Raw genomic sequence first — 57,671 nt, forward strand, 5'->3', positions numbered from 1 at the left:
TTACTCTCATCCTACAGACACAGCAGTTAAATGAGTAACTGCTTCTGTCTTCAGATTACGAGGTTGCTTGAGTTAATACAACTACACAAGCTTGAAAACTCAACTACCTTACGCAAAATATTCTCCGGCATTCTGTTGAGCATTTATTGCTACTCTTAACAGTTTGTAATATTTATTTTCAGATTTGCCGCGATCGCCACAGTTATTACAAGCCAATATGAGATTAGGGGCTGGGTATTAGGAGTGAGGTATGGGGAAAAATTTCCCCAGTCCCCAATCCTCAATCCCCAGTCCCTGAGCAACGAGCGAACTTGCACACTACCAAAATAGTTATGCTGACACTCGTGAGTATGGAACTACATCTTCACCAAAGTAGCCGCTATATTCTGCGCTATTCATAATGGCTGCGACAGCAGCACGCAAACCTCCATCAGCCAATAGGTTGTTATATTGGCTAATTTCGTCTTGGCTAGCTGGCGCACGTCCCAACAGGTGGCGGAACAGGAGTTCAACTACCTTAGCAGAAGGATAAGGCGTACAGAAGCGTTGACAATAGATATCAGAACTAGCTAGTTCTTGCACAAACTCGCGCACGGAAATTTCACCGTTGCTGAGTTTACTTTCCAGGTCAGAACGACGTAAATACTCAGGAACTTCGCTGCTAAATACATCCATTACCTGAGAGTAAATAGCGTTGATGACTACTGGTGCTTGGGTTGTAGCATCAGTGAGACGGTGAATGCGAATGGGTTGGCGAGTCACTTCTAGAGATTGTCCGCCGCCATCGTTGGAAGAACGACTCAATTCCACAAAGGAGGGTTTAGCCTCAGCAGCTAAATCTGCGATCGCCTTTGCTAAAATTGGTGTCTTATCAGAGTCAATGCGCGATTTTACAGTCTTAAAGCTAGGTACAACCACATCGTCGTTTTGCTTGGTGAGTTGGTTGTACAGTCTTTGGGTATTGGGGAAGTTCGCAGCTGGTAGGGTGGGGAAGCGACGATAAGGTACGGTATCTTCACCAAATACCTCACTATACTCCTGGCTATTCATCAACGCCGCAATAAAGGCGCGGATCCCTTGGGTAGCCAAAATCTGGTTATACTTGCGGATTTCTGCCTGATCAAGCGGTGCGCGTCCCAGGAAGTGCTTAGTTCCCAACTCAATTACTTTGGTGTTGGGGTAGGGTGTGTAGAATTCCTTCAAGTAGAGGTTAGAGTAACCCAAACCTTCAATAAATTCTTTAACGCTGATTTCGCCGTTACCCAACTTGCTTTCTAAAACTGTAAATTCGTTTTTAACAATGTAAGGTGCAATATCACGTTCAAAAATCTGGCGGTAAGCCGCATTAATCAAAATTTTGACTGCGACTTTATCAACAGTATTTGCTACTAGTTTAAAGACCTTCGTTTGTTCCCGTTGCTTGGTAACACCTTGGTTAATGCGGAGGTCTACTTCTGCTTCTGGACGTTTTTCTGTAACTGTAGCCAGTTCTACAAAGCGTGGTGTAACTTGTTTTTCAACTTTTGCACCCACATCTTCACGAATACTACCAACGCGCAATTGACGTTGTGATACACCAGCCGGAGTTAGATAGCGTTCGTAAGGAACGGTATCTTCTCCAAAGGCTTCGCTATACTCTACGCTGTCCAGAATGGCATCAACTACAGCATAGAAGCCTTTTTTCGAGGCTATATCAAAGTATTTGTTAATTTCTTGACGACCGTAGGTAGGACGACCTAACAAGCGGCGGTGAATGTACTCAATGGCTTTACAAACATAAAGCGATGTCCAGTACATTTTGCGGAATATATCCGACTTCGCCAAAGCGCGGACAAACTCCCGTAGAGAAATTTCGCCATTTTCCAGCTTAATTTCTTGCACTTTTAGCCGTTGACCTTCGTAAAGGTCGCGTCCAAAAACTTGCAAATAAGTAGCTCTAATTACTGCTTGAGTAGAGCTTTCCGAGAACTTAACGCTTGCACCCTTAGCAGCCTTTTTACCAATTGTGCCAGGCAATTGATCTAACTTGAACACCTTCGCGCCGAGAGTACCAGGTGCGATACCTCTAGCACCAGGGTTGCTCAGTTGGTTATTAATCCCAGGGCCTTGGTGAATCAAGATCCGTCTTGTATCCTTACCAAAAGGTGCAGGACTGGTGCTGGGGTTGCGAGTTTCTTTCGGGAAAATTGCCCCAAACTGAATTTCCAAGGGGTCGTTACCAGAACCGTAAGGATGCTGGTCGGGTAGTGGCTGTTCGTAAGCCGCAAATGTTGTGATAAATTGAGGTACTTTGCGGAAAGGCGCACTGTAATTAAACAGGTCTTGTTGTGGACCCCAGTTACGACATTCTTGTGCTTCTTGACCCAGACCACGCAGGTAAGGTACTGTTTCTTCCCCAAAATAGTCGCTGTACTCTTGAGAATCTACCAAAGCATCTACTAATGCTGATAGACCGCCGTTAGAAATAATCGAGAAGTATTTTTGTACTTCTTCACGGCTACTTGGCCCCCGTCCCAATATGTGACGGAAAGCTAGTTCAATAACGCGGCTGTTAATAAAAGGTTGGTAAAACTGTTTTTGGTAAAGGGGAGATTTGGTCAAGCGACGGACAAACTCTTTCATAGAGATGTCGCCGTTTTTCACTTTGGATTCTAAGTCAGAGATTGACAAGCTGTAAGCACGGGTAATATCGCGCTCAAAGATTTGCCGATAAGCTGCTTTGATGACCTCATTTTTTTCGCTAGTTGATAACCCAGTCTTCATGACAAACTTGGGTCTTTTTTCGGATGCGTTGAAGTAGATTTGAGGTAGTTGTAAACCTTGTTGGTCGCCAGAGGGACGTTGACGCACTTTAGTAGAAGGTGTTGCAGCTTTGAACTCTGTCAACAACACATCCATGTACTGAGTCACAATATCTGTGGCTTCAGGATCTTTACGAAAGTAAGACAGCGATGCTGATCTAATTTCTTGCAAAGCTACTAAAGTCGCTTCCCCAGAACAGGCATTTTCAATAATTTCCCGCAAACCACGCGTATTCACCGCAATGATATTAGGGTCGCCAGCCACGATCGCATAAGTAGCATAGCGCAAGAACCAGGATAAATCCCGTAAGCTCTTGGCCATGTTGCTGGGGCCGTAACGCGCAACGTTAATTGGTCTAAATCCTGCGGGGGTTGGGCCACTAGGAGATGTGTTGAATATGGAACGCAAATTTTCTAAGAAACCACCACGCGTTTCCACGTAGGTTACAGTTCCTAGTTTCATTCCTTCTGCAACATTTTCACCACCACCGACAGCAGCCGCAGCCATCACCAGTTCTTGTTCTCTGGGCTTTTCTAAAAAAGCCATTGGCGAACCACCGACAAAAATCCGGTTAGCTGCGCGGGATACGATAATCTCTGAATTGTCTGTGAGGGTCTGGGCAATTTCTAACCGCTTTGCTCCAGATGCAAAATAAGTTGCTAGTTCTTTTAGTTCCCCATTACCCAAAAAGCGGTCTTGTTGCTCTGCTTGGGAAATGGTTGCTACCGCCAAGGTTTGATATAGTTGCGGGCGCGCAACTGAGCTTCCACCACTTGCCTTAACACTCATTGATTTGTAAAACTCCCATCATAATAATTTATGTGTTAAGTCTGGGTTGCTTGAGGCTTGACACATAGGTCTTTTCATGCGTTGTGATTACTGCTTACAAAATTGCCAGTAAAATTAACCCAGTCAGCTTTTAGATTAGAACGTTTTGCGTTTGCACTGTTGAATTATTAAGAAGTATGTAGATTTTTAGTCTCGATCCCTGTAGATCAATAAGTACATACTCTTTCTCTCCTGAGACAACATCTAATTTTTGTTACTTTTTTTAACGAAATCTCCCAAAATGTTCTCATTTGCCTTTGCTCTCTCATGGAGATTGGGAAGAAACCAAGTCAAATTCTGACTGGTTGTACACCATGAGAGCGATCGCTAAAAACAATATTATTATGAAAAAATCACCGCCTAAGTAAGAGCGTGTAAATAACAAAACGTTTGTATTCAGCACTTTAGTGCTCCTGCGAGGACGAAAATTCTCCCTGCGTTCCCTACGGGAAGCTGGCGCGTAGCGTATCCATAGGATTCACCCCGGAGGGGTACACTACGAACTCAAGGTTAGAAAGTAAGTAGATTGCTGCAAAGTTATAATCAATAAAGAATTTGCAGGTTAAAATATCATGAATTTAGTTGTAAAAACTTCTCCTAGCAATACTGCACCTAAGTTAACTTATGATGTCTTAATTGAAAACCAACAAGATGGCACATTTAAAGCAACATTGCTAGGTTTACCAGATTGCCAAGCTTTAGGAAATACAGAAACAGCAGCGATAGAAACCCTCATTCAAAGTTTGCAAAGTCGCTTAGAGACTGCCAAAATTATAACTGTAGAAATTCCAGCAACTGAAGTTGTAAAAAATCCTTGGTTAAAATTTGCGGGTATGTTTAAAGATGATCCTCAGTTTGACGAGGTACTAGCATATATAGAAGCTGAACGGAGTGAACTTGACGCACAAATGGAGGAATATTATCGGCAAATTGATGCGGAGACTAAAACTAAGTGAGTTTGTGGATACTTGATACTGATCACGTCTCACTTTTTCAACAGAGACATCCGGTGATTATACAGCATATCAATGTAGTCAATCCTGAAGACATTGCCATCACGATAATTACAGTTGAAGAACAACTGCGTGGGAGGTTTAATGTCATCAGAAAAGCTTCCTCTTCTGATACATTGCTATTAGCATATTCCAAATTAGAAGTGACTTTAGAGTTTTTCAAAAATGTCAGATCACTAGGATTTGATCATCATGCTATCAATTTCTACCAAGATTTGATTCGTCAAAGAATTCGTATTGGGACTCAAGATTTGCGTATTGCCGCAATTACCCTGTCGGTAGATGGAATTTTAGTAACTCGCAACCGGAAAGATTTTGAAAAAGTACCTAATTTACGTTTAGAAGATTGGACAGTATCTTAAGGTATAACAAATCTTAGCTGCTGATATTTGTCATCCTTTTTTGAAAACCTCTGAGAAAAACTCTATATATTATTGTCTACGAATTAAACAAAAGCAAAGCCAAACAAAAGAAAACCAAGCAAACCAAACAAACATAGCAGACAAACCGTGAACCAAATAACAGAATAATCCAAACCCAAGGATAACGTACTTTGCGACGTTTTCTATAATTTTATCTGCATCAGGTGATATAGCAAAAGCAGATTGTTGTTTGAGTCTAGTAATTTCTATAATTTTATCTGGGGCAAAAGCTTTAGTTTTTGATATTGATTCAACAATAGTATTTTGTTTTATTCTAGCAACGTTAGGGAATATATCAACATCGAGTCGCATAGAGCGATCACACCAATAGCATTTACCATAAGTTTGGCTATAGTAGTGACTGTCTACCCTCCCGCATAGAATTAGCTCATTACTAGCGACCTTTAACGCTTGTAACCACTCCATAGCTGTTGGACGTAGATGAGGATTTTGATAACCATCGTTAAAGCATCTGAGAAAACATCGCTGAATCTCTGGATGAACAATCTCAAGGGGAATTGTCCTGTTTACAGGTTGCAAGAGATTATTTGGTGCATACAGCCATAAACCCTGACGGATAAGTTCATTGGGTTCTGGAGTTTCCCCCGCACCTATCCACTTTCCCTCAACAGGAGTTTGACCACTAAACAATAATTGATAGATAATGACTGCTAAACGGAAGCGATCGTGTACTTCCGTTTGCTCAATGCTAGAAATATCTTGCCCAATCAACTCGGCTGGTGTATAGCCTGGGGAAGCAACTAGACAACGATAAATTTTGCCATTGTTCGGATTACGAACCTGAAAAGAATCTGTATCAATAATTGAAGTTAAAGCCCGATTATTGACAAGAATATTTTGCGGCTTAATGTCACCTAATACGTACCTAGCCGTGTGAAGTGCAGCAATAATTGAAGCAAGATTCTGTGCCGTTACGTGTAAAAAACGCCAATCAACTTGAAGTTTGAGCCTCTTACGAAGCTGGGGATTGTATATATTAATGAGTTCTTTTCCACCCTTAATTTCTGGCATCAAAAAGCCTACACAATCACCTTGAGAATTTTTCAGCGACGACTTAGGCCAACCAAAAGAAATCTGATTAAGATGAGAATTTGGCTCTGTAGGTGGGTGTGCTATCATCACCGCTAACTTCTGCACACTTTCTGGAGTTGGTGGCGAGTTATAAATTTTTGCTAAATGACCGTGATTAGTTCGCCAAATCTTACCTTCACCACCACTAGCTATCGGTTCACCCAAGAGAGTAATTGATTCACTCGTACTACCACAGATGAGAATCGTCATAAAAATTTACTCTTTTTCCCAAAGGGACAGAAGTAACGTTTTATCATCATCAGTGCGCGAATTTAGCCTTTCAGAGTTGAGGAAAACATCCACATATTCATAGTTTTTTTTTGGATTTGATGTTTCCTGCAAGTATTCCTCAAAAGGTTTAAAGAAAGGTGGAAATGGTGTCCAGTCATTTAAACGAATAGCGACTTTTTCCAGCCCATCAGTAGACGCACAAATAAACGCTTGTTCTCCTGGAATAACCTTCACCTGCATTTCTTGTAGTGAATTATTTGAAGTAATAAAGGTCGTTTCATTGGCGAATTCACCTTTATCTGGATGAAATAACAGTTGATATTCTTCTGATTTTTCAGGGCGCACTACAATAAATCCATCTCCAATTTGCATAGCTGCAAGCCAGTGGGGAGTAGCCACAAAAACTAAAAGAGTACAAGCTAAATCATTGATTGAATAATCTTCTTTAGATGCCTGTTTGTTTAATTCTTGAATAACTCCGTTCACAATTTTAGTAAACAATTTCGCTGCTTCTGCTTGACACATTGGTTGAGAAAAATTTGGCTCTAGTTCTTCTTGATTTTCAGGATATTCATTAATATCAGAAAAACATTTGATTACTGTTTCTACTGCCAATTTAGAACCAACATCAGCATATTTAGCACTACCAGCACCATCAGCAACCGCGCCCACAATCACATCATTAAAAATGCGACAACACCCGTAGTCTTGACAAGGTATTCCCTGACTTTGATGACTCGTTCCCGTTGCAGAACGAGCAATTTCTTTCCAACCCACAACAAATCCTCAAAATCTATGCGGTAATTTGACCCCATCCCACAGGCGGTAATGCTACAGCTTCGCCTACTTTGCCACTAGAAACCCGTTTCATGGAAGTAGAAAGCCAAACAAATAAAGAACGAAAATCTAACCCATTCAATATCACTGGTGGACGTTGAGGCGGAGCAATTTGTCTGAGTTTATTCATATCCGCATCCTGGACAGCAACAGTAAAAAATGACAGTCTACGACTTTCTTCTGCTTCCCTCACCCTTTGCGCTGCACCTTCCCAATAATCAGTCGGCGCACCATCAGTAATTAAAAATACCCAAGGACGATAGTAAAGAATACCGTTATCTTTATAAGTCTGTTTCCGGGTTTCCAACAAATCCAAAGCGTACTCTATCGCCTGACCCATTGGTGTCACACCATCTGCTTCTAGCTTGGGCGATGTAAATTGGTCTATAGTCACAAAATCTTGCGTCAGCCGCACTGGGCCAAAGGTGACAATAGCCACTTCCACACTCAGGGAAGCTTGAGCATCTTTCAAAACATCTTCCTTAAAGGCTGCCAATCCTCGATTTAATTCCTGTATACGCTGACCTGACATAGAGCCAGAGGTATCAAGTAAAAGAATTACTGGGCAACGATTTTCTGGATTTTCTACAAATTCAGGTAGTCCTATCGACATCCGATACTCCTGATTTAGTAAATTATAATACCTGTATTAGTTAAATTCTATTAGTTTATATATGCTTAAATAAGGGTATTTTTACTGAATGATTACCTGAAGTATTATTCATACATCGCAATTACAGCACAAATCAAAATTTGATTAGTCGTAAATCTTTTAATATTGATTGAAAAAAGATGCCTAAATTGAGGGCTAATTTTTTTATACTTAAGAACTTTTCTTTTGATTCGATTTTATTGATAATGCTTTCTTCTAAGAGGTTGTTTAAAAAGTCTGTTTCTTTGACAGTTCAAATTAGGCGATTTGCCCTAATTACACCTATCCGCTAAACTCAGAAATGCTGCGTTGTTCCTCATCATGTCCGACCCCCAAACTGTTAGTAATGCTGTCGCCAAACTCTACGATACTTACCCTTTCCCGCCAGAACCCATCCTAGATGAACCACCCCCTGGCTACAATTGGCGATGGAATTGGTTAGCAGCTTACAGTTTTTGTACCGGACGGAAACCACCAAAGCAAAATATCCGCATTTTAGATGCTGGTTGTGGTTCAGGTGTGGGAACGGAATATTTGGTACATCTCAACCCCCAAGCACAGGTCGTAGGAATTGACCTGAGTTCTGGGACTTTAGAGGTAGCGAAAGAACGCTGTCAACGTTCTGGTGCTGACCGTGTAGAATTTCATCACCTGAGTTTGTACGATGTTGAGCAGTTACCAGGTGAGTTTGATTTAATTAACTGCGTGGGTGTCTTACATCACCTACCCGACCCCATCCGTGGGATAAAAGCCTTAGCGAAAAAGTTAGCACCTGGTGGTTTGATGCACATTTTTGTGTATGGGGAGTTGGGACGCTGGGAAATTCAGTTAATGCAAAAAGCGATCGCACTCCTGCAAAATGAGAAAAGAGGCGATTACCCTGACAGTGTACAAGTCGGACGAAAAATATTTGCTTCTCTCCCAGAAAACAGTCGGCTTCTAAAGCGCGAAAAAGAACGCTGGTCAATGGAAAACCAAAGGGATGAATGCTTTGCTGATATGTATGTTCATCCCCAGGAGATTGACTACAACATTGATACCCTGTTTGAACTCATTGATGCGTCGGGATTAGAGTTTATTGGCTTCTCAAATCCTAGCTTTTGGAATTTAGAGAGACTCTTGGGTAAAGCACCAGAGTTAATTGAACGAGCTGAAGAATTGAGTAAACGCCAAAATTACCGTTTAATAGAATTACTCGACCCAGAAGTAACTCACTACGAATTTTTCCTCGGTCGTCCACCCATTATCAAAGCCGACTGGTCAAACGATAACGCCCTACTATCAGCAATTCCCGAACTAAATCCTTGTATTGACGGATTTCCTAGTAAATGCGTGTTTAACTACGACTATCAGATTATTAACTTCTCAGAAACAGAGTTTGAGTTTCTACAAAAGTGTGATGGTAATTCCACCGTGGCAGAGATTTTAACAGAAATACAACTAGGGTTAAACGGAGTGAGAACCCTAATGCAACAGCAGTTGTTGATATTAACACCAGCTTAATCATACCTCCAGCTTGCTTAAATAGCGATCGCGTTTTGCCCATCGGTGGCGATCGCCCACAACCCTTTGAGCTAAATCTCATGTAAAGTAGAAGTGTATCCAGCAGATGCTTAAAAACTGGGGATGAACAACCCTACAAGTCAGAATTTGCTTAAACTCAGCAGTAGTGAAGTATTTAGCGACCAGTCGCTTCTCCACAAAACACTCCGCAACACTGACTGATTTACTCAAACCTGACTTCATACCCAAACAAAAGCACTAGCTGGAAACTCCAAAAAACTCAATGAGAGGATATTGATTCACCCCAATCACAAGAGTATTCCACCCGACATGAAAAAATCTCTCTTCTTTAACCCCTAATCTCCAAATACAGCATTTCTTATCTTCGCGCCCCTCTGCGCCCCTCTGCGTTGAAACTTCACCCTCAAAACCACGATTATAGGCATAGCTGTACTAACCCCGATTCATCCCACTAGCAAAAGAAGTTAATTGTTTTTTTCTAAAGTATTGTTACCGGATCGTGATATGATTCAGCTGACTGAATGTGCAGTCATCATAAGTTAGCTGTACTGGTTTCAAGTCCCGTGAGCTTGTCAGAAGAATCAATTGCACCGAATCCGACAACACCACAAGATGCTCAACCTGGTTTTGAGGAAGCAGAACCAGTCAATACTTCTATGGATGAGTTTCATCAACTCTACCAGAAGTTATTGGTGATCACACTTGTCTTGAGTGGGATAATATTTATCTCTGTGTGGATTTTTTATTCCCTAAACACTGCCCTGAATTATTTAATAGGGGCGTGTACAGGTGTGGTTTACTTAAAGATGCTAGCTAAAGACGTTGAGCGACTCGGTGGTGAGAAAAATAGTCTCAGCAAAAATCGTTTTGCTCTGGTTATTGGGTTGATTATACTAGCAACTCAATGGCACGATCTACATATTTTGCCTATATTTTTGGGATTTCTCACTTACAAAGCTACCCTCCTCGTCTACATGGTGCAAACTGCGTTCAATCCTGATTCTTAAAAAATCAGGCTCACAAAGAGAATACACCCATCCTCGCACCTTGGGGAAAACGCTTGAAGAATGCAAATGCTTAGTGTCTTAAACGCCTTTAATTCTTTTCCCCTAGCCGAATTAGAAGTGGGTCAACATTTCTACTGGCAATTGGGGAACCTAAAAATTCATGGGCAAGTTTTCCTCACGTCGTGGTTTGTGATTAGCATTTTAGTAATAGCTTCACTAGCCGCTACTCGCAACGCCCAAAAAATTCCTAGTGGCATCCAAAATTTGATGGAATACGCCCTAGAATTTATTCGGGATTTGGCTAAAAACCAACTCGGTGAGAAAGAGTACCGCCCTTGGGTACCATTTATTGGTACATTGTTCTTGTTTATCTTCGTATCGAACTGGTCGGGCGCACTCATTCCTTGGAAGCTAATCAAGCTACCATCGGGTGAATTGGCAGCACCAACCAACGACATCAATACGACGGTAGCATTGGCATTGCTGACCTCCTTAGCGTACTTTTACGCAGGTTTCAGCAAGCGGGGTTTAGGCTACTTCAAGAAGTATATAGAGCCAACTCCGATTCTGTTGCCGATCGCTATTCTTGAAGATTTTACTAAGCCCCTCTCCCTAAGCTTCCGGCTTTTCGGAAACATCTTGGCAGATGAATTAGTAGTAGGGGTGTTAGTGTTGCTAGTTCCTTTATTTATACCTCTACCTGTAATGGCCTTGGGTTTATTTACCAGTGCTATCCAAGCATTAGTATTTGCTACCCTAGCAGGGGCATACATTCATGAGGCAATGGAAGGACATGGCGAAGAAGAGCATGAGGAGCATTAACGCCCTCAGTTGTTAGCACAGTTCAAAAGAGCAACTACGCTCAAAATATCGCAAAAGCGATTTCAGCGAACTCGGTGCAGCGTGAAAAAACACGTCTTAACTAGTTACTACTTTTGTTATTTCTGTAATTAAAGCAAGGAAAATCAACATGGATCCATTAGTTTCTGCTGCTTCAGTTCTAGCTGCTGCTCTAGCAATTGGTTTGGCTGCAATCGGCCCTGGTATTGGTCAAGGTAATGCTGCTGGTCAAGCAGTAGAAGGTATTGCTCGTCAACCCGAAGCAGAAGGAAAAATTCGCGGTACTCTGCTATTAACCTTGGCATTCATGGAATCCCTGACTATTTACGGTCTGGTTATTGCCCTAGTATTGCTATTCGCTAACCCCTTTGCTTAAACCCTAAAGGTTTTGTGGGTGTAGAGACGTGAATTATCACGTTTCTACAGACGGGAAGATTTTGGGTATTAACAATTTTAGATTTTGGATTTTGGATTTTGGATTATCAAAAGTTTTCGGTATATGTTCCGAAACTGGTCGGTTATCAATCTAAAATTCTCAGAACAAAATAACCTTTGGGTTAGTGTTAATCCAAAATCGCAAATCTAAAATCCAAAATCCCTTGACCCTTTTTGGCTATGGGTCTCTAAAATATCAAAGGTTGGATGTTATTGCTAGCCATGAAAACTGCTACTCCAACCTCAAGAGGAGAGAAATGTTTGATTTCGATGCTACCTTGCCCTTTATGGCATTGCAGTTCCTGCTGTTGGCAGCTTTGCTAAATGCAATTTTCTATAAGCCACTGACCAAGGTACTGGACGATCGCGATAACTACATCCGAACGAATACCCTTGATGCTAAAGAACGTTTGGCGAAAGCTGAACGTTTAGCTCAGGAATATGAGCAGCAATTAGCAGATGCTCGTAGACAATCGCTAGCAGTTGCAGAAGCAGCACAAGCTGACGCTAAAAAAGTGACAGCCCAGAAAATTGCCGAAGCACAACAGGAAGCTCAAGCGCAAAGAGAAAAAGCTGCAATTGAAATAGAGCAGCAAAAGCAAGCCGCTATGATTTCCTTAGAGCAACAAGTTGACGGACTTAGCAGGCAGATTCTCGAAAAATTATTAGGGACTACAGTAGCTTAATCAGCTAAAACTGCTAGCCCTGTCAAAGCATAAGCGCATCTGGGCAAGATTCCCAGATCGCTTTATTAAGTGTCAAAAAAACACACCTTTTCCTGCGGAAATTACAAGAAATTTGATTTACCTTCGGGAAATTAAAGACTTAAATTTCTATTGGGAAAAATACAATGTATTAGCAAGCGAGCAGCGCACTTGTAAATGGGTATCACAGGCACTTTCTTATTACTTGCCGCAGAAGCGCAAGCTGTTCAATCTGAGTTAGCAGAAGGCGCAGCAGAAGGTGGTTTCGGTCTAAACCTAGACATCTTAGAAACCAATATCATTAACCTGGCGATTCTGATTGGCATACTATTCTACTTTGGACGTAAAGTTTTAAGCAATATCCTGAGCGATCGCAAGTCCAACATTGAAACCGCGATTCAGGACGCAGAAAAACGCTTAAAAGAAGCACAAGTTGCTCTTTCCCAAGCGCAAGAACAGTTGACACAGGCTCAGACTGAGGCACAACGCATCCGCAAAGCAGCCGAAGAAAGCGCACAAGCAACTAAAGAAGCACTATTGGCAAAGGCAGTGCAAGACGTAGAACGCTTGCAACAATCAGCAGCAGCTGATTTAAACACCGAAAGAGAGCGGGCGTTGACCGAACTGCGGCAGCGAGTAGCCGCCCTGGCATTAGAAAAAGTTGAGTCACAACTGCGGTCTGGGATTGCTGATAATGTTCAACAAGCCATCATTGACCGTAGCATCGCTCAGGTGGGAGGACGGTAATGAAAAGCACTGTAGAAACAGCTGAAATAGCCCAGCCTTATGCACAGGCTTTGATGTCCCTGGCAAAATCAAAAAATCTCGCAGAAGATTTTGGCAGCGAGGCTCGAATCTTAATCAGCCTGTTGCAAGATTCTCAACAACTGAAGAATTTCGTTGATAACCCTTTTATTAAGCCAGACACCAAAAAAGGGGTTATCACGCAAGTTTTAGGTGCAGAAGTTAACCCGTACTTACGCAACTTTTTGTTACTGCTAGTAGACAAACGACGCATTTTCTTCTTAGAGGAAATTCTACAGCAGTATTTATCACTGTTGCGGCAGTTAAATCAAACCGTTTTAGCGGAAGTCACTTCTGCTGTTCCCCTATCATCAGAACAGCAACAGGCAATTGAGCAGAAAGTTATCGCTCTAACTAAAGCTCGTCAAGTAGAACTAGTAACTAAAGTAGACAGCGATTTAATTGGTGGTGTGATCATCAAAGTTGGATCACAAGTAATTGATTCCAGTTTACGAGGTCAACTACGTCGCCTGTCTTTACGCTTAGGTAGCTAGGGCTAGGAAGAAGCAGAGGAATAGAGGGAGCAAGAGAGAAAAACTCATAACTCTTGACTCAGCACCGGCTAAACGCCGCGCTACCGCTAACACTACTCAGCACCTACTGATTACTATCAAATTCTGCCGTCTTGCAAGAAAAAAAGATACACCATGAGCATATCAATTAGACCCGACGAAATTAGTAACATTATTCAACAGCAAATCGAGCAATACGACCAAGAAGTCAAAGTTGCTAACGTAGGAACTGTTCTGCAAGTTGGTGACGGTATTGCCCGGATTTATGGTCTAGAAAAGGCCATGGCGGGGGAATTGTTGGAATTTGAAGACGGCACTATCGGTATCGCCCAAAACTTGGAAGAAGATAATGTTGGTGCGGTGTTGATGGGTGAAGGTCGCGCAATTCAAGAAGGTAGCAGTGTCACCGCTACTGGTAGAATCGCCCAAATCGGTGTAGGCGAAGCCTTGGTTGGTCGCGTTGTGGATGCTTTAGGTCGTCCCATCGATGGTAAAGGCGATATCAAAGCCAGCGAAAACCGTTTGATTGAATCTCCAGCACCCGGTATTATTGCTCGTCGTTCTGTACACGAACCGATGCAAACCGGTATCACCGCTATCGACTCCATGATTCCCATCGGTCGTGGTCAACGGGAATTGATCATTGGCGACCGTCAGACAGGTAAAACTGCGATCGCGATTGACACTATCATTAACCAAAAAGGTGAAGATGTAGTTTGCGTCTACGTCGCCATTGGTCAAAAAGCTTCCACCGTTGCTAACGTAGTCCAAACCCTGCAAGAAAAAGGCGCAATGGACTACACCGTAGTTGTTGCAGCTAGTGCCAGTGAACCCGCTACATTACAATACTTAGCTCCTTACACCGGTGCTACCATTGCTGAGTATTTCATGTACAAAGGCAAAGCCACCCTGGTAATTTACGACGATTTATCCAAGCAAGCACAAGCTTATCGCCAAATGTCCTTGCTGCTACGTCGTCCACCCGGACGGGAAGCTTACCCCGGAGACGTATTCTACATTCACTCCCGCTTGTTGGAACGCGCTGCTAAACTCAGCGACGAATTGGGTAAAGGTAGCATGACCGCACTACCCATCATCGAAACCCAAGCTGGTGACGTTTCCGCATACATTCCTACCAACGTAATTTCCATCACCGACGGTCAGATTTTCTTGTCTTCTGACTTGTTTAACGCTGGTGTGCGTCCAGCAGTGAACCCCGGTATTTCCGTATCCCGTGTAGGTTCTGCGGCACAAACCAAAGCGATGAAGAAAGTAGCCGGTAAGATTAAACTGGAATTGGCACAGTTTGACGACCTCCAAGCCTTCGCGCAATTTGCTTCTGACTTAGATAAAGCTACTCAAGACCAGTTGGCAAGAGGTCAACGTTTACGGGAACTACTCAAACAGTCCCAAAATGAACCCCTGTCCGTAGCTGAACAAGTAGCGATTCTGTACGCTGGTATCAACGGTTATTTAGATGACATCGCTGTTGATAAAGTCACCACCTTCACCAAGGGCTTTAGAGAGTACCTGAAGTCAGGTGTCAACCCTTACTACCAATCAGTACAAAGCAAGAAAGTGCTGGCTGATGATGAAGAAAGTGCATTGAAGGCAGCTTTAGACGACTACAAAAAGACCTTTAAAGCGACAGCGTAGGACAGTGCTGAGTGTCGAGTGCTGAGTGCTGAGTAAGAGGAGTTAAGAGTTGATCAGGAAGTTAGGAGTAGCTTGGCATTCAGCAAATTCTGCCACTCAGAACTCAGGACTCAAAACTCAAGAGTTACTTGGCATTCAACACATTCTGCCACTCAGGACTCAGAACTCAGGACTCGGAACTTAAAAGAATATGCCTAATCTTAAATCAATACGCGATCGCATTCAGTCGGTCAAGAACACCAAAAAAATTACAGAAGCCATGCGCCTAGTAGCGGCGGCGAGAGTGCGGAGAGCGCAAGAACAAGTGCTATCTACTCGCCCCTTCGCTGATAGACTGGCGCAAGTGCTTTATGGACTACAAACCCGTTTGCGCTTTGAAGAAGCCAACCTCCCACTCCTGAAAAAACGGGAAGTAAAATCAGTAGGGTTGTTGGTAATTTCAGGCGATCGCGGTCTGTGTGGCGGCTACAATAGTAACGTCATCCGTCGTGCCGAAAACCGCACCAAGGAACTAAAGGCAGAAGGTGTAGACTACACATTTGTCATTGTTGGACGTAAAGCTACTCAATACTTCCAACGCCGCGACCAACCCATTGACGCTAGCTATACAGGCTTAGAACAAATTCCTACCGCCGATGAAGCAACTAAGATTGCTGACGAGTTGCTGTCTTTGTTCCTTTCCGAAAAAGTAGACCGCATCGAGTTAATCTACACTCGGTTTGTTTCCTTAGTTAGTTCTCGTCCTGTGGTGCAAACTTTGCTACCTCTTGACCCCCAAGGTTTAGAAGCAGCCGATGACGAAATTTTCCGCTTGACAACCCGTGGCGGTCAATTTGAAGTTGAACGTCAGAGCGTGGCTAATCAAGTCCGTCCCTTACCCCGTGACATGATTTTTGAGCAAGACCCAGTACAAATTCTGGATTCCTTGCTGCCTTTATATTTGAGCAATCAACTCTTACGGGCATTACAAGAATCTGCCGCTAGTGAACTAGCAGCCCGGATGACAGCAATGAGCAACGCCAGTGATAACGCTGGTGAATTGATTAAGTCCCTATCGTTGTCTTACAACAAAGCCCGTCAAGCCGCAATTACTCAAGAACTCCTTGAGGTTGTTGGTGGTGCAGAAGCCTTAACTTAGGAAAAAGTCAATTGCTAACTGTGATAAATAGCTAATTGCTGGTGAGTTTTAAACTAGCGATTAGCTATTTTGCTTTCGGTGGTTGGATTTTAATTCCTTACTGCATAGCTATTAGCTAAAAATCTTTATTAAGTTATTTTTTTATGATACTTATTATAATAGTGTTTTTAAAAAATAAATGTCAATAACACCTCTTGAGTGGTTTTGCAATAGCGATCTAAAATATTTTGCAAGTTTATTACCAGATGGTACAGAAAAAATAGATTTAGTTTCAGATTTTGGATGGGAAGAAGGTTATCTTTGGGAAGAGAATGAAAGTATAAACTGCAATCTCCCTAATATATCTGGAATATATGTAGTCAAGCATTTATATATAAGTGAATTTTTATATGTTGGAGAATCTGGTAATATATATAAAAGAATTAAAAATTCACATACAAAACTGTCAGCGATAATAGAAATTCTCCGCTCTTATTCTCCATTAGGAGGGTTTGATAGAGATAGTATAGCTAATGACCTTATCATTTATTTTAAAGAAGTTGATAAGGAAGACTTTGGTGCGCCCATAAAACGCTGTTTAATTTGGTGCGAAGCATTAACTATTGGAATTTTAAGACCTATCTATCAACATAATGTTGAAGATATAAGAAATTTTTTGGAAAGATATGGGTGTTGGTAAGCTGATGAGTGAGATCGCACTGTGCCAAAGGCAAGGTACGAGATGCGATATCACCCCATGTAAAGCAATGTAAAGTGATGCGCCAGTTGTGTTATTGATACTACACCTGCAAGCATTGATAATCTGATTCGGGTGTAATACGTAAACGCACGCCTGGCAGCAATTGTCACAGGCTGGTACAGTTGCCAAGGGTGCGATTGTAGAAAATTACAATCACACCTCAATATTATTCTGTTCTGTCCTTGTTATATTCTTCTGGTAGATTTGCTTGATCGGACTTAATGAGCCTACTAATAGTCTCTATACTTATACTAACGCTTGCTACTAAGGGTATGTAAATAGGGTCTTTTACAGCCAATCCAACAGATATTACTAGAGAAACAGTTAGTGCAGAAGTGATAATCTTGTTTTGCATATATTTTCAATTGAATTATGTGGCTCAGTGACTAGAAGTTACTGAGTCTTTATTTAATCAAGACTCAGAGGGTGTAGCAACGGTATAAAAAAACGCCTTGTTGAAGCATTGCACACAAACACTAGTTATCGTCGTCAAGCGTGCTAGCTAGCATCGACTGAGATCCAAGCTTGCTGAGTATTGGCTAGCCTATGGCCAATGCTGAGAAATAAAGCTACTCCGCCTTGCCTATCTGAACCTGATTTCGGGATAAGAAATCCTCAAAACCCTTGATTACTATTTGTTTGGTCTGAAGCTCTGTTTTAATTTCTTCTCAATAAGGCATATTCTTGAGATTAGACTCATTTGTGAACCTTATTGATAAAATGATTGCTCTCTAATCGCCCAATTTTCCCATAGCTAGGTTGTAGTGTTTGTTTAGGTATGGGGTCTGCAAAGCAAATAAAATAGAGAGGAAAACCCGAATACCCGGAGTTAATTGCATGGTTTCCTCAGAACTAATCTCGGCATTACGGGGTCTGAATCGTGCAGACAAATTCCATGTCATGCAAATTTTAATCTCAGAACTAGCAAAACAAGAAATGGATCTAATTAAACCTAACCAATCCTATCCAGTGTGGTCGCCCTATGATGCAGTAGAAGCAGCAAACACTATGCTACAATTCTGTCAAGATGGAAAATAGCCACGATTTAGAAGATGAATTGCGCCCTGAATACGACTTTAGCAAGATGACAGGCGGAGTCAGAGGGAAATACGTCGAGCGTTATCAAGCTGGAACTAATGTAGTGTTACTCGATCCTGATGTGGCTCAAGCCTTCCCCACCAGCGAATCAGTTAACGAAGCACTGCGGTTGCTGATGCAAATTGCCCAAAGGCAGAAGCCTCACAATGCGTTAGACGCAACCGCCCAAACTTAAAAACCAATTAGTAGAGCGATCGCTACATCTGCCGTTATTCACACCTATCATGGTGATCATGCAACTTCAAAAGATTGACCTACTGGAATTAAGTCTTGTGTTTCTTGTCTTTCTAATTTACTTTTAATATCTTCAAATTTTCTGATTGTATCTGCATGATAAAAACGTTCTCCACAATTTTGACAAACTAAAGCATTAACTTTTAATGTTGCTGTATTACCACCACTTCTAATAAATTGCCATTACAAATAACACATTTATCAATGGGAATCATGATTATTACCTCCTAATATGATTGTGTTAATCATTGACGATAATTGAATCTTTGACTAGATATGAATCAAACAACCCTATCTAGGGTAGTAATTTAGTGTGATTTAAATGATCAGTCTGTTTTTTAAATCCGCCAGTCAATCCACTGATTAAAGATTGCCGGGGTTTACTGTCAATCAGAATAGTGGTATCGACAAGCAATAATCGTTAAATACTCATCATCCACCGCATAAACCAACCGATTTGTGTGATCAATTCGCCGCGACCAAAAGCCAGCTAGATTTTCCCTCAGTGCTTCTGGCTTACCGATACCCTCAAACGGTAGTCGGATGGTTGCTTCAATCAGCTTGTTAATTCGTTTTAATGTTTTCTTGTCTTGCTCTTGCCAATATAAATAATCATTCCAAGCCTCATTTGTCCATCCTAGTTTTCTAGTCATTCAACAAATTTCGCTCCACTACTTTCCCCTGCTTGAACTGAGCAATAGAACGCTCCAAATGGGCAGCATTAGCGGGAGAGTTTAGCAAATGAACAGTTTCCAGCAAACTATTAAATAACTCTAGTGACATCACCACAGTATCCTCCGCATCCCGTCTGGTGATGATTGTATAGTCGGTATCTTCTACCACTCGGTCTAAAACAGCCTTGAGGTTATTTCTCGCTTCGCTAAATGAGACGATTTTCATTTGCTTGATTCTTGTACTGTTTATTGTACAAGTATAACAAATCCACAATATATTTATTTCTGGAGGCGATCGCTTTTCTCTAGAATCTCAACCTTATTTACCCACAATTGTAAAATCGCGTATTATAATTAAGGTATAGAGACATGGGTCCGTAACGGTTTCGACAGGTTGGCGAACGCTACTCTATGATTCAGGTCGAGAGTGAGTCGTCTCTCGCAAATCAAAGACTCAAAAAAAAAGTAAATGCGAATAACATCGTTAACTTTGCTCGTAAGCCTGCTACTGTAGCAGTTGCCTAAAAACCTCTCAAAGGTTCGAGCGTCTTTAGTCTGACTCCGTTAAAGATTAGAGACCAACCCCCAACGGACGCTCTAGCAAGTGTTCTCTGGTTAGCTTGCTAGCTAAGATTCAATCAGAGTATCCTACGTTCGGGATAATGAACGATTCCCGCCTTGAGGGTCAGAAAGGCTAAACCTGTGAACGAGTGGGGGGTCAATACCCAATTTGGACAGCAGTTCGACTCTGCTCGGATCCACTAAAATAACTAAAAATCCACCTAGTTTTAGGTGGATTTTTTTTGAACGGTACTTACTAGCTCAATTGTTCAAATTTAAATTTTCCTTTAATAAATTTGTTCAAATATTGACCTTTAGACGGTGCATTGTCTAAGTCTTCCTTGACACTAGGAGGTACTTTAAAATACTCGTAAACACTTCCACTATCAAATTCAATAGTTAGTGTTTGAGTTGTTGAATCGTAGCGAACTTCCTTAATAAAACTGCCTTCAGGCTTAAGTAAGGGAAATGCAATTACATCCCGAATACTGGCAGAATCGGTTAATAACATCACTAATCGATCAATCCCGATACCTAAACCGCCTGTGGGGGGCATACCATATTCTAAAGCGGTGAGGAAGTCTTCATCTACGCCTTGGGCTTCTAAGTCACCGGCTGCTTTTTTTTCAGCTTGGGCTTCTAGGCGTTGTCTTTGGTCGATGGGGTCTGTTAACTCTGAGAAACTGTTAGCAGTCTCCCGTCCGACCATAAATAATTCAAACCGTTCCACTAAACCAGGTTGAGAACGGTGAGGTTTAGCTAATGGTGAAATTTCTACGGGGTAGTCAATCACAAAAGTAGGCTGAATTAAGTTGGTTTCTACCTTTTCTTCAAAGGCTAAATTCAGTATTTTACCTATAGTTTGGGCTTCATCTACACCAGGAATCCTAGCATTTTTACTTGCGGCTTTCGCTTCTTCCAAACTTGAGAAAGAATTGAAATCTAAACCTGTATATTCTTTGACTACATCGTGCATTGTCACCCGTCGCCAAGGTGGTGTTAAATCTATACTTTCCCCTTGGTAGGTAATTTGCAACGTACCGAGAACTTCTTGGGCAACGGTGGTAATAATGCCTTCCGTCAACGCCATCATATCGTTGTAGTCGGCGTAGGCTTGGTAAACTTCAATTGAGGTAAATTCAGGGTTATGGCGGGTAGAAATTCCCTCGTTGCGGAAAATGCGCCCTAATTCAAAGACTTTTTCAAAACCACCGACAATTAACCGCTTTAAATGGAGTTCTGTAGCTATTCGCAGATACAGTTCCATTTCCAGGGTGTTGTGATAGGTGACGAAGGGACGCGCATCTGCACCGCCGGCTTCACTTTGCAATACTGGGGTTTCAATTTCTAGGAAATCCCTCTGTTCTAAATAGCGGCGAATACCTGCCGTAATTTGGGCGCGACGGCGGAAGGTTTGCCGGACTTCGGGGTTAACAATCAAATCAACGTAGCGTTGACGGTAGCGTTTGGCCACATCCGTTAATCCGTGCCACTTGTCGGGTAGGGGCAGGAGGGATTTGGTGAGGATGGTGTATTGTTTGACGTAGACCGATAACTCGCCCTTTTCAGTCCGTTTAATTGTACCTGTGACTCCTAGGATGTCGCCTGCATCTGTGAGTTGTTTGAGGTGATTAAAAGCATCAGCATCAACGTCTGCCATGCTTTCTTGAATACGATTTTTATCCAGGTAAATTTGAATTGTGCCTGTTTCATCTTGCAAGGTGAAGAAAGCCAACTTACCGAAAACACGACGCGCCATAATGCGTCCAGCAATGGCGACTTCTACATCAACTTCTTCACCACTGGGTAAATCGGCAAATTTTTCTTGCAATTGGGCGGCGTGGTGGGTAGATTCCCAACGGTAAGCGTAAGGATTTGTCCCTAGCTGCTTGAGTTGTTCTACTTTCTCCAGCCTAGCGGCACGGATATCTTCTTCCGACATGGTAACGAACTATTCAGAGGGCAAGATTAATTATAGATGCTGTAAAAGTGGACAGTAAGAGATTTTTGTCCTTGATAGTGCGATCGCTACAATCAAAATACTATGACACAAACAAAAGTACGCTTGTGGAATGTAGACGAATATCACCGGATGTTGGCAACGGGTATTATTGCCGCCGATGAACGGGTAGAACTGATTGCAGGGCAAGTAATTCCGATGAGTGCTAAAAATCCTCCCCACGCAGCCACAACCCTGTGTGCTTCTGATTATCTTAAGCGGCTGTTGGCGGAAGTTGCCTTAGTTCGTGTACAAGATCCCATTCAGTTAAGCCAATACTCTGAACCTGAGCCGGATATTGCCATTGTTCGCATCGATCCGCGAAAATACATTGACCACCATCCTACATCACAGGAAGTATTTCTATTAGTTGAGGTAGCGGATACAACGCTAGAGACAGATCGTAGACAAAAAACACCTCTTTATGCTCAAGCCGGCATTACTGAATACTGGATTTTAGACGTAAATAAATTTCAGGTTTATATTTTCCGCGAACCAAGTGGGGCGACTTACAAGCAAGAATTTATCTTAGGGGAGAATGCAACATTATCTTTGCTCGCTTTTCCAGAGATGGAAGTTGAGATTAGCCAGTTATTTCCCTGATTTGATGAAGTGAAGCGATCGCCTCCATCATACCGAAAGCGATCGCTATTTTGTCGAACCAATTGTGCAGAAGTTTTAATTAGGTAGTGAATATCTAACTAAAGTTGCTTTGATTTTCAAATTGATAAATTGCTCTATAGCTTTGATAAGGTGTTCCTGTTCTGGTTGCAAGTCTATTGCTAACAAGGCTTGATTGAAATTATGACCAGAATGCAGTTGATGTTTGAGTTCGGTAAGTTGGGATGGAGTTAAGACAGCCGCTATTTCTTTATTACGGCGTTGCAGCATACCTTGGAGTTGTTGACGCTGCAAGGGAGTCAAATCCAGTTCAGTCAAGTTGGGGTAGTCAGTAACGATATTGCCACTAACGACATTGCCAGCAGAGTTAATAATTGTCTCAGAGGGGGTATGAAATCCAAAAGGTGCTGCCAAGGCAATACCCGGCAAGAAGAGGACAAGGGCAAGAATCGTAGCTAATACAGATAGCGATAGCCACTTGGAAAATTTAATTGCCATGTTTAGCAGTTCCTAAGCGGAATTGGATGTTGGTTGTTTGTCATTTGTGAAATTAGGAGTCACATTTGAGATTTTCCCACTCTTGAAGGAATGATCAACCTGAAAATAATCTCTCTAATGCTGAGGCTACACTTGAGACGAAAAAAACGGAGTCTCTTAGACAACCGTTTTGTAGGGATTGGAGATTGGGGATTGGGGAAAAGAAAGCAGGGGGAGAAAAATACAGTGCCTACCTAGTCACTACTCATTACTCAGCACTCATTACTCAATCAGATTGTTTCCGTTTATCAATTTCTCGTTGTAATTCTTCAATTTTGCGTCGTAAAGCTTCTACTTCAGTATCTGAAGTTTGAGCATTGACATTAACTGCACCGGCAGCAGGCGATCGCTGATAATTACCTCGGCGAATTTCTTGATATTCTGATGATGTTGCCCATTGTCGTAAATATTGCACTCTCTCCACCGGGAAAGGATGAGTCAGCATCATCCCTTGTGCGCCGTTGTACATTAAGAATTTATACACTTGATTTAGTCCATCTTCATCCAGTGCCTGATAGTTTTCTGACTGTTTGATAAACTCTTTTAAACTACATTCATTGGCATATTTGTTACTACCGCCAGATAGTTTCATCATTGAAGACATCACGGTATCTAGATCATCAATCACTAACAATGCTGCTCGATCTGCTGATAACTCAGCTTTACGCCGCCATTCAAAAAACGCGTAAATTAAGGCTTGAGTGACGAAATTGCCAATACCAAAGGTTAATTCGCCGATAACAGACGCAGCACTCATCGCCCACATCGCCATTTGAATTAAAATAGTATGACCACATTTAATATGTCCCAGTTCATGGGCTAACACCGCCCTAATTTCGGCTTCATTAAGTAAGTCTAGTATCCCTGTATTTATGACTATGTAAGGATGCTCTTGACCCAAGGCATAGCTATTGGCTTGGGGATTTTGTTCAACAAACAGTGCTGGTTCTGGATAAATATCTAAATCCCGCACACATTCACGAAACATCTGGTAAATAGTGGAATATTGACGCGGCCCGACTTGGATGGTGTTGCCCATTAGATAGACTAACTGAGGGCGTTCGTAAACAAATTCCACAAATTTACGAGCAATTAAATCAAATCCTGGTAAATTGCGTAAAGCTTGCTCGGCTTGGCGATCTAGCGGATGCCTAAAGGCTTCGCTGGAAATTCCTGTGTAAGTTGGCATAATTCAGGATGATAGTCGGTGAGTATTAACCATTGTTAGCAGTCAGTAGCAGGCAGAGGAACTAACAACCCACAACTGACAACATAATAGAAGTGGGGCTATTGGCTCAAACAGTCACTTTGTATGGGATTAAAAGCGTGTGATTGAGGCAGAAGTTCATTTGTCATTACATAACTTCCTGCGATCGCAGGCGGGTTTCCCTTCCTGGCCCCATCATTTGACGATGGCTCGGTTGGTAGCACGCGCCTTGCGCGTAGGCCGGAGTGCTTTAATTCAAGTAGGGGCAGTTTGTGGCTACCAAGGGCGGTATCGCACTAGTTTTATTGCCTCTGCTTTAATGTGGCACGGGTCTGTAATTATTGTTGCCACAGAAGCAGTACAGCAACGTCTACTGCGAGTGGAAATTCCCCGCTTACAGCAATGGCTACAAGTTAACAAACCAATCAGAACAGGTGACGCTTGGCCTAATTCTGAGTTCCAAGGGCTACTCCTCACCTCCCCAGAAGCTTGGTTAAAGGGTCAGTTAACATCTAGTGATGATTTTCCCCCAGGCATTCCGACAATTATTGATGGTGTCGATGATTTGGAAGATTGGGTACGTCATCAGCTTACCCAAACAATTCAACCCCAAGACTGGGATCAACTCATCCTTGCTTGTCCTCGTGAAGCTGATGCAGTTCGGACTGCACGGGCGGAACTCACCCACGAAATATTCCAGCATCCGGCTAATCCCTACGAATGTTATTTGATTGCTCAATCAGAAGCGGATATCTTAACTCGTCTCTGTGGAGTTTTAGAATCTGTTGAGGGTATACCAACCGTCTGGAAAGAATTTTGTCAGCAGTTCTCAAAACTCAACGATAATTCTGCCAATCTCCCCATTACTTCACCCCCTCCACTTTTTTGGTCAACTATTGCCCGTCGCCAAGGTTTATTTTCGTTACACTACGCGCCAATGGAATTAGGCAGTATTCTCGCCCCCATTTGGCAAAGGCAACCCGTGGTATTAGTTGGTAGTGCTTTAGAGCCAGAAACCGAAGCACCTCTGTTTCGGCAACGCTTGGGGTTAGATGATGTAACTTGCTTGAAGTTCGCCTCTGATAGCCAATCAGAAGCCATTCAACTGCATATTCCTTATAAGCTACCTCTCCCCAATACACCAGAATTTCAAGCGGCATTTATTCATAAAGTGCGGACACTTTTGTGTTTGAGTGCCACAGCCCCAGGATTGACGGTGTTATTGATAGGAGATGTACCACTCAAGGCGCAATCTGGAGCAATTCTCGCCGCCGAGTTTGGTTCACGGGTACAGGTGGAAAAAACTTGTTTGGATGATAATGGTATTTTGGTCAGTGGTTGGGAGTTTTGGCGAGAACATCAAGCTGTATTGCCTGCACCCCAATTGTTAATTATTGCAACTTTACCCCTACCATCTTTAGAGAATCCCCTGGTGGCTGGTAGGGTAGCTTACTACAAGCGATCGCATCAAGATTGGTTTCGGTTATTTCTCTTACCCACCGCATTGAATGAATTACAACGGGCAGTTGCGCCTGTACGCGAAAGCCAAGGGGTTGTGGCTTTACTAGATAGTCGTGTAGTCAACCGTAGCTATGGTTCTCAAATTCTCGCTGCTCTGAGTCCGTTGGCACGTCTGAACTATCTAGATCCAAGTTTGTTTGCTCAAGGTAATGAAGACAATTCTGTTTAGATAGTTACTGTTGAGCAATGTGAAGTTCATCTGTTTCGTAGTAACGGTAAAATACTTATTGATATTGACTGAGAACCTGCACCGAATTGTGGATTTCTGATTATGGGTGAAGCAAAGCGTCGCAAAGAAGCACTAAAAGAAGAATATGCTCAAGAGGCTCGTATCTTGTCTTGGGTCCCGATAACCAAAAAGCAAGCAGAACTATTTATGGAGTGGACTACTCGCGGCACTTGGTTCTGTATTGGCATTATAGTTTTCATCTGGGTGACGATCCGTTTTATCGGGCCGGCGTTTGGCTGGTGGCAAGTAGTTTAACAGTGAACAGTTATCAGTTAAATCCTTGGGTCTAAGCCTACGCCGATACTCCTGGTAACGCATAACTGATAACTGATAAATGATTTGGTCTAAGTTGTTAAATTAGCTAAAACCTCTGTGTATCAGGGAGTTTACTCGATTTTTCAAGCTTGCTCTATTGAAACTGATATTTATTTATAACCATCGTTAGAGTGACTAACTTCAACTCTCCCATATGATTGGCTAACAGAGTTAATGGAAAATTCACCTACTGGAATTTGGAAGTATAAATAAATCGGATGTTGGACTTCATGCCAGATGTAAACATGAGGTGATAGAGCTAGAGTGCCGTGTGAACAATCACACAAAAAAACATCTTTCCTGTTTTCTCCTTTCTCTAGCCTCATATCTATAGGAGATTTGTAACGTTTACAACCAACCAAAGCTCATAATGGCTTTGTTGACGTTATCATTACTGGGATTGCGTGTAAAAAGCTCATGAATGGCAATCAGTGCTTTTTCTGTGGTTGACGAATGCCAAACTTAGGTTAACCTTAGAGCGATGCCTGCGGTGGGCTACGCCTACGCTGCCAGTAACAAACTAAACAGACGCAGCTTTGTAAAGATAGTATTAATTTTACCAATTCTGCCTGCTAACCTTAACTTGCAAAGTGAATAGTTTGATACGGCAACAGATGCAGTTTTCTCTTAACCTAAGCCAAGGTAGCTAATTAACTATCTTATAATCATCTGGTAATTGTAATGAATAGTTTACAATACCAATGGATGAGAAAATCTAAAGAAAATATAAAAGAGACTCAAATGACCGTGGTGTCTGGAGGGCAAAAGTGTTTCTAAGACTAGCACATCAACATCGGCAATTCGTTCAAGACTTGGTAATGAACCTACAAGCCTTGGCAATTGTACTAGAACGGCGGGGATATCCTGCATCTTGTTACACCTGCGGCGACCAAATGAACAGTGCTTCATTTATGGTTAGCTTGGGAAATAATCACCTGATTCGGTTTTTAGTATCCGACTATGGGATCACCTGGACAGAGATGCGGGACGATCGCGAATTGATGAAATTAGAAGGTGCGGAAGCTATTAACCAGTTGCAAGAACTAGCCGATATTGTGAAGCAACCTACACAAGTTATTGGAGGTAGCAAGGTTTTAGCAAAAAGAGGCTAAAAAATACTTGTTCTCTTAGTGTAACTACAATTCATCTCTAATAATCGATGCTCACGTTGAGAATCGATGAAATTCTGCTTGAAAATTATTGGTTTGTGGCTTGATAGCAATTAATTAGCTAAATGCTGTGCTGTGTCTGAATTTTGAGTGCAGAATCTAGCGTAATTCATAATTTACCTACTCTCCAGGACAAAAAAGTAAAAAGCTTTATTTATATGCTTATGGGCTATTTTAGCTAGTAGCTAGTAGCTTTATTTCTGCCGCGCCATAACAGTCCCAGAGTTAGTTCTTTTAGTCAGGACTTACGCAAAAACTCTTTCAAACCCTTATTTCTCTGTGTTCTCTGCGTCTCTGTGGTTCTTTATTCCGTAATTTGTGCGTAAGTCCTATTAGTTACGAATTACGAATTACGAATTCTTTTACAAGCCATTACCAATCAAAATAAAAGATGCCCAATAGTATGGGTGATTCAAGCTACCAGTGTTAGGGGCTGAAATAGCTTTATTATTTGCCGGAAAATCACCTTTAATTAGGGCTATTTGGGCTTTTTGTAAGGCTGTAGTTTTTGTGATATCGCCTCTAGCTAGTTGATCATAAAAGGCACTCATAAGAACTTGTGTACCACCATCATCTACAGTCCAGAGTGATGCAATAGCAGATTTAGCACCCGTTCTCTGGATTTGGTAGCCGAAACCTAAAATTTCCTGACCGTTGCCTAACTTACCGCCTAAGCCAGTTTCGCAGGCACTCAACACGACTAAATCCACCCTGGGTAATGACCAAGTAGCAATATTGGTGAGATTCACGCGATCGCCATTGCCAAATAAAATAAATGAATCTTCTGGCTTACCCACAACAAACGCCGCATGAGTCGCCAAATGGACAATTGTGTAGTCATCCATTTGCGGTACTGTAACTTCGGGACTAAAAGCCTGATCTAAAAGGGTCTTAGTTTGGGGAAAGGTAGACGCTAAAGTTTTGACTTCTATACCTGCAAATGGTAAACCAGAAAGAGCTACGCGGCGATTACCCAAGGCTACTTGATAGTTACCTTGAGTAAAAGCACCCGCTAAAATCCGTAAATCTTGTTTTCGCGGCGTGTTCAAGCTAGTCAGGCTGGCGGCGGTAATGTGATTAATATTGAACTCTTCGACTAACCATTGTTTGCCGTTATGCAAGGCCGATAAAGGGACATAGCGTAACTTACCATCGGGTGCATAGAGTATGGTTTGTGTTCCCGCCTGTTTGAGTTCTGTTTCTAGGGGTTTAATTAGCCAGTTATGCAATTGGCGTGCGGGTGTTTTAATATCCCGACTAGGATTTGTTAAGGCTTGACGGAAAGCTGTAATAGTTTGATTGAGTTTTTCATCACTAACCGCTACTGTGCGATGAATTGGCGGTGATTCTGGTGTGACTAGCACCAATTCCAAACTATCTTTGAGAACTAAGGGATAGATAATCGCAGCTTTTTGCGGTAATCGGGCTAAATCATCTCTCAGGGCGTTAATACTTTCTAAATCTAAATTTTGCTGTCTAGCAGTCCGGCTGAGTTGTTGTAGTTGTGCGGTGATAGCTGGACTAGTCAGAAATGTGTTAAAGGCCTCTAGTTGTTGCTGCTGCTGTGTCACCAACTCCTGGAGGCGTTGCTTTTGTTGTGGCGATCGCGCTTGGGGTGTTATTTTTCTTAATATGTTTAATTCTTTGCCGAGTTCTACTGCATTATCTAAAGTTTGCTCTAGTTTTTGTTTAACAGCTGTTTCTCCGGGAATAATATTAATACCTTTAGCGGTGCGTTGATTACCGGGAATATTCTGGAGATATTCTTGCAGTTCCTCAACTTTGAGTAAATCAATTGCCCTTTGTGCTTCGGTTACACGTCCTTGTTTAAGCAAGTTTTCACCCAAAAGTCGGTATGTCTGAGCCACAGTGATACTATAAGCATCTGGTTGTGGTAAAGAAAAAACAGATGGTTGCAAGCGTGCCAACTCGCGGTTGATCAAACAATGCTTGTAGAAAAAAATTGCTAACTCTGGTTGTTGTTGAGCTTTAAATAACTGACCAATATTGCTGTAAGTTTTGCCCAACTGCACCCTATCGCCAATTTCTCGATTAATCACTACAGCTTGCAGATAAGCTTGCAGTGCTAGGGAATACTCACCTTGATGTTGATGAACTCTACCGATATTATTGAGGGTGACAGCTTCCCAAAATGGTAATGCTGTGGTTCTACTGCTGCTTAAAGCTTGCTGTAACTTTGCTATTGCATTTGGGAACTGGTCTTGCTGAGATTGGGCGATCGCTTGTATATTTAATTGCTCAATAAAATATTTGTCCTTGTCGTTAGATTTTACCTGAGCATTAATAGTGACCCGTTGATTGTTTGGTTCTAATCTCCCACAACTCAGCAGGAGAAGCAACGGTAAAGCTACAATTTTAAAATACTGGAGATTAGTTTGCATAAAAAAACACTCCTTTGATTGGGGAGCGTGAATGCTAATCATTGGAATTAATATTATAATTCAATACTTTTTTATGCTATTCCAGATATCGAAAAAACCTAGTGATTGAGAAAATTGAAGATGTCTAAAGAACAATCTAGCCAAGCACAACTCCCACCCACTAGTGCGATTGAACTCCCCTCAATTAGTGAATTCAATACTTGGTTTACATATCCTGTAAGAGTTCAACCCCATCACACTGATTATGCTGGTATTGTTTGGCACGGTACTTATCTAACTTGGATGGAAGAAGCACGGGTAGAATGTTTGCGTTCGATAGGTATTGATTTTGCTGATTTAGTAGCTTTGGGCTGTGATTTACCAGTTGTAGACCTTTCTATCCGCTATCACCGTTCTATTCCTTTAGGTATGGAGGTGTTGGTAAAAACTCGCATGGCGGAAGTGACTGGTGTCCGCATCAATTGGGATTATGCGATCGTTTCCATTGATAGGCAGGAATTATATGCTACTGCCAAAGTCACCTTAGTGGGTTTAGATCGAGAAAGAGGGAAGATTATGCGTCAGTTACCCGCAAGTGTTCAGGATGCTTTCGCTAAAATTACGGCACCCAAGAATAACTGATCAAGACAAAAATATGATGCAGTAGAGATGTTAATAATTAATATCTCTACTTGCCGATGTTAATTTGTGATACCGTTTGAGCAAAATTCATAATCTGATTCCATATGTCTTGCGGCGTAATGCCAAAACCAATATTCAATAAAATGAGAATTGCTGCAATAGTTAAGGCGTTAGTAATAGTTGCTTTTAATACCTTCCAAACTATGATAAATACGATCCAAGCTAAAATTAAGGTAGGAATCATATAAGTTTAATTCTGTAGATTGAATGTTTTTACAAGGTTTTTAGTAAGTTCTAAGTGTTTAGTAAATTGTTGCCTACGGGACGCTAGCACTCAGCTTGCTTTGCTACCGCCAACCCCGGAGGGTTGCGCATAAAGCATCATAGACAAACGCTACGCGAATACTACAAACTTGATTTATCACCATTACTCGCACGAATTTTCAGCAATGTGTTATTTTTAGCTATGGTGGTTATTATTTAATAAGTAAAATTTGGAGCAATCACCGCCTAATAATTATACAGTAAGCAGACACTGCCATTCCGGAATAAACGCAGATGTTTAGACATAATTACTAAAATATTTTTATTTTTTAGTAATTATATAGAAAAATTATGAATTAACAGATATGAAAAAATTTGAGGGTGGTGTGATTTAATCACCATCCTCTATATTTTTTGCCAAATCTAATACGCTATAACGACAATACCCAGACAGTTACCAATAGATAAAAAGGTTATAAGTAGAACGACTTGAAAAAACTAAACTATGTTAAGTAATGTAAAAAAACTAGAATTGAGTTCGTAGTAAGGACTTTAGTCCTTTTTTGTTCGCCGAACGTCTGTCTACGACACGCTATGCGTTGGCGTAGCGTCCCGCAGGGAACGGAGAGAACGCAGAGAGAACTAAAGTTCTTACTACAAACCTTTAATTATTTACCCGTTCTACTTATTGCATAACCCATTATTTTGCCTGATTACCGATCATAGTATTACAGCCTGGCGTATGTATAGCTACCAGGTTAAAAACAGTAAAAACATTGATATCCGAATTTTTTGCTAGTGATTTAGCTGACCGAAATTATACGCGGGTTGGCAGCTAAATTTTTAGTTGTAGTTAACACTTCTTGTCTTGCCCATTGATCTGCTGCCAAAATGTCATCTAAAGCAGGATTCGCACAGTTATCATTTTGATGGCGATCGCACACCGATTCAATACACCGAGGAATATCTAAAAATGTAATTTTCTCTTCTAGGAATAAAGCCACTACCTGCTCATTAGCAGCATTTAACACCGCAGGCATAGAACCGCCAGCCTTACCAGCAGCATAAGCTAACCGCATACAAGGATACTTTTGATGGTCTGGTTCGCGGAAAGTAAGATTTCCCGCTTTGACTAAATCTAGTCTTTCCCAGTTAGTATAAATACGTTCCGGCCAAGACATCGCATAAAGTAGGGGTAAACGCATATCTGGCCAGCCTAATTGTGCTAGTACCGAAGTATCTTGTAGCTCAATTAGCGAGTGAATGATGCTTTGGGGATGGATAACAATATCGATATCTTCATAATCTAAGCCAAACAAGAAATGAGCTTCGATTACTTCCAACCCTTTATTCATCAAAGTGGCAGAATCAACAGTGATTTTACGTCCCATTGACCAGTTAGGATGCTTGAGAGCATCAGCAACTTTCACCTCTGCTAACTTGGCTACATCCCAATCCCGGAATGCTCCCCCAGAAGCTGTGAGTAGAATCCGTCGCAAACCACCTTTAGGAACACCTTGGAGACACTGAAAGATAGCCGAATGCTCGGAATCAGCCGGGAGTAATTTGACACCATGTTTTTCGACTAAAGGCAAAACTACTGGGCCACCAGCGATGAGAGTTTCTTTGTTTGCTAAGGCAATATCTTTACCAGCTTCAATGGCGGCAATTGTTGGTAGCAAACCCGCACAACCCACAATACCTGTAACCACGGTTTCGGCATCACCATAGCGAGCGACTTCAATTACACCCGCTTCGCCACCAAGTAAAATAGGTTGGGGATCAAGGTCTTTCAAAGCTTCTTGGAGTGCTGGCAATTTTTCTGCGGCGGAAATCGCTGCTATACTTGGTCGGAATTGCCGAATTTGAGCCGCTAGCATTTCTACATTGCTCCCAGATGCCAATCCCACAATCCGAAACTGATCTGGGTACTGAGTGACGATATCTAAAGTCTGAGTACCAATTGAGCCGGTAGAACCAACAAGAGTTATAGCTTTCACGATTGCTTAAGGATGTACAGATAACTCTCACTATAAATTGCTGGGGACTCATTCAGAACAGCGATCGCCACAATCCATACTGCTTTTTGGGAAGTAAATTTACTAGAAAGTAACTATAGACTTAGTATAATTTCAGATTAAATTTATCATAATTAATGCTTAAAATGAGCAAAATTGAGAGTATAGAAAATTTACTGCTAATTTAGTCCATTTCAGTGTAGGATTTTACATCAAGGTATTGCCAACATAGGTAAAACAATATATTTCAGACAAGCTCATGGTGACAGTTCAGATATTGCTCAGAAAAGTTTTATGGAAAAATAATAGTTTCTTTCCCGTAGGGATGTGGTTTCTCAGTCGAGTAATTATCTGGACTACCATGTTATTGGTTACACCAAAGCTGTCTGCATCATCCAATTGGCACTGGGGAATTTTTGACGCTTGGGATGGCATACATTATCGAGCGATCGCCACTACTGGGTATGAATTTATCGATGATGGCAAACAACATAACTTAGCTTTCTTTCCCCTATTTCCCTTCAGCATTAGGGTGTTAATGAAGTTAGGCTTATCTTTTGAAGTTGCTGGACTGGTGATCAATAATTTGGCATTTTTGGCAGCCCTTTACTATTTATATTTTTGGCTAAAGGAGTGTTATGGCACAAAAATTGCTCAGTGGGGTACTGCTGTGCTTTGTTGTTATCCCGCCTCTATGTTTACAGGTGTAGTTTATACTGAGGGATTATATTTATTTTTAAGTACAGCGACCTTACGGGCTTTTGATCAAAAACAATATCGCTGGATGGCACTGTGGGGTGCAATGGCCACAGCTACACGTCCCACAGGGTTAGCTTTAATACCCGCATTAATTATCGCATCAGTCAAAGAACGTAGAAGTGCGATCGCATATCTTGCTAGCTTGTCCACTGCCACAGGTGTATTATTATTTAGTCTCTACTGTGCCATAAGATTTCACGACCCTTTAGCCTTTATCGCTGCCCAACGCGGCTGGCGGCCTTCTTTGGGCTTTGATTGGCAGGGTTGGTTAAATATGCTGATGCAAATTGTAGTAGGGGCTAAAAATTGGCATTTTGGCTGGGTAGAAAATTCATCAGGCTTAATTAACGATCCTTGGCATCCTCTAATTTTTAGTTTGATTAGCGGGGGCGGTTATTGTTTATATTACTTCCGTAAATCCCTGACCTCTGCAAAGATAGTCTACGGCTTTTATGCTTTAGTTTTATTGTTGCTGATCTGGGCAAATATAGATTTAATCAATCAATTACTTAATGCTTTGATGGTTTTGGGTGGTAGTTATCTTTTGTGGTGTTGCCGTCAACAACTCACTCCAGTGACCGTCATTTATGGTTTTTGTGGTGTCGGATTGCTGTTAGCCTCTGGAGGTACTATATCCTTAAGCCGTCTTGCTTACGGCATAGTGCCTTTGAGTGTAGCAATTGGTATGTTAGTATCTCGCCATCCTCGTTTGGGATCTTTCGTCTTGGGTTTATTCGTAGCATTACTTGGCAAGTTAGCTGTGGGATTTGCTCAAGAACAATGGGTGGGGTGACATTTTTTTTGTCATCAAAGATATTCAATGAGATACAAGCAAGATGAGGATTGATTAGCTGCCTCATTTTCTCCACAACTTCGTAAAAATATCGGTTTTTGGGTGCATGGAAAAACAACTACATAAGTTGAGGTCTGTTGCTTGGATGATTGGCGTGAGTACCTTAATTCTATTTACGGCTAGCAGTCTCAGACACGCTTTATTTCAATCAACAGCTTTGGATTTAGCTGTCTTTGATCAATGGGTATATCTAGCTAGTCAAGGGCTACCACCCATTTCATCATTTTTTGGATTTCATCTCATAGGAGATCATGCGGCTTTTATTTTGTATGCGATCGCACTGCTATACAAGATTCATCCTGACGTACATTGGCTTTTTGCCATTCAGGCGATCGCCCTGGCCGTTGGAGTATTACCTATATACGCTTTAAGTGTACAAGCTGGCTTATCTGTTGCTTATGCACAAGCTGTTTGTCTTTCTTACCTACTTTATCCGGCTTTATTTAATATCAACTTTTTTACTGATTTCCGTCCAGAAGCGATCGCAGTTCCGGCATTATTATGGGCAATGTGGGCAGGAATCGGTGGACGCACTTGGCAGTTAATTTTAGCCGTAGTTTTCGTTTTAATTTGCAAAGATATTTTGAGTTTAACCATAGTTGCTTTAGGCATTTGGCTATTGTTAGTTCCGCGCCGTCGTTGGTATGGACTTGGATGTATCTTTACTGGGGTAATTTGGTATTTAACCACAATTAGTTATCTTGTTCCCATGCTACGAGGTGGTCAAGCAGGTGGGGTTGTATTTTTTGGTTCTCTTGGTGATACCCCTACACAAATTCTTTGGAATATTATTACTAACCCTGGATTAATTTTAGGTAAGTTCTTTTTCCCTGAAACCATATTTTATTATTTTCTGCTTATCTTGCCAGTGATCATTGGATTGCATTGGCGAAAAACAATAACAATTGTGCCGGCTTTACCAATGCTACTACTTAATATTCTTTCTGATTATTGGGCGCAGCGAGATTTAATTCACCATTATTCATTGGCAATTTTCCCCTTTATTATTGTGTGGCTAGTTTACTCAATTAAGCAGTACCAACAAGAACAAAAAAGGTATTGGTTGAAACCACGTTATTTAATTATTTGGTCTATGATTGCTTTTTTGGCATTGGCTAAGTATGAGTTTTTTATCACGCGTTATCTTACAAGCCTGCCAAATCTCAACTCTCTCCATACTGCCGTGAGTTTAGTTACAACTACCGAAGGTGTTTTAACAACAGCAAAAATCGCCCCACATTTAAGCCAGCGTCAGATAATTAAACTTATAGATAGCTCGACATTAGAATCTTTTCAAGACAGTAATTTAAATTTTAAATATATACTTTTAGATTTATTTAATTTAGAACAAAAATCGGAATTTTATCCTAGTTTAGTTCAAAAAATTCAAAATAGTGCTTCATTTAAGCTGACATATCAAAAAGATAAAGTCTATTTATTTATTAAGCAATAACTATCGATCAGCTTTTAGGATAAATCAAGGTAAATTCTTCAGAATTACCAAGAATTTGGGAATTAGGTAAATTGATTGTTTGCAAAGTTGCGTTGTCTAAAAGTAAATAAGATTTATCCGCCCACATTTGTTTCAGAGTTGATGAAGATGCTGCAATAACTTGGCAATCGCAGTAAAAATCTAAACTAGGGCGGCTATAAGCAAAAGAAGTATAAATTTTTGTTTGTGGTAAAACATTGGCACGAATTAATGCAGCCACTGGTTTAACTGGGAAAGCTTCGTTTAATTCCCAAATCCAAGATTGTGAACTCATCAACATTGCTAAAACTAGATACATTCCAGCGAATAAAACTGGAATAAAATTGCGATCGCCTCTACTCACCAACCATGCGACAATACCCATACTGATAGCTAGAACAATACTCATCACTATTAACACAGGCTGAGGATCAGCTATGGCGAAGTAAACGCAACCTCCTACACCTGCAATAGACAACAAAACAAATATTACCGTCCAAATTCTGCCTTGAATATGTCGATTTTCCCAAACTTCGCTGAGTTCTGCACCAACTGCTAAAGCTAAAAATGGATACACAGGTATCACATACCAGGGGAGTTTTGTTTTCATTAGAGAAATAGTTACTAAATATACTACTGTGCCTACAAGCACCAAACACCCCCAAGTAGTATGACGCTGTTTCCCAGCTAGATAAAACCCTCCAGGTAAAAATAATAGCCAGGGAAAACCATATTTGAGTATCTCAATTAAATAGTACCAAGGACGTCCAGTATTACCATCTACAGTTTGTGTGAGTCTGTCGAAAGTTTGTGATTGCAAATTGATTTGTAAAAAACTATCGCCATAATGCTGCCACTGTGCAATGTACCAAGCGATCGCAGGTATTATTCCTAATAATATTCCTATCCATAAATAAGGATTTTTCCACAAACTTAATTGTTTATTCACTAAGAGAAATAAACAGATAATTCCCCCCAATAGTAAAACTATCATTCCTTTAGTGAGTGCAATCAGTCCTAACCCAAATCCCACACCTAAAGCATAGCGTTGGTTTTTACGTGCTTTGAATAGACAAAACAGCACTAGTAAGAAAAAAGTAACTAGCGCACCATCCAGCATTGCCAACCTTCCATGACGTACCACAGGCAACATTGTCATGTAAACTAAGGCAGCAAATAAAGCTGGTAACTTAGCTGGAAAAATTAATCTTCCCAGTGAGAAAAGCAAAGGTACGCCTAAAGCCGTTAATACTGCACCAGGTAAACGTGTTGTCCATTCATTCACACCACCTAGAGAATAAGCCCAAGCAATCAGTAAGTGCATCAAGGGTGGTTTGTTATGATACGGTTCTCCTCCCAAGGTTGGATAAAGCCAACCCATAGAACCAAGGGGCGATCGCCAAATTTCACGGGCAACTTGTGCTATTGTTGCCTCATCCCAATCACGTAAGGGTGAGTTACCCAAGCATATTAGCCACAGCAGCATAGATAACATGCACAAGCTTAAGAGCCATTCTTTTTCTCGGAATGGACGCATATAAAACAGTCTAGATAATGTTTTTATGAGAAATTTATTTATTTTTAGATGATTACCATATTATTAATTATAATGTCTAACCAATAAGCAAAAATTCCTATCATGTAAGATGGTAAGCCATAATCGCATTGTATATAGCGATCGCTTGTCAAGTAGCAAAAATTACTAATTTAAATTAGCCTTTTTTTGTTTATGTCTCTGAACTCTGATTATTCAGAGTTTAAACTTTCAACCAGCTAATTTCAGTAATTATACGGTAACAGTATATATGTAATTTTAATATTAATAATGTAATAGCTTACATTAATTAGAGATTTCCCACATAATTTGTCAAACGACTGATTGAATATCTCAGTTACCTATCGTCATAGACAAAATTAAATATTTAATAACATACGTTTACAAAAAGGATGAAAAAAGTATATGGATTAACTAATGTAAAAGTCTTTTCCATGAGAAACTATCCTCATAGGAGTGCAGTCTATCTGTTTGAGATGGAATCAAATTTGGCATTCAGCCAACTAAAAATTTAATTTTTTCTTAAATAGGTTGCAATCTTATTAAATATTAAAATGCTTATTACTTTTGGGAGTCTACTAGATGTTCTAGCATACAATACTAATTCCATGAGAATACATAACAGAAATATCCCATTTTATATTCAATTTTTATGTAAAATATGATACTTGATTGATTTATATGCAATTATATTTTCAGAGTAAGTGTATAAAAAGTTATTAAAACACGCAGATTGATTACCAAAACTAAAGGTTTTATTCTTCATGAGTTAATCTAGTTGGTTTTCAACAGGCTCAACGATTCTCAAGAAACTATATGGATTCAGTATCCAGAGTCGGATGCTATTCCGTAAATTGGCAGCTAAGACAGCTAGAATTTAATTTTTAAATTTCTGTAAATCTGTATTCAAAGTTTCAGGATTATCCAAAATTACCTGAGTATCTACATATTGGTATAGTGTTGTGTTAAAAATCACCTCAAAGTGGTGATTGATGGTTAGAACCTTGGAGGAGCTAAGAAGTGGAAAACAACAAGCAGTTGCTATGGCCGCAAGGAATATTAGTTGCGCTGTTTGCTTTAAGTGTAAGTTTGAGTGTTGGTTTGATGATGTTGGTTAAACCAAATACTTCAGATGCTCAAATTAGACAAAGCCTAAATGCCAATACTATACCTGTGCCTGCTGCCAAAATAGGAACTCAGAGGCGCATTGAAGGATTAAAAGAAATCATGCTGACAAGTTGGCAACAACAGGCACAGGTTAAGGGTTTTTCTTATGCTTTGTCGCCACACTTTCAAGGAGCAACTATTAAGTCAGCACAACTCAGTCAGGGTCAAAAAGTGATTGCCTTGACTTTTGATGATGGGCCTTGGCCTGAATCTACAGCACAAGTGCTAGATATCCTCAAACAAAACAACATCAAAGGGACATTTTTCGTTGTTGGGCAAAATATCAAGAATTATCCAGACCTACTTAAGCGCGTAGCTGCTGAAGGTCATGTAATTGGTAATCACACTTGGCATCATCGGTATCATTTCATGAATGCCCAGGTAGCTGCTTATGAAGTAGCTAATACAACAGACCTGATCTATAAAGTTGCTGGTGTAAAAACAAATTTGTTTCGACCACCCGGAGGAATCATGACCAATGGGGTGGCTAATTACGCAAGAAATAGTAAATACGCCATTATTATGTGGTCTTCTGACTCAATTGATTACTCGCAGCCTAGAGTCCCAAATTTAATTAATAATGTTTTTAGATCGGCAAAACCTGGTGGAATTGTGCTAATGCACGATGGTGGTGGGGATCGTTCCCAAACTGTACAGGCTTTACCTGAAATCATTGCCAAATTTCGCAATCAAGGTTATGGCTTTGTAACTGTTCCAGAACTGTTAGAAATGCAAGATAAAGATCAAAAAAGGATTGCCAATAAAAAATAATTCGTAATTCCTAATTTGTAATTCCTAATTCGTAATTAAAAAGACGCGAAATATCACGTCTATCTACAAAAACATATAGCAATTTTAACTTGCATTTGTATTAGTCAATAGTCACTATTAACTGACTATTGACTAATGACTAATCACTATACTGAACTCAGATGCTTTTCTGGCACAGCTTGAGGATTGGCTTCTGAACTATCAGCCTCAGAAGGTGGTACTAATTGCCAGAATCTAGGTAAGAATTCTGACCAATTTTGCAAGATGAATTCGGCTTTGCCTGAACCTGTACGTTCTACATGGGCTTTGATTAAATCTTTTAGCTGCTTCTCTCCGGCTGCTGTCATCACCCGTTGAATTTTGACAATTTCTTTGTTGACTAACTCAGGGAATAAGCCATCTTCATCTAAGAAATAGGCCAATCCACCAGTCATACCAGCTGCTACGTTCCGTCCTACTTTACCCAGAACGACAATTACGCCACCTGTCATGTATTCACAGCAGTGATCCCCTGCACCTTCAATGACTGCTACGCCTTTGGAGTTGCGAACAGCAAAGCGTTCTCCGCCTAAACCATTGGCAAATAACACTCCACCTGTAGCACCGTAAAGGCAAGTGTTACCTACAATTACGTTTTGTGATGGGTCATAGGTCGCATCGGCTGGTGGTTTAATGATAATTTCACCACCGTGCATTCCTTTACCTACATAGTCGTTGGCTTCTCCCTCTAGGGTCAAAATCATGCCAGGGAGGTTAAAAGCACCAAAGCTTTGTCCAACGCTACCAGTGAAGTTGAGGTTAATTTGCCCTTCAAAGCCGCTATCACCGTATTGAGAAGCGATCGCACCTGCTAATCTTGCTCCTACTGTTCTGTCAGTATTGACAATAGCTAAAGTCTTACTAATTGTAGATTGGTTATGAATCGCGGCTTGGATGGCTGGATCACCAAGTATTTGGTCATCTACAACTGGGCCGTTGCTGTGAACTTGTTCATGCACTAACCAGCTACGGTTGGCTTTGGTATCTGGTAGTTGCAGCAAACAATTGAGGTTGAGTGATTGGGTTTTGGTGAGTTTTGCACTTGTCCGCGTTGTCAGTAAATCGGCGCGTCCAGTGATTTCTGACAAGGAACGATAGCCTAATCTTGCTAATAAACTCCTGACTTCCTCAGCGATGAAGAAGAAGAAGTTAACTACGTGTTCTGGGATACCTGTAAACCGCTTCCGCAGTTCTTCTTTTTGGGAAGCTACACCTACAGGACAGTTATTGGTGTGGCAAATTCGCGCCATAATACAACCTTCAGCAATCATGGCGATTGAGCCGAAACCAAATTCTTCTGCACCCATCAATGCAGCCATCAAGACATCCCAGCCAGTTTTGAGTCCGCCGTCTACCCGTAAAAGGACGCGATCGCGCAGGCTATTTTCCATTAAGACGCGATGTACTTCACTTAGTCCCAATTCCCAAGGTGAACCAGCGTGTTTAATGGAACTTAGTGGTGATGCACCTGTACCGCCATCATGTCCAGAAATTTGGATAATATCGGCGTTGGCTTTCGCAACACCAGCTGCGATCGTCCCAATACCGATTTCTGCCACTAGCTTCACCGATACCTGGGCTTTGGGGTTAATTTGGTGCAGGTCAAAAATTAACTGTGCGAGGTCTTCAATGGAGTAAATATCGTGGTGCGGTGGTGGTGAAATCAATGTCACACCAGGCTTAGAGCGTCTTAACATGGCAATGTAAGGACTCACCTTTGGCCCTGGTAGCTGTCCGCCTTCTCCTGGTTTTGCACCTTGGGCGATTTTAATTTCGATTTGCTTCGCACTGGCTAAATACCCAGGTGTAACACCAAAGCGTCCCGATGCAACTTGCTTGATGGAACTAGAAGCGGTGTCACCATTGCGTAAGCCTTTCAGGTGGGGAAGGGTCGGTGAGTGACCAGATCCGTCTACATCGTTAAGGACTTTGTAACGCACAGGGTCTTCACCGCCTTCGCCAGAATTAGATTTACCACCTAGGCGGTTCATGGCGATCGCCAAAACTTCATGGGCTTCTCGTGACAACGCACCCAAGGACATCCCACCAGTACAGAAACGTTTAACTATATCGCTAACTGATTCAACTTCTTCTACAGAGATGGGAGTGCGATCGCTTTGGAAGTCCAGCAAGTCGCGTAAGGCTGTGACTGGTCTACCTTGGAGATGCTGCTTATAAACTTCGTAATGGTCGTACAGCTTGCTATCTACAGCTTTATGCAGTGCTTTGGCTAGTTCTGGGCTGTTCATGTGGTACTCACCACCAGGACGGTAGTTGACAAACCCTAGATTTTCTAACTTTTTAATTGTCAGTTCTGGGAAAGCTTTGCAGTGGAAGGTAAGCACCTCTTGGGCTAACTCACTCACACTCAAGCCGCCAATGCGGGAGGTTGTACCCTGGAATCCCAGTTGTAATAAATCTCCACCAATCCCAATAGCTTCAAAGATTTGTGCTGCTTGGTAGCTAGCAAGGAGAGAAATTCCCATTTTCGAGAGAATTTTCAACAGACCCGATTCTACAGCTTTGCGATAGTTGGCGATCGCTTGTTCTAAGCTAATGGCTTTGAGTTTACCCCGTTCCATGAAACTTTGGGTTTTGGGTTCATACCACCAATCGCGCACGGTATCCAACGCCATGTAAGGACAGACAGCACCCGCACCATAGCCAATTAAACAAGCAAAGTGGTGGGTACTCCAACACTGGGCAGTATCCACAACAAGGGAGGTTTTCATCCGTAACCCTTCCCGAATCAGGTGATGATGCACTGCACCCACTGCTAATAAGGGAGGAATATAACTGTATTCGGAAGTAATACCATCACCAGCGCGATCGCTTAAGATTAAAATCTTCGCCCCTGCCCGCACTGATTCGGCCGCTTGTTTTTGTAAAGCCTGCACTGCATCTTGCAATCCTGTTGGGCCGTTAGCGATCGCAAACAGCGTTGATAAATCAGCCGTGGCAAATCCCGACAGCTTCATTGCCTCTAATTCTGCTTCTGTTAATACTGGCGACTCTAGTTTTAGTCTTCTAGCAAATTCTGGCTTGGGTTCTAATAAGTTACCCCTTTCACCCAGTTCGACCTTCAAAGACATCACTAGCTTTTCTCGCAATGGGTCAATTGCGGGGTTAGTGACTTGGGCGAAACGCTGTTTGAAATAGTCATACAGCAGGTGAGGTTTGTCTGACAGCACTGCTAGAGGAATATCATCCCCCATACAGAAGGTTGGTTCTGCACCGTTGCTAGCCATTGGTTGAATCACCATTTCCACATCTTCGGTGTTGTAACCAAAGGCGAGTTGATGACGTAGCAGGGTTTGTTTATCAATGGTGTTGGTGGTCAAATGTCCATTTTCGGTTGCTTTGTGACCATTACCGTTACCATTGATGGCTGAAGACTGACCCATAATCTGTTTGAGGTCTTGGCGGTACTGTTCCAGCCATTCGCCGTAGGGATGTTTTTCGGCTACACGCTGCTTAATTTCCCAATTTTTGAGGACTTCGTGGTTGACTAAATCCACAGCAATCATTTGCCCAGGGCCTAGTCTGCCTTTTTCCACAATGTTGGCTTCGGGGAAGTCTACTACACCCGCTTCCGAAGCCACCACAATGTAGTCATCTTTGGTAATAACGTAACGGGCGGGTCTTAAACCATTGCGATCTAAGGTTGCGCCAACTTTTTGTCCATCGCTGAATACTAACAGTGCTGGCCCGTCCCAGGCTTCTTGCAGACCACTGTAATATTCGTAAAAATCAACAATCTCAGGATGGTTAGCTAAAGATGGTTGATTTTGATAAGCTTCAGGCACCATAATCATCAAGGCTTCTTCTGGCGATCGTCCTGAACGCACCAATAACTCCATGACGTTATCTAAGGTAGCGGAGTCACTGCTATTAATATTAGCTACCGGCTTGAGGTCTTCTGTGCGATTTCCCCAAATGGGATGATTGAGGCTAGCTTCCCGTGCCATCATCCAATTGATGTTACCCAACAAGGTATTAATTTCACCGTTATGACCCAACAACCTCATTGGTTGCGCTAGAGGCCACTTCGGCATTGTATTGGTACTAAAGCGGCGGTGATAAACAGCAAACGCACTCTTATATGCTGAATTTTGTAAATCTTGATAGAATTCTCCTAAAACCGCAGAACGCACCATGCCCTTATACACCATCGTGCGGCTAGATAAGGAACAGATATACAGTTCTTCTGTGATACTTTTAGCAGCTTTAAATATGCGTTTACGAGCAATATATAGTTGCCTTTCTAGTTCATCACCACCTTGTGCAGATTCCAGAAAAACTTGTTCAATCTGGGGTTGATTTTCTCTTGCTTGCACTCCCAATAAATTTGGCTGTACTGGTACTACTCGCCAGCCCAGTACAGTTAATTTTTCTTCAATGGCTATTTTTTCAAAGGTGGCTTTAGCTTTTTTTGCGACTTCTACATCTTGGGGTAAAAATATCATCCCCACCGCCATATTGCTATGAGATGAAAAGTCTATTTCTTCTTGAGAATATTCTGTTTGCAACAATTCCCAAGGAATCGCCGTTAAAATCCCAGCCCCATCACCAGAGTCTTGATCTGCACTACAACCACCCCGATGTTCTAAACAGGCTAACGCTACTAAAGCCTTGTCCACAATTTCGTGGCTGGCCTGATTTTGACGATGAGCAATAAAACCTACACCACAGGCATCTCGTTCTTCTACTAACCACCTTTGCCCTTGGTAGGTATCCCCTGATTTCATATTTGCTGTGATTTCTTGGTTTAGATTCATCGGTTGATCATTCATAGCCTATTCCTGAGATGTCCTGAGATGTTGAGTCACGAACTTCGCCACTGCTGGTGAGCAAAACTCCTAAATTTCGTGCTGCATAGATACATCAAAACCACCGAAATTTAGAGAAAAAAATTTTAACTTCGGTTTTTAATTTTACCCAGGTTAAAATTTTGACATTATTGCTTATGTGTTTATCCTAGTCTTAGACAAAATATTTTTATCTTGACATGATGCTTCTATTGTGAAACTAGGTATTTTCTCAATTTTTGTTCTCTTGGAAATATACTTTTCAGACAGAGAATATCTTTGGATCAAAGAACAAAATTCTAATTAAACGCTTCACTGCTTGACAGACAGAAAAAATCCTGATTTAGTAGCAAAATCAGCGTATTACACTATAGACCCATTTGACAATTCCTAAGTATTTTGGTTTTTGCTCAGAGAATAATTTTTTGCCACAACACAAAAATATATCTGCTGTTTAAAACTTACTAAAACAGTAGCAGCCGTAAATATCCTTTTAAGGATCTACTATTTTAATCCAAATTTGACTACCAAGACTACTGTCTATAGCTTGGTTATCATCACTGCTAGTTAAAGCCTTTGGTTATAGTGGTTTTAGCGGCAAAATTGCTAAGTGTAATCTATAAGAGATGACTAGCCAACATACAGGCTATCATGTTTCGGCAAAAGATGAATCATTATTTTTTAAGATTTCCAGACAATTAGTTAACCTGTAAATTGGGTGATAATTTTCAAAAGTACCTATCTATCAGTATTTGAGCAAAATTAAATTTATACGTCGAGATAGGGAACAGAGAACAGGGAACAGAATGTCTGGGGATTAAATAAATTATGGTAAAAATGCCAAATTATTGCCGACAGCACAATCATTGTGTTATTGCCAAAAAGTTGAACTACCGCTTATTTCAGACGACTGTATCGCCATCATTGGCGATCGCACTATGTTTGTCTGCTACCAATATCACCAACGCCCAGAAATCCCCACAATTGACTTCACAGTCGCCCATATCTCCAACAGATCGGCAAATACCTGCTGGTAGCCAAATTTCCCTGAATGGTCGTACATTATCAGGTGCTTGGTTGCAAAGACGGACAGGAACAAATCCAATTAAAACATACATTAGTGATGCTGCTCTGCGACAACTCATAGGCGTAGACTTATTAAGTAGTAATAACCCTGCTAGACAACCTATAGAGTGGTTTTCCTCAACTACCAACCCATTAGTTCTAGCCACCCATCTACTGAGAGGATATCGTTATCTCGATGTTACAAATCTTTCTCAAAACGCAGGATGGCAGATCCAAGTCCAAGGAAACACTCTAGTAATTGCCACACCCAAAGCGCAAGTAAAAAATATTCGTCAAAGTCTAAATCCAGCAGTCGTGACCAATGTCACCCCGCTAAAAACAGCTCGCATTGTTTTAGACTTAGACCGTTCTACCCCCTGGCAAGTGAAGCAAGGACTACCAATTAAAACTCTCCTGGATGATCCAAATGCCCCTATTCCCAATAGTTCTGCACCAGTTAACAGGGAATGGACAATTATCTTAGATGCGATCGCAGATGCTAGTTTAATTCAACGCTACACTCCCTTACCAGTATCAGTACCAAATCTACTCAAACAATCACCACCAAAACCAGATTCTGAGGCGTTAATTCAAAAAGTAGAGGTTGTCAATAATCAAACTATTGTTACTCTCAGTGTGCCGTTGGATCTTTCTCCTCAGATTATTACTATCAATAACCCCGATCGCCTAGTCATTGATCTACGCCCCGATGCCCTCAAACCACGAGATATTAACTGGGCAAATGGATTACGCTGGCGACAGCAGTTTGTAACGTTAGGTCAAGACAGGTTTCCCATAGTTTGGTTAGAAGTTAATCCCCGGAGTGTGGGGTTAGCAATCAAACCAATTTGGGCAGCACCTAATACCCTAATTGGTACAGCCCCCTTAATTCAAAAAGCCCAAATAAACCTAGCTGTAGCAGCAATTAATGCTGGTTATTTCAACCGCAATAATAGATTACCCCTAGGTGCAATTCGTCGGGATGGTCAGTGGTTATCTAGTCCCATTCTCAACCGAGGTGCGATCGCTTGGAATGATGCTGGACAATTTTACTTTGGTCGTCTCACCTTACAAGAAACTTTAATTACATCTAGTAATTTGCGATCGCCGATTTTATTTCTCAACAGTGGCTATGTACAGAATGGTATTGCTCGTTACACTCCGGCTTGGGGTCAGACTTACACATCGTTAACAGACAACGAAAGGGCTTTTATCGTCCAAAACAACAAAATTACCAATCAGTTGGCAGGAGATAAAGCTGGTCAAACCAACTTTCCCATTCCTCCTGGTAGCTACTTACTAGTGTTACGTGGCACTGCTACCGCACTAGCATCACAGTTACCCATTGGTACTGATGTGCAGATTACAAGTGCTACTACTGCCCCTGAGTTTAACCGTTACACCAACATCATGGGAGCAGGTCCATTGTTGTTACAAAATGGGCAAATTGTCCTTGATGCCAAAAGCGAACAGTTCAGTAATGCCTTCATTAATCAAAAAGCTAGTCGTAGCGCGATCTGCACAACCGCAAATAATCACCTAGTAATTGCGGCTGTACATAACCGTGCGGGTGGGGCTGGCCCGACTTTAGCAGAACACGCCCAATTAATGAAACTGTTAGGCTGTGTAAATGCCCTCAACTTAGACGGTGGAAGTTCCACAAGTCTTTACCTAGGCGGGCAACTACTCGACCGTTATCCCAATACTGCTGCACGTGTACACAACGGGATTGGCATTTTTCTCCAATCTCGGTAAGTAGAGAACAGGGCAATTCAATTTTAAATTTTGGATTAGCGTCAATCCAAAATCTAAAATCCAAAATCCAAAATTTCTCAGTTCCTCTTTAAAGCTGAGAATAAGCTGCCATCAAGCTTAATGAAGAATTGGTGTAGACAATATAGTTTGAGCAGAGATTATTGATCCACAAAAGTTTTGCTTTGCTATGTTTAGCAAGGTAAAACTAAATTGCTGATTTTCACGGTTGTAAAATTGCCCAAAAGTTTTCCATCAATTATTTAAAAGTAATGACGGTTTGTATATGTCTTCAAATGAGGTAACTATGGCTCAACATCCAGAAAATACTAAGACTAACACTTTATCCTTGCCTACAGCGATCGCGAACCGGAGTATTGCTGCAACTGAACTACGTCCTTGGGGTGCTTTCACCGTTTTAGAAGAAGGGCGCGGCTACAAAATTAAGCGGATCGAAGTCAAGCCTGGACACCGCCTCAGCCTGCAAATGCACCACCATCGTAGTGAACACTGGATTGTTGTTTCTGGAACTGCTAGGGTAGTTTGCGGTGATCAAGAAATATTACTTGGTAATAATCAGTCAACATACGTACCCCAGTGTACATCTCACCGTCTAGAAAATCCTGGAGTCATTCCCTTGGTACTGATTGAAGTCCAAAATGGTGAATACTTAGGTGAAGATGATATTATTCGCTACCAAGATGATTATGCCCGTACTGCCAATTAATACCCATATATTGCTGTTATCACTTTGAGTTAACAGTAATATTTCGCAAACCATTTAAATTCATAACTCCCATCTTCAGTCCCTACCTATTTGTCGGTGGGGACAACTCAGCACTCAGCACTCACAACTCAGCACTCACAACTCAGCACTCAGCACTCAGCACTCACAACTCAGCACTCAGCACTCAGCACTCACAACTCAGCACTCCCCTCAAGATTGTTGTTCTTTTTGAACTATTGATGATTGCAGCTCAGTCATCTGTAATAATTAGGTATAGTGTTTTCAATTGCCTCAACTAGTTTCATGATTCATTTAAGCCCAGCCGCCGTCAGTGAAATCAGTCGCTTACAGGCAAAACGGCAACCAAACACACATTTTAGGTTAGCTATTAAACCCGGTGGCTGTTCTGGTTGGTTTTACGATATGTCTTTTGATGAAAAAATCAACTCAGGCGATCGCCTTTTTGACATTGACAGTTTTCAAGTGGTCATAGATGCTGAAAGTTGTAACTACGTTGATGGTCTAGCAATAGACTATTCCGAGGATTTAATGGGGGGTGGTTTTCGCTTTCATAATCCCCAATCCGTTGCTACCTGTGGCTGTGGCAACTCCTTTTCCACCACTACACCATCTTTGTTTTAACAAAAAAATTAAAAATAATATGAAAAGTTTGACATAAAAACACAAAAAAAGCTATAATCAGGATTTGTTAAAACTTAGACTAGCAAGCAGCTTCACGCGCTGTAACTCATGCCAACAATACAGCAATTAATACGTAGTGAACGCGAAAAAGCGCGTCAGAAAACCAAGTCCCCTGCTCTGAAACAATGCCCTCAACGTCGGGGTGTTTGTACCAGAGTATACACGACCACACCTAAAAAACCTAACTCTGCTCTACGAAAAGTAGCAAGGGTAAGACTAACCTCTGGGTTTGAAGTAACAGCTTACATTCCCGGAATTGGTCACAATTTACAAGAACACTCAGTTGTAATGATTCGTGGTGGTCGGGTTAAGGATTTACCTGGTGTCAGATACCACATCATTCGCGGCACTTTGGATACAGCCGGAGTTAAAGACCGCAAACAAGGTCGTTCCAAGTATGGAACTAAGCGACCAAAAGAAGGGAAAAAATAAAACAAGTGATTAATCGTAATCTATTGCGATTAGTCCCTTGACTCAAAAGCGTCCAGATTGCATAACAACTGATTATTCCCTTGTTCTGAAACAGAAATAATTATTTATTAAGTATCTGTTTCCAGAAATTACTCCGGCTTACTCCCCAAATCTACACTCAGCGAGCAAGTGTAGTTAAAAATTCAAAACGCTGTAAGCGACAACAGCGTTTTCCTGGGAAAACCAGAGTAAAAAGACGTTGCCGCTTTGTTATTCCAGTTTTTCAGGATACAAGTCTATAAAATTAGGGTGATTGCAACCGTAAAGCAATTTTTGCGGAATCGCATCTGTAGCTACCAAAGCGCAGGAAAGCCCCTGTCTGATAGCATATAATTTCGTTGCCAAATCCGAATTAAGGGTAAAGTATGTCTCGTCGTGGTGTTATTCAAAGGCGGCCAGTTCCGCCTGACTCTGTATACAACAGTCGGCTTGTAAGTATGATCATCCGACGGATAATGCGTCATGGTAAAAAATCACTTGCTGCCCGCATCGTGTATGATGCCTTAAAAACTGTAGAGGAACGCACAGGCACTAATGCACTGGAAGTATTTGAAAGAGCAGTGCGGAATGCAACACCTCTAGTAGAAGTTAAAGCTCGCCGAGTAGGTGGAGCAACTTATCAAGTACCAATGGAAGTACGTACAGAAAGAGGTACTACCCTCGCATTGCGTTGGTTGGTACAATTTTCTCGATCTAGACCCGGACGGACAATGGCTGGCCGATTGGCGAATGAATTACTAGATGCAGCCAATGAAAGCGGGAATGCTATTCGCAAACGGGAAGAAACACACCGGATGGCGGAAGCAAACAAAGCTTTTGCCCACTATCGTTACTAAGTAAAATGGCGGTATATCGTGCCTTCATAAGCGGTATATCGCGTCCTTACAAAAAAAGACGGTTTTCTCTAAAAGTATAGAATCTTAACAAAGAGTAATATACAAGATATCATGAGGCAAAAACTATAGGAGGCTACTGTGGCACGTACCAACCCGCTAGAGAAAGTACGCAATATTGGTATTGCGGCGCATATAGATGCGGGCAAAACCACGACGACAGAGAGGATATTATTTTACTCTGGAATAATTCATAAAATTGGTGAGGTTCACGAAGGAACTGCTGTAACCGACTGGATGGATCAAGAGCGGGAGAGGGGAATTACCATCACTGCTGCGGCGATTAGTACCAGTTGGAAAGATTATCAAATTAACATTATCGATACGCCGGGTCACGTAGACTTCACAATTGAAGTTGAACGTTCAATGCGGGTTTTGGATGGTGTAATTGCGGTATTTTGTTCAGTGGGTGGTGTACAACCCCAATCAGAGACAGTATGGCGGCAAGCAGACCGTTACAAAGTGCCTCGGATCGCCTTCATCAACAAGATGGATCGTACAGGAGCGAACTTCTATAGAGTTCACGAGCAAATGCGCGATCGCCTGCGGGCAAATGCCATTGCCATTCAACTACCAATTGGTAGCGAAAACGACTTCAAGGGCATTGTAGACTTGGTGAGTAAGCGTGCATACATTTACAACAATGACCAAGGTACAGATATCGAAGAAACAGATATCCCAGCCGATTTAAAAGAGCAAGTCGAAGAGTATTACACCAAGCTGGTGGAAGCAGTATCAGAAACCGATGACGCTCTGATGACTAAGTACTTCGATGGTGAAGCACTGACAGAAGAGGAAATCAGGTCTGCCCTGCGGAAAGGTACAATCGCTGGCACAATCGTACCTGTACTTTGCGGTTCTGCCTTTAAAAACAAAGGCGTGCAGCTAATGTTAGATGCAGTGGTAGATTACCTACCTGCACCAACAGAAGTACCCCCCATTCAAGGAACACTCCTCAATGGCGACACTGTAGAGCGTCATGCCAATGATGACGAACCCCTAGCTGCTCTGGCATTCAAGATTATGGCTGACCCCTACGGTCGCCTCACCTTTGTTCGTGTTTATTCCGGCGTTCTGAAAAAAGGTAGCTACGTCTTAAATGCTACTAAGAACAAAAAAGAACGGATTTCCCGTTTAGTTCTGATGAAGGCAGATGACCGACAAGATGTAGATGAACTAAGAGCGGGTGACTTGGGGGCTGCGCTTGGCTTAAAAGACACCTTGACAGGAGATACAATTACTGATGAAGGTTCACCAGTAATTCTAGAATCCCTCTTTATTCCAGAGCCAGTGATCTCGGTAGCGGTTGAACCCAAAACCAAGAACGACATGGATAAATTATCCAAGGCTCTGCAATCTCTCTCCGAAGAAGACCCAACCTTCCGCGTCAACGTTGACCCAGAAACTAACCAAACGGTAATTGCAGGGATGGGAGAACTCCACCTAGAAATCCTCGTAGACCGGATGTTACGTGAATTCAAAGTGGAAGCGAACGTCGGTGCGCCACAAGTAGCTTACCGAGAAACGATTCGGAAAACTGTCACCAACGTGGAAGGTAAGTTCATCCGCCAAAGTGGTGGTAAAGGTCAATACGGTCACGTTGTGATCAATTTGGAACCAGGAGAACCCGGTACTGGCTTTGAATTCGTCTCTAAAATTGTCGGTGGTGTAGTACCTAAAGAGTACATAGGCCCCGCCGAGCAAGGTATGAAAGAAAGCTGTGAATCTGGTATTTTAGCTGGATATCCACTAATTGACGTGAAAGCAACGCTAGTTCATGGCTCTTACCACGATGTGGACTCTTCGGAAATGGCTTTCAAAATTGCCGGTTCAATGGCACTGAAAGAAGCTGTGCTTAAAGCTTCACCAGTTCTGTTAGAACCTATGATGAAAGTCGAGGTGGAAGTTCCTGAAGATTATATCGGGAACGTCATTGGCGACCTCATCTCCCGCCGGGGGCAGATTGAAAGCCAAAGCACTGAACAGGGACTCGCTAAAGTGGCATCAAAAGTTCCACTGGCGAGTATGTTTGGCTACGCTACAGATATCCGGTCGAAAACTCAAGGGCGGGGTATCTTCTCTATGGAGTTTAGCCACTATGAGGAAGTGCCTCGCAGCGTGGCTGAAACTATCATCGCAAAAAGCAAAGGGAACGCTTAATTAAAAAAGGAAACGAGCATTCATGGCACGCGCAAAGTTTGAAAGGAAAAAACCCCACGTCAATATCGGTACTGTTGGACACGTTGACCACGGTAAAACAACGTTAACAGCAGCTATTACCATGACCCTATCTGCTCTTGGTCAAGCTGAAGGTAAGGGCTACGACCAAATTGACAACGCTCCAGAAGAAAAGGCGCGGGGGATCACAATCAATACAGCCCACGTTGAGTATGAAACTGAAGGTCGCCACTATGCTCACGTAGACTGTCCCGGCCACGCTGACTATGTGAAGAACATGATCACTGGTGCAGCACAGATGGATGGCGGTATTCTGGTGGTTTCTGCGGCTGATGGCCCCATGCCCCAAACTCGTGAACACATCCTGTTAGCCAAGCAGGTAGGTGTTCCTAGCCTAGTTGTCTTTTTGAATAAAGAAGACATGGTAGACGACGAAGAGCTACTAGAGTTGGTGGAATTGGAAGTCCGGGAACTGCTGACTAGCTATGATTTCCCCGGAGATGATATTCCAGTCATTAAAGGTTCTGGACTCCAAGCATTGGAAAAAATGGTCGCTAACCCCAAAACTAAACGGGGTGAAGACAAGTGGGTAGATAAAATCTATGAATTAATGGATGCAGTAGATTCCTACATCCCCACCCCTGAGCGTGATATAGACAAGCCCTTCTTGATGGCGGTAGAAGACGTATTCTCCATCACAGGTCGTGGTACTGTGGCTACTGGTCGGATTGAACGCGGTAAGGTTAAGGTTGGCGATAACGTTGAACTTGTGGGTATTAGAGACACCCGTAACACCACCGTCACTGGGATCGAGATGTTCAAGAAGAGCCTCGATGAAGGTATGGCTGGCGATAACGCTGGTGTACTACTACGTGGTATCCAAAAGGCTGATATTGAACGGGGGATGGTAATTGCTAAACCCGGTTCTATTACTCCTCATACCCAATTTGAAGGTGAAGTATACGTACTCACCGAAAAAGAAGGTGGTCGGAAAACACCCTTCTTCTCTGGCTACCGTCCCCAGTTCTATGTGCGGACAACTGATGTAACCGGCACAATCACCGCCTTCACCTCCGACGACGGTAGCGAAGCGGAAATGGTCATGCCAGGCGATCGCATCAAAATGACAGTAGAATTAATCAACCCAATTGCAATTGAGCAAGGTATGCGCTTCGCAATTCGTGAAGGTGGTCGCACCATTGGTGCTGGTGTTGTTTCCAAAATTGTTAAATAGCACCCCTTTACCCTAATAACTAAGAGCAGAGATGGTAAAATCTTCTCTGCTCTTTTATCTGAAGTGACTTGAGGGACTCCCACTTCCTACTCACTAGTACAGCACGACAGAAATAAACATACCATTCTCAATTGTTCAAAGCCTTAAAAATACAGGACTTTCGACTTTTGATTTTTGACTTCCGCGTAGCGGTACTACTCCCCTAATTAATCAGAACCTGGAAAATTAAAGATGGCAACTCTACAGCAGCAAAAGATCAGAATTCGTTTAAAAGCTTTTGACCGTCGATTATTGGATACATCTTGCGAGAAGATTGTAGACACAGCTAACCGGACTAACGCTACAGCTATAGGCCCTATCCCTTTACCAACAAAACGTAAAATCTACTGCGTATTGCGATCGCCTCACGTAGATAAAGATTCGCGCGAACACTTTGAAACTCGCACCCATCGCCGAATTATCGATATCTACCAACCTTCATCTAAAACCATTGATGCGCTGATGAAACTGGACTTACCATCAGGCGTAGACATTGAAGTAAAACTGTAATTAGTTATTAGTCAATAGTCAAAAAATCCACAGAAGTCAGTTCTTTTGGGAAGAGGACGCAATGAAAAGGTTTCCTATTCTTGGTAGCACTGCGTAGTAACTTGCACTCAAAAGTCTATAGTTAATAATCCAAAGTCAAAAGTATATTAACTAATGACTATTGACCATTGACTACAGTATGAATATAGACCTAGCCCTGAAGAAATTTATTTCAGGGCTTTTTCTTAGCCATGAAACAGATGATAGAATGTAAACAAATTATGGGTAAATCAAAGAATAATAAATTTTTAAAATTAAATTTATACTCAGGTAACAATGACATCTTCTTCTAGAATTGCAGTTCGTGAACTACCTCTGTTCCCGTTACCCGAAGTGGTTCTGTTTCCCACTCGACCATTACCCCTACACATCTTTGAGTTTCGCTACCGGATCATGATGAATACTATTTTGTCAAGCGATCGCAGGTTCGGTGTAGTAATGGTTGACCCAGTTACAGGCCAAATAAGTAATGTTGGTTGCTGTGCAGAAATTATTCACTACCAGCGTTTACCAGATGATCGCATGAAAATGCTGACCCTGGGACAGCAGAGGTTTCGCGTTTTAGAATACGTTCGAGAAAAACCTTATCGGGTTGGCTTAGTGGAATGGCTAGAAGACCAGCCACCAAGTAAAGATTTACGTCCTTTGGCAACGGAAGTTGAACAACTGCTGCGTGATGTAGTTCGACTTTCAGCTAAGTTAACAGAACAAAATATCGAACTCCCTGAAGAGTTGCCTGATTTGCCTACTGAGCTATCTTATTGGGTGGCTAGTAATCTTTACGGTGTGGCGGCGGAGCAACAGTCATTACTAGAAATGCAAGATACTGCGGCTCGCTTAGAACGAGAAGCAGAAATTTTGACTACTACTCGTAATCACTTGGCAGCTCGTTCTGTGCTAAAAGATACCTTTAATCCAAAATTATAAGCCATCAGCTATGAACACAGATTGGCAGGAATCAAGCTAGTCTGTGAAAAGAGGGAATAGGAAAAAACTATACAAAAGCAGTATTCTTTCTTTTTACTTTTGCATTAGTCATAACTCCTGGCTAATAACTGGCAGAACATTGTAACTACCAAAGATTTTGAGAACTTCTGTGTGGGTAGTTAGTTCTGCTAAAGCAGATTGCATCTGTGGAGTGTTGACAGCAGCTTCTAAATCAATAAAAAATAAATACTCTCCTAGCGATCGCTTCGTCGGACGAGATTCGATCCGACTCAGGTTAATTCCTATTTGAGCAAATACGTGTAGTGCTTTAACTAATGCTCCGGGGACATTAGCAGGTACACTAAAAGCTAAAGAAGTATGACTGGGAGTTTGTAAAGGTAGCTGCTGTGTAATCCCTGTTTCTGCCTGACTGATTACCCAAAAGCGTGTACAGTTTTCTGGATAATCGTTAATTTGATTAGCTAATATCGGCAAGTTATAAATTTGAGCCGCTCTATTAGAGGCGATTGCTGCGGCTGTGATATCCTGCTCTAAAGCTTGTAATGCTTCAGTTGTGGAATTGCTGGGAATCAACTTGACATTGCGAAGAAATTCCCCCAACCAATTTTGACACTGTGCTAATGCTTGGGGATGAGAATAAACAGTTTGAATTTCATCTAAACTAGTGGCGCAGGAAATCAACGCATGGGCAATAGGCATGACTAAAGCTGATTGAATTTGTAAACTGTCTAGCTGCCATAATGTATCCATTGTCATCGTGACGCTACCCTCAATAGAATTTTCTACCGGGACAACAGCCAACTGGGTTTGTCCTTGAGCAACGGCTTTTAACGACTGAGCAATACTAGGATAGGGACATAAGATAGTTTCAATATCTGAATTTTGTGTTAGCAATTCAACATAAAAAATAGTGGCTTGTTCTGCGTATGTTCCAGGAGGCCCTAAATGTGCGATCGATATAGCCATCTTTTTATTCGTTATCTATTCAATTTATAGACTATATCGTGAGTAACCTTTCTTTATTGATCAAGGATAGTGCTTTAATTTGATTTATTGGACTAAGTATCAGTCTTTTAGGTAGCGTAATTATACAATTTGTACCTGTACCACGGCGTAGGTGCTTGACCAACTTATGGAAATTGCTAGTCAAATGTAATCTAAATTAAAAAAAATAAACATAATAAATTAATCAATAATAGAAGTATCAAACCATTACTTCCCGTAACTCATGGCTACCAAGTTCAATGCCTCCCAATCGGTAGAAATTGCTGTACCGCAGCAGCCTATTCCTATTCAGCACTACTTGCGTCAGCCGCAACGTCTAGTTAATGCTTTGGTTGATCAAAGGCGCATTCAGCAACTTTCGGAGGAAGTCTTCCGCCTCAAAATGCGTCCTTTAACTTTTATGTCCCTGAGTATTCAACCTACTGTAGACATGAGAGTCTGGGCAGAGTCAAATGGGACAATTTATCTGCGATCGCTAGGCTGTGAAATTCTGGGTTTCGAGTATATTAATCAGCGTTTCTCTCTAAATTTACGCGGGTACTTGTCTCCATACCAACACAATGGTGACACTCGTCTAAGAGGTCAAGCAGATTTAGAAGTACAGGTGGATTTACCACCGCCTTTTTCCTTCACGCCCAAACCAATTTTAGAAACAACAGGGAATGGTTTACTCAAGAGTGTCTTGTTAACAGTTAAGCAGCGATTAACCCATCAACTGTTAGCAGATTATCGCCAATGGGTAATTTCACAAACTCACAATCAAAGTTTAAATAATGACGGTGCTAATTTGCCATTCCTGAATTTAGAGTAAGCCAGATGCGACAGAGGTGTCTGAGTTTGGATTTGTGTCCGAATTTTGGAGAGTGGGGATGGGGGTTTAAGGTTTTTAACCCCCATCCCCCTAAACCTCTATACCGCTAATCTGGCAAGGACGAAAAGACTTGCGGTGTAGGGGGGAAGAACCGTATTTTTGCAGTGCTAACAAATGTTTTTTACTACCATAACCCTTGTTATTCGCTAAGTCATACATGGGATATTTGGTTGCTAAACGCATGATCAAATCGTCACGCCAAACTTTAGCCACAATACTAGCAGCAGCAATGGCGAGCGATCGCTCATCTCCCTTGATGATGGTTTGTTGTGGCACAGGTAAGTCCTTAACCAACTGATTACCATCTATCAAGCAAAGCTCAGGCTGTACTTTTAGCTTGTGTACAGCCCGCCTCATAGCTAATAGAGTTGCTTGCAAAATATTCATTTGGTCAATTTCAGCCGTGGAAGCATAACCAATTTTCCAGTCTGTTGCTAGGCTATAAATTTGTTGCGCCAGCTTAACTCTGCGAACACTAGATAGTTTTTTACTATCTTTAATTTCAGCTGCTGTCAGTTCTGGCAAAGCAGAGGCTGGTAATATAACGGCTGCTGCCACGACAGGGCCGAACAAACAGCCCCGCCCAACTTCATCTACTCCTGCTATCAACCCCGGAATATTTGCAACCGTCGAAGAAAACTCTAGCCAATTAGTTTCCTTTAAAGGCGGAGGCGTTGGCGTAGCCTTTCCTAGAGATGGGCTACACCCCACCATAAGCGATGGCGTTCCGCCCACCGGAGGTGATCGCAGTACATTAGCACTTTGCTCCGTCTCTAACATACAGACACGTTAACTCTCTTCACTGTCGGAATCAAGCGCGGAAGAACGACGGCGACGGCGACGGTTGGGAGTAGTAGTTGCTTCACTCTCATCCATGCTAGCTCTATCTTCCATGCTAGCTCTATCTTCCATGCTAGCTTTATCTTCCATGCTAACTGCCGTTACTGTTGGCTCAGTTACTGTCACCGATAATGATTTGGGTTCTAATTTCAGTTTTGGTGGGCTAAATTCTGTAGTTATTGTTTCAACAACACTTGATCTAGAAGTTTCTTCAGGTGGTGCTGTCGATACTTGCCCTGGCTGAACAATATTAATAATTACAGATTTG

The 57,671-nt window shown here is 41.8% G+C and carries 50 protein-coding genes, 1 other RNA gene and 1 pseudogene (1 of these 52 only partly in view); 33 read left to right on the plus strand and 19 right to left on the minus strand.

Going from position 1 to position 57,671, the window contains the following annotated elements:
• Positions 1–251: 251 nt before the first annotated feature.
• Positions 252–3,591, minus strand: a pseudogene (locus ACM0OR_RS02845) (phycobilisome rod-core linker polypeptide); the annotation flags it as partial.
• A gap of 304 nt (positions 3,592–3,895) precedes the next feature.
• On the minus strand, positions 3,896–4,033 hold the full coding sequence (locus tag ACM0OR_RS02850; RefSeq protein ID WP_414574919.1) for a hypothetical protein: 138 nt from the start codon (positions 4,031–4,033) through the stop codon (positions 3,896–3,898).
• A 169-nt stretch (positions 4,034–4,202) separates the two neighbouring features.
• Between ACM0OR_RS02850 and ACM0OR_RS02855 the strand changes: the two genes are divergently transcribed.
• Positions 4,203–4,586: a hypothetical protein gene (locus ACM0OR_RS02855; protein ID WP_414574920.1), complete on the plus strand. Its 384-nt coding sequence runs from the start codon at positions 4,203–4,205 to the stop codon at positions 4,584–4,586.
• Positions 4,587–4,639: 53 nt separating this feature from the next.
• Positions 4,640–5,005 (plus strand): type II toxin-antitoxin system VapC family toxin, encoded by a 366-nt coding sequence (locus tag ACM0OR_RS02860; protein WP_414574921.1) that lies wholly within the window; start codon positions 4,640–4,642, stop codon positions 5,003–5,005.
• Positions 5,006–5,074: 69 nt separating this feature from the next.
• Here the strand turns inward: ACM0OR_RS02860 and ACM0OR_RS02865 are convergent, their stop codons facing one another.
• From ACM0OR_RS02865 to ACM0OR_RS02875, 3 genes are read right to left on the minus strand one after another with little or no spacing between them, the layout of a single operon-like run.
• The gene (locus ACM0OR_RS02865; RefSeq protein ID WP_414574922.1) at positions 5,075–6,367 is read right to left on the minus strand and encodes a helix-hairpin-helix domain-containing protein; all 1,293 of its coding nucleotides are present in this window, start codon (positions 6,365–6,367) and stop codon (positions 5,075–5,077) included.
• 6 nt (positions 6,368–6,373) lie between these two features.
• Positions 6,374–7,165: a PP2C family serine/threonine-protein phosphatase gene (locus ACM0OR_RS02870; protein ID WP_414574923.1), complete on the minus strand. Its 792-nt coding sequence runs from the start codon at positions 7,163–7,165 to the stop codon at positions 6,374–6,376.
• A gap of 16 nt (positions 7,166–7,181) precedes the next feature.
• Positions 7,182–7,838: a vWA domain-containing protein gene (locus ACM0OR_RS02875; protein ID WP_414574924.1), complete on the minus strand. Its 657-nt coding sequence runs from the start codon at positions 7,836–7,838 to the stop codon at positions 7,182–7,184.
• Positions 7,839–8,198: 360 nt separating this feature from the next.
• Between ACM0OR_RS02875 and ACM0OR_RS02880 the strand changes: the two genes are divergently transcribed.
• The 12 genes from ACM0OR_RS02880 (at position 8,199) to ACM0OR_RS02935 (ending at position 18,509) form a co-directional block, all read left to right on the plus strand.
• Positions 8,199–9,380, plus strand: coding sequence for a class I SAM-dependent methyltransferase (locus tag ACM0OR_RS02880; protein ID WP_414574925.1), 1,182 nt, complete (start codon positions 8,199–8,201; stop codon positions 9,378–9,380).
• A 542-nt stretch (positions 9,381–9,922) separates the two neighbouring features.
• The gene (locus ACM0OR_RS02885) at positions 9,923–10,408 is read left to right on the plus strand and encodes an ATP synthase subunit I (RefSeq protein WP_414574926.1); all 486 of its coding nucleotides are present in this window, start codon (positions 9,923–9,925) and stop codon (positions 10,406–10,408) included.
• A gap of 60 nt (positions 10,409–10,468) precedes the next feature.
• Positions 10,469–11,230, plus strand: a complete 762-nt coding sequence (atpB, locus tag ACM0OR_RS02890; protein ID WP_190702112.1) for a F0F1 ATP synthase subunit A — start codon at positions 10,469–10,471, stop codon at positions 11,228–11,230.
• Positions 11,231–11,378: 148 nt separating this feature from the next.
• Positions 11,379–11,624 carry an ATP synthase F0 subunit C gene (gene atpE, locus ACM0OR_RS02895; RefSeq protein WP_015112744.1) on the plus strand — a complete coding sequence of 82 codons (246 nt, stop codon included), beginning with the start codon at positions 11,379–11,381 and terminating at the stop codon, positions 11,622–11,624.
• A gap of 316 nt (positions 11,625–11,940) precedes the next feature.
• On the plus strand, positions 11,941–12,369 hold the full coding sequence (locus ACM0OR_RS02900; RefSeq protein ID WP_190702109.1) for a F0F1 ATP synthase subunit B': 429 nt from the start codon (positions 11,941–11,943) through the stop codon (positions 12,367–12,369).
• A gap of 195 nt (positions 12,370–12,564) precedes the next feature.
• A complete protein-coding gene (locus ACM0OR_RS02905; protein ID WP_414574927.1) occupies positions 12,565–13,134 on the plus strand; it encodes a F0F1 ATP synthase subunit B in 570 nt (189 codons plus the stop codon).
• Complete coding sequence (gene atpH / locus ACM0OR_RS02910) at positions 13,134–13,685, plus strand: ATP synthase F1 subunit delta (RefSeq protein ID WP_414574928.1); 552 nt, start codon at positions 13,134–13,136, stop codon at positions 13,683–13,685. The genes ACM0OR_RS02905 and atpH overlap by 1 nt, the downstream gene beginning before the upstream one ends.
• A gap of 153 nt (positions 13,686–13,838) precedes the next feature.
• On the plus strand, positions 13,839–15,359 hold the full coding sequence (gene atpA, locus ACM0OR_RS02915; protein ID WP_414574929.1) for a F0F1 ATP synthase subunit alpha: 1,521 nt from the start codon (positions 13,839–13,841) through the stop codon (positions 15,357–15,359).
• A gap of 190 nt (positions 15,360–15,549) precedes the next feature.
• The gene (locus ACM0OR_RS02920; protein WP_190702096.1) at positions 15,550–16,497 is read left to right on the plus strand and encodes a F0F1 ATP synthase subunit gamma; all 948 of its coding nucleotides are present in this window, start codon (positions 15,550–15,552) and stop codon (positions 16,495–16,497) included.
• Between the two features lie 178 nt (positions 16,498–16,675).
• Positions 16,676–17,176 carry a hypothetical protein gene (locus ACM0OR_RS02925; RefSeq protein ID WP_414574930.1) on the plus strand — a complete coding sequence of 167 codons (501 nt, stop codon included), beginning with the start codon at positions 16,676–16,678 and terminating at the stop codon, positions 17,174–17,176.
• An 897-nt stretch (positions 17,177–18,073) separates the two neighbouring features.
• Positions 18,074–18,274: a hypothetical protein gene (locus tag ACM0OR_RS02930; protein ID WP_414574931.1), complete on the plus strand. Its 201-nt coding sequence runs from the start codon at positions 18,074–18,076 to the stop codon at positions 18,272–18,274.
• Positions 18,264–18,509, plus strand: coding sequence for a hypothetical protein (locus ACM0OR_RS02935; RefSeq protein ID WP_414574932.1), 246 nt, complete (start codon positions 18,264–18,266; stop codon positions 18,507–18,509). The genes ACM0OR_RS02930 and ACM0OR_RS02935 overlap by 11 nt, the downstream gene beginning before the upstream one ends.
• Before the next feature lie 56 nt (positions 18,510–18,565).
• Here the strand turns inward: ACM0OR_RS02935 and ACM0OR_RS02940 are convergent, their stop codons facing one another.
• The 3 genes from ACM0OR_RS02940 to ACM0OR_RS02950 all read right to left on the minus strand — a co-directional run bounded on the left by ACM0OR_RS02940 (position 18,566) and on the right by ACM0OR_RS02950 (position 19,468).
• The gene (locus ACM0OR_RS02940; protein WP_414574959.1) at positions 18,566–18,742 is read right to left on the minus strand and encodes a YgiT-type zinc finger protein; all 177 of its coding nucleotides are present in this window, start codon (positions 18,740–18,742) and stop codon (positions 18,566–18,568) included.
• A gap of 212 nt (positions 18,743–18,954) precedes the next feature.
• Positions 18,955–19,221: a Txe/YoeB family addiction module toxin gene (locus ACM0OR_RS02945; protein WP_414574933.1), complete on the minus strand. Its 267-nt coding sequence runs from the start codon at positions 19,219–19,221 to the stop codon at positions 18,955–18,957.
• Positions 19,214–19,468 carry a type II toxin-antitoxin system Phd/YefM family antitoxin gene (locus ACM0OR_RS02950; RefSeq protein WP_414574934.1) on the minus strand — a complete coding sequence of 85 codons (255 nt, stop codon included), beginning with the start codon at positions 19,466–19,468 and terminating at the stop codon, positions 19,214–19,216. Before ACM0OR_RS02950 ends, ACM0OR_RS02945 begins: the two co-directional genes overlap by 8 nt.
• A 145-nt stretch (positions 19,469–19,613) precedes the next feature.
• On the opposite strand from ACM0OR_RS02950, the gene ssrA reads away from it, so the two are divergent.
• Positions 19,614–20,006, plus strand: a transfer-messenger RNA (tmRNA) gene (gene ssrA, locus ACM0OR_RS02955).
• 53 nt (positions 20,007–20,059) lie between these two features.
• On the opposite strand, the gene lysS is transcribed toward ssrA, so the two are convergent.
• Complete coding sequence (gene lysS / locus ACM0OR_RS02960) at positions 20,060–21,745, minus strand: lysine--tRNA ligase (RefSeq protein ID WP_414574935.1); 1,686 nt, start codon at positions 21,743–21,745, stop codon at positions 20,060–20,062.
• 102 nt (positions 21,746–21,847) lie between these two features.
• On the opposite strand from lysS, the gene ACM0OR_RS02965 reads away from it, so the two are divergent.
• A complete protein-coding gene (locus ACM0OR_RS02965; RefSeq protein ID WP_414574936.1) occupies positions 21,848–22,405 on the plus strand; it encodes a Uma2 family endonuclease in 558 nt (185 codons plus the stop codon).
• Between the two features lie 75 nt (positions 22,406–22,480).
• Here ACM0OR_RS02965 and ACM0OR_RS02970 read toward each other — a convergent pair whose 3' ends face one another.
• Both ACM0OR_RS02970 and ACM0OR_RS02975 read right to left on the minus strand, forming a co-directional pair.
• The gene (locus tag ACM0OR_RS02970; protein WP_414574937.1) at positions 22,481–22,921 is read right to left on the minus strand and encodes a hypothetical protein; all 441 of its coding nucleotides are present in this window, start codon (positions 22,919–22,921) and stop codon (positions 22,481–22,483) included.
• 265 nt (positions 22,922–23,186) lie between these two features.
• Entirely contained in the window at positions 23,187–24,149 is a 963-nt protein-coding gene (locus tag ACM0OR_RS02975) for a M48 family metalloprotease (protein ID WP_414574938.1), read from the minus strand.
• Positions 24,150–24,288: 139 nt separating this feature from the next.
• On the opposite strand from ACM0OR_RS02975, the gene ACM0OR_RS02980 reads away from it, so the two are divergent.
• The 3 genes from ACM0OR_RS02980 to ACM0OR_RS02990 all read left to right on the plus strand — a co-directional run bounded on the left by ACM0OR_RS02980 (position 24,289) and on the right by ACM0OR_RS02990 (position 27,344).
• The gene (locus ACM0OR_RS02980; protein ID WP_414574939.1) at positions 24,289–25,857 is read left to right on the plus strand and encodes a helicase C-terminal domain-containing protein; all 1,569 of its coding nucleotides are present in this window, start codon (positions 24,289–24,291) and stop codon (positions 25,855–25,857) included.
• A gap of 102 nt (positions 25,858–25,959) precedes the next feature.
• Complete coding sequence (locus ACM0OR_RS02985) at positions 25,960–26,172, plus strand: DUF2839 domain-containing protein (RefSeq protein ID WP_190702065.1); 213 nt, start codon at positions 25,960–25,962, stop codon at positions 26,170–26,172.
• Positions 26,173–26,999: 827 nt separating this feature from the next.
• On the plus strand, positions 27,000–27,344 hold the full coding sequence (locus ACM0OR_RS02990) for a DUF1815 family protein (RefSeq protein WP_190702062.1): 345 nt from the start codon (positions 27,000–27,002) through the stop codon (positions 27,342–27,344).
• A 419-nt stretch (positions 27,345–27,763) separates the two neighbouring features.
• Here ACM0OR_RS02990 and ACM0OR_RS02995 read toward each other — a convergent pair whose 3' ends face one another.
• The gene (locus ACM0OR_RS02995; RefSeq protein ID WP_414574940.1) at positions 27,764–29,803 is read right to left on the minus strand and encodes a CHAT domain-containing protein; all 2,040 of its coding nucleotides are present in this window, start codon (positions 29,801–29,803) and stop codon (positions 27,764–27,766) included.
• 120 nt (positions 29,804–29,923) lie between these two features.
• Here ACM0OR_RS02995 and ACM0OR_RS03000 point away from each other — a divergent pair, with 120 nt between their 5' ends.
• Complete coding sequence (locus ACM0OR_RS03000; RefSeq protein WP_323267150.1) at positions 29,924–30,424, plus strand: thioesterase family protein; 501 nt, start codon at positions 29,924–29,926, stop codon at positions 30,422–30,424.
• A gap of 46 nt (positions 30,425–30,470) precedes the next feature.
• Here ACM0OR_RS03000 and ACM0OR_RS03005 read toward each other — a convergent pair whose 3' ends face one another.
• Complete coding sequence (locus ACM0OR_RS03005; protein WP_323267151.1) at positions 30,471–30,668, minus strand: hypothetical protein; 198 nt, start codon at positions 30,666–30,668, stop codon at positions 30,471–30,473.
• Positions 30,669–31,491: 823 nt separating this feature from the next.
• Complete coding sequence (dxr, locus tag ACM0OR_RS03010) at positions 31,492–32,688, minus strand: 1-deoxy-D-xylulose-5-phosphate reductoisomerase (RefSeq protein ID WP_414574941.1); 1,197 nt, start codon at positions 32,686–32,688, stop codon at positions 31,492–31,494.
• Positions 32,689–32,965: 277 nt separating this feature from the next.
• Between dxr and ACM0OR_RS03015 the strand changes: the two genes are divergently transcribed.
• The gene (locus ACM0OR_RS03015; protein ID WP_414574942.1) at positions 32,966–34,258 is read left to right on the plus strand and encodes a mannosyltransferase family protein; all 1,293 of its coding nucleotides are present in this window, start codon (positions 32,966–32,968) and stop codon (positions 34,256–34,258) included.
• Positions 34,259–34,364: 106 nt separating this feature from the next.
• A complete protein-coding gene (locus tag ACM0OR_RS03020) occupies positions 34,365–35,771 on the plus strand; it encodes a DUF2079 domain-containing protein (protein WP_414574943.1) in 1,407 nt (468 codons plus the stop codon).
• A gap of 7 nt (positions 35,772–35,778) precedes the next feature.
• Here the strand turns inward: ACM0OR_RS03020 and ACM0OR_RS03025 are convergent, their stop codons facing one another.
• Entirely contained in the window at positions 35,779–37,326 is a 1,548-nt protein-coding gene (locus tag ACM0OR_RS03025; RefSeq protein ID WP_414574944.1) for an ArnT family glycosyltransferase, read from the minus strand.
• A 1,038-nt stretch (positions 37,327–38,364) separates the two neighbouring features.
• On the opposite strand from ACM0OR_RS03025, the gene ACM0OR_RS03030 reads away from it, so the two are divergent.
• On the plus strand, positions 38,365–39,282 hold the full coding sequence (locus ACM0OR_RS03030; RefSeq protein WP_414574945.1) for a polysaccharide deacetylase family protein: 918 nt from the start codon (positions 38,365–38,367) through the stop codon (positions 39,280–39,282).
• Between the two features lie 146 nt (positions 39,283–39,428).
• Here ACM0OR_RS03030 and gltB read toward each other — a convergent pair whose 3' ends face one another.
• Positions 39,429–44,114 (minus strand): glutamate synthase large subunit, encoded by a 4,686-nt coding sequence (gltB, locus tag ACM0OR_RS03035; RefSeq protein ID WP_414574946.1) that lies wholly within the window; start codon positions 44,112–44,114, stop codon positions 39,429–39,431.
• A gap of 843 nt (positions 44,115–44,957) precedes the next feature.
• Between gltB and ACM0OR_RS03040 the strand changes: the two genes are divergently transcribed.
• The 9 genes from ACM0OR_RS03040 to ACM0OR_RS03080 all read left to right on the plus strand — a co-directional run bounded on the left by ACM0OR_RS03040 (position 44,958) and on the right by ACM0OR_RS03080 (position 54,666).
• Entirely contained in the window at positions 44,958–46,949 is a 1,992-nt protein-coding gene (locus tag ACM0OR_RS03040; protein WP_414574947.1) for a phosphodiester glycosidase family protein, read from the plus strand.
• 304 nt (positions 46,950–47,253) lie between these two features.
• Complete coding sequence (locus tag ACM0OR_RS03045) at positions 47,254–47,673, plus strand: cupin domain-containing protein (RefSeq protein WP_190702028.1); 420 nt, start codon at positions 47,254–47,256, stop codon at positions 47,671–47,673.
• A 303-nt stretch (positions 47,674–47,976) separates the two neighbouring features.
• Complete coding sequence (locus tag ACM0OR_RS03050; protein ID WP_414574948.1) at positions 47,977–48,315, plus strand: HesB/IscA family protein; 339 nt, start codon at positions 47,977–47,979, stop codon at positions 48,313–48,315.
• A gap of 108 nt (positions 48,316–48,423) precedes the next feature.
• Positions 48,424–48,807, plus strand: coding sequence for a 30S ribosomal protein S12 (gene rpsL / locus ACM0OR_RS03055; RefSeq protein ID WP_190702021.1), 384 nt, complete (start codon positions 48,424–48,426; stop codon positions 48,805–48,807).
• A 404-nt stretch (positions 48,808–49,211) separates the two neighbouring features.
• A complete protein-coding gene (gene rpsG, locus ACM0OR_RS03060) occupies positions 49,212–49,682 on the plus strand; it encodes a 30S ribosomal protein S7 (protein WP_190702018.1) in 471 nt (156 codons plus the stop codon).
• A 138-nt stretch (positions 49,683–49,820) separates the two neighbouring features.
• Positions 49,821–51,899 carry an elongation factor G gene (gene fusA / locus ACM0OR_RS03065; protein ID WP_323267160.1) on the plus strand — a complete coding sequence of 693 codons (2,079 nt, stop codon included), beginning with the start codon at positions 49,821–49,823 and terminating at the stop codon, positions 51,897–51,899.
• Between the two features lie 22 nt (positions 51,900–51,921).
• Positions 51,922–53,151 (plus strand): elongation factor Tu, encoded by a 1,230-nt coding sequence (tuf, locus tag ACM0OR_RS03070; RefSeq protein WP_190702012.1) that lies wholly within the window; start codon positions 51,922–51,924, stop codon positions 53,149–53,151.
• Between the two features lie 231 nt (positions 53,152–53,382).
• Positions 53,383–53,700: a 30S ribosomal protein S10 gene (gene rpsJ / locus ACM0OR_RS03075; protein WP_015113498.1), complete on the plus strand. Its 318-nt coding sequence runs from the start codon at positions 53,383–53,385 to the stop codon at positions 53,698–53,700.
• A gap of 315 nt (positions 53,701–54,015) precedes the next feature.
• Positions 54,016–54,666, plus strand: coding sequence for an LON peptidase substrate-binding domain-containing protein (locus ACM0OR_RS03080; RefSeq protein WP_414574949.1), 651 nt, complete (start codon positions 54,016–54,018; stop codon positions 54,664–54,666).
• Between the two features lie 108 nt (positions 54,667–54,774).
• On the opposite strand, the gene pheA is transcribed toward ACM0OR_RS03080, so the two are convergent.
• Positions 54,775–55,653, minus strand: a complete 879-nt coding sequence (gene pheA, locus ACM0OR_RS03085) for a prephenate dehydratase (RefSeq protein WP_414574950.1) — start codon at positions 55,651–55,653, stop codon at positions 54,775–54,777.
• Between the two features lie 262 nt (positions 55,654–55,915).
• Here pheA and ACM0OR_RS03090 point away from each other — a divergent pair, with 262 nt between their 5' ends.
• Positions 55,916–56,503 (plus strand): DUF1997 domain-containing protein, encoded by a 588-nt coding sequence (locus tag ACM0OR_RS03090; protein ID WP_323267163.1) that lies wholly within the window; start codon positions 55,916–55,918, stop codon positions 56,501–56,503.
• A gap of 90 nt (positions 56,504–56,593) precedes the next feature.
• Here ACM0OR_RS03090 and ACM0OR_RS03095 read toward each other — a convergent pair whose 3' ends face one another.
• Positions 56,594–57,277, minus strand: coding sequence for a ribonuclease HII (locus tag ACM0OR_RS03095; RefSeq protein WP_414574960.1), 684 nt, complete (start codon positions 57,275–57,277; stop codon positions 56,594–56,596).
• A gap of 75 nt (positions 57,278–57,352) precedes the next feature.
• Positions 57,353–57,671: the 3' end of an Rne/Rng family ribonuclease gene (locus tag ACM0OR_RS03100; protein ID WP_414574951.1), read on the minus strand. 1,811 nt of this gene lie beyond the right edge of the window; only the last 319 of its 2,130 coding nucleotides appear in the window; the start codon falls outside the window, past its right edge — the gene reads right to left on this strand; it ends in the stop codon at positions 57,353–57,355.

Source organism: Anabaena sp. CCY 9402-a, from assembly GCF_963920945.1.
GTDB classification, from domain to species: Bacteria; Cyanobacteriota; Cyanobacteriia; order Cyanobacteriales; family Nostocaceae; genus Trichormus; species Trichormus minutissimus.

Bases quoted from the DNA above. Each gene is read 5' to 3' on its own strand.
- ACM0OR_RS02855 (WP_414574920.1), top strand. From the start codon at position 4,203: ATGAATTTAGTTGTAAAAACTTCTCCTAGCAATACTGCACCTAAGTTA.
- ACM0OR_RS02865 (WP_414574922.1), bottom strand. From the start codon at position 6,367: ATGACGATTCTCATCTGTGGTAGTACGAGTGAATCAATTACTCTCTTG.
- ACM0OR_RS02875 (WP_414574924.1), bottom strand. From the start codon at position 7,838: ATGTCGATAGGACTACCTGAATTTGTAGAAAATCCAGAAAATCGTTGC.
- ACM0OR_RS02880 (WP_414574925.1), top strand. From the start codon at position 8,199: ATGTCCGACCCCCAAACTGTTAGTAATGCTGTCGCCAAACTCTACGAT.
- ACM0OR_RS02885 (WP_414574926.1), top strand. From the start codon at position 9,923: ATGTGCAGTCATCATAAGTTAGCTGTACTGGTTTCAAGTCCCGTGAGC.
- atpB (WP_190702112.1), top strand. From the start codon at position 10,469: ATGCAAATGCTTAGTGTCTTAAACGCCTTTAATTCTTTTCCCCTAGCC.
- atpE (WP_015112744.1), top strand. From the start codon at position 11,379: ATGGATCCATTAGTTTCTGCTGCTTCAGTTCTAGCTGCTGCTCTAGCA.
- ACM0OR_RS02900 (WP_190702109.1), top strand. From the start codon at position 11,941: ATGTTTGATTTCGATGCTACCTTGCCCTTTATGGCATTGCAGTTCCTG.
- ACM0OR_RS02905 (WP_414574927.1), top strand. From the start codon at position 12,565: ATGGGTATCACAGGCACTTTCTTATTACTTGCCGCAGAAGCGCAAGCT.
- atpH (WP_414574928.1), top strand. From the start codon at position 13,134: ATGAAAAGCACTGTAGAAACAGCTGAAATAGCCCAGCCTTATGCACAG.
- atpA (WP_414574929.1), top strand. From the start codon at position 13,839: ATGAGCATATCAATTAGACCCGACGAAATTAGTAACATTATTCAACAG.
- ACM0OR_RS02920 (WP_190702096.1), top strand. From the start codon at position 15,550: ATGCCTAATCTTAAATCAATACGCGATCGCATTCAGTCGGTCAAGAAC.
- ACM0OR_RS02925 (WP_414574930.1), top strand. From the start codon at position 16,676: ATGTCAATAACACCTCTTGAGTGGTTTTGCAATAGCGATCTAAAATAT.
- ACM0OR_RS02930 (WP_414574931.1), top strand. From the start codon at position 18,074: ATGGTTTCCTCAGAACTAATCTCGGCATTACGGGGTCTGAATCGTGCA.
- ACM0OR_RS02935 (WP_414574932.1), top strand. From the start codon at position 18,264: ATGGAAAATAGCCACGATTTAGAAGATGAATTGCGCCCTGAATACGAC.
- ACM0OR_RS02945 (WP_414574933.1), bottom strand. From the start codon at position 19,221: ATGACTAGAAAACTAGGATGGACAAATGAGGCTTGGAATGATTATTTA.
- ACM0OR_RS02950 (WP_414574934.1), bottom strand. From the start codon at position 19,468: ATGAAAATCGTCTCATTTAGCGAAGCGAGAAATAACCTCAAGGCTGTT.
- lysS (WP_414574935.1), bottom strand. From the start codon at position 21,745: ATGTCGGAAGAAGATATCCGTGCCGCTAGGCTGGAGAAAGTAGAACAA.
- ACM0OR_RS02965 (WP_414574936.1), top strand. From the start codon at position 21,848: ATGACACAAACAAAAGTACGCTTGTGGAATGTAGACGAATATCACCGG.
- ACM0OR_RS02970 (WP_414574937.1), bottom strand. From the start codon at position 22,921: ATGGCAATTAAATTTTCCAAGTGGCTATCGCTATCTGTATTAGCTACG.
- ACM0OR_RS02975 (WP_414574938.1), bottom strand. From the start codon at position 24,149: ATGCCAACTTACACAGGAATTTCCAGCGAAGCCTTTAGGCATCCGCTA.
- ACM0OR_RS02985 (WP_190702065.1), top strand. From the start codon at position 25,960: ATGGGTGAAGCAAAGCGTCGCAAAGAAGCACTAAAAGAAGAATATGCT.
- ACM0OR_RS02995 (WP_414574940.1), bottom strand. From the start codon at position 29,803: ATGCAAACTAATCTCCAGTATTTTAAAATTGTAGCTTTACCGTTGCTT.
- ACM0OR_RS03000 (WP_323267150.1), top strand. From the start codon at position 29,924: ATGTCTAAAGAACAATCTAGCCAAGCACAACTCCCACCCACTAGTGCG.
- ACM0OR_RS03005 (WP_323267151.1), bottom strand. From the start codon at position 30,668: ATGATTCCTACCTTAATTTTAGCTTGGATCGTATTTATCATAGTTTGG.
- ACM0OR_RS03015 (WP_414574942.1), top strand. From the start codon at position 32,966: ATGGTGACAGTTCAGATATTGCTCAGAAAAGTTTTATGGAAAAATAAT.
- ACM0OR_RS03020 (WP_414574943.1), top strand. From the start codon at position 34,365: ATGGAAAAACAACTACATAAGTTGAGGTCTGTTGCTTGGATGATTGGC.
- ACM0OR_RS03025 (WP_414574944.1), bottom strand. From the start codon at position 37,326: ATGCGTCCATTCCGAGAAAAAGAATGGCTCTTAAGCTTGTGCATGTTA.
- gltB (WP_414574946.1), bottom strand. From the start codon at position 44,114: ATGAATGATCAACCGATGAATCTAAACCAAGAAATCACAGCAAATATG.
- ACM0OR_RS03040 (WP_414574947.1), top strand. From the start codon at position 44,958: ATGGTAAAAATGCCAAATTATTGCCGACAGCACAATCATTGTGTTATT.
- ACM0OR_RS03045 (WP_190702028.1), top strand. From the start codon at position 47,254: ATGGCTCAACATCCAGAAAATACTAAGACTAACACTTTATCCTTGCCT.
- ACM0OR_RS03050 (WP_414574948.1), top strand. From the start codon at position 47,977: ATGATTCATTTAAGCCCAGCCGCCGTCAGTGAAATCAGTCGCTTACAG.
- rpsL (WP_190702021.1), top strand. From the start codon at position 48,424: ATGCCAACAATACAGCAATTAATACGTAGTGAACGCGAAAAAGCGCGT.
- rpsG (WP_190702018.1), top strand. From the start codon at position 49,212: ATGTCTCGTCGTGGTGTTATTCAAAGGCGGCCAGTTCCGCCTGACTCT.
- tuf (WP_190702012.1), top strand. From the start codon at position 51,922: ATGGCACGCGCAAAGTTTGAAAGGAAAAAACCCCACGTCAATATCGGT.
- rpsJ (WP_015113498.1), top strand. From the start codon at position 53,383: ATGGCAACTCTACAGCAGCAAAAGATCAGAATTCGTTTAAAAGCTTTT.
- ACM0OR_RS03080 (WP_414574949.1), top strand. From the start codon at position 54,016: ATGACATCTTCTTCTAGAATTGCAGTTCGTGAACTACCTCTGTTCCCG.
- pheA (WP_414574950.1), bottom strand. From the start codon at position 55,653: ATGGCTATATCGATCGCACATTTAGGGCCTCCTGGAACATACGCAGAA.
- ACM0OR_RS03090 (WP_323267163.1), top strand. From the start codon at position 55,916: ATGGCTACCAAGTTCAATGCCTCCCAATCGGTAGAAATTGCTGTACCG.
- ACM0OR_RS03095 (WP_414574960.1), bottom strand. From the start codon at position 57,277: ATGGTGGGGTGTAGCCCATCTCTAGGAAAGGCTACGCCAACGCCTCCG.